The organism is bacterium (assembly GCA_035527515.1).
GTDB lineage: Bacteria > B130-G9 > B130-G9 > B130-G9 > B130-G9 > B130-G9.
The window spans coordinates 1-57671 of the sequence record DATLAJ010000057.1; the positions used below are offsets into that span (position 1 = coordinate 1).

Consider the following 57671-nt stretch of genomic DNA (forward strand, 5'->3'; position numbering starts at 1 on the left):
AGGGGATTTCTCGGTTGTCGCCCATTTCGATCCGCAGGTTGCACCTGCGGCTACTCAAATTATGCCCTTTCAGGGCATTCAGGCAATGCCGTCGAATTTCATCGACGCCGATTCTCAGGATTGGTGAGATTTTGTAGCCCATGACCCCTAATCCAAGCCCTGACTGCGAGCATCAAAGCGCCCAAATCGAGTGATTACGAAAACTCCTCGTGATATTTGTCTTGACAGCGGGGCGGTGAAACGCACAGAATATAAACCGTAGTATAGAATGTTGGCCAATATCTAGTGCGTGGCAAAGGATTTAGGAGGCGGATATATGTATTTCTTGGTCTGGCGTCAAGTCCCCATCATTTTGCTTATAGCCCTTATTCTGGTTCCTCTGGGAGCGTTTGGGGCTCTCACTTGGCAGAGCGAGCCGTTCTGCGCCGGGCTTCACTACGATTCGCGTCATTCTGGTTTCTCGAGGCTTGAGGGGCCTGAGTATCCCGATGCGAACATCAAGTGGTCTTATACCGCGGTCGGGATGGGCAAGATCAACTCCTCATGCGCGATTGGCCCAAGTGAGCCATACCTCGACACGGATGACAACGGTGTTTACGACGCGGGCGAGCCTTACGAAGACCTCAACGATAACGGCGTCTGGGACAATTGCATGATCGTGTTCACGAGCACCGGCGGGGTCTTCTACGTTCTGAACCCCGATGGCACGTTGTTCTGGAGGTATGACGCCAATACTCCGATGGTCTCCTCTCCAGCGATTGGGCCAGGTGAGCCTTACCTCGATGCTAATTGCAATGGCTGTTACGACATCGCGGAGCCGTTCACGGACGAGAACGGCAATGGGGTCTGGGACCCTGCCGAGCCGTTTTTGGACAAGAACCTCAATGGTGAATACGACGCGGGCGAGCCGTTCACGGACCAGAGCGACAATGGTCAGTGGGACGACGCGGAGCCGTTTGTTGACACCAATGGTGACGGCGTCCGCAATCCCGCGGAGCCGTTCATCGATGAGAATGGCAATAACGCCCGAGACCGCTGCGTATTCTATTTCGGCGGGGACGACGGTCGGCTATACGCCATGTACAGCGAGATATGCGAGGAGCCTTACGTTGACCGTGACGGCAATGGCGAATACACTGATGGCGAGACCTTCATTGACTGGAACGGAAACGGCAAGTGGGACAGGGTCAGGATGAAATGGTCGGTCGCAACCGGAGGCAAGATCACTTCCTCGCCCGTCGTTAATGTGCAGGAGCCTTTCTGTGACCTAAACGGCAACAACTGGCATGATGCCGGCGAGCCCTTCCTGGACGTTTTTCAGGACCTTCAGTGGAACCCTGGCAGCGAGGAACCATATCAGGACCTCAACCGCAATGGCCGCTTCGACGGCGACTTTCCCGAGCCTTACATGGACGGAAATCACAATGGAAGGCATGATGGTGTTATGGTCTATGTCGGCTCCCACGATGGCCGCATCTATGGCGTGAGCCAATCAGGCAAGGTGATGTGGACTTACCGCACGGGCAGCTGGATCTCCTCTTCACCCGCCGTCAGCGTGGACGGCAAGGTCGTCTATTGCGGCTCGGACGACCATTACCTCTACGCAATCGACGGGGCGAACGGGTATCTGATCTGGCGTCGGTATCTCGGAAGTCCTGTGCACGCCTCGCCCGCGGTTGGCATAAACGGCAACATCTACATTGGCTCAGACAGCCCCGATAACCGGCTCTTTGCCTTCGCCCCCGACGGCTCTCTGCTTTGGAGTCGCTCGGTTGGGACGTGGGTCCACTCCTCGCCGGCAATCAGCGTTTACGGCGACATCTATTGCGGGACGTATTACGACGGTCCCGGCCAAGAGCAGCCTTTAGGTAAGCTCTTCTCGGTTATGTCTAACGGGCGTGAATCGGGCTTTACGGAAGACCCGAACTTGCAGGGCATCACGTTGGGCAGCTGGGTTCAGTCGTCTCCGATGCTCGACGCGGACGGCAATATCTACATGATTGGGGGGGACAACACGGTCTTCTCGCTCTCGATGGATGGCGTCATCATAGGCAGGATGTTCATCCCGACCGGCAGCGATCAGTTCCCCCAGAAGGGCGAATACTGGATACGGCCCACGCCGGCCATAGGTCCGGACAGAACGCTTTACGTCGGCTGCTGGGACGGTGTGATGTATGCTCTCCAGAGAGATATCTATCCATCATCCGACGAGCCCAACATCCTCATTGCCGGCTATATGGACAGCGAGGTCTCCGCATCAGCTGATAGTGTGCTAAAAGTCCGAGCGCTTGTTACCGATCCTGAGAACAACGTTGTGAACGTCTGGGTTCTCTACGAGGGCATCGACCTGGGATGGACGCTGGAGCGAGAGGGCTATGACGACGTAGCAGATGCGATGATCTTCTCTAGTGAGTTCGTAATTCCCGCATCTTGCATCGACGCGACCAAGGCCTATGCTCTTCAGCTTGTAGCAGAGGATGCGGTCGGCAACAGGAGCCAGATGTGGCCCAACTTCTTCATAACTAAGGAAGGCCATCTGCCAGCCAGCCTCGCACCGGATTGGCGGAGAACTCGCGCCATGGCGATCGAGGGCGCCGAATACACGCGCGCGGCCGGCGACTCAGCACCAATTGTCCTCATGGCCGGCAATCCGTACAGCAGGGTAACGTACGAGACCGGTGGGCGACTGTGCGTTGCGGCGCTCGTGACCGACCCCGATGGTATCTACGACATCGCCTCGGTAAGATGGAAGTATCATCCACTTGGCGTGTCGCAAGGCGTCGATATCACGCCTTACGCGATTTATGGTCTCTACAAAGACGCGGTGCTCTACTACTACAGCCTCCAAATCAACCCTGGTGTTGAGCCGATCGCTCTGGAGAACTACATACTGGCGGTTGACAAGGAAGGACATGCGAGCACTCAGTTCCCCGCGATTACCGTTGTGCCGTAGCTCTTTGCACAGCGGCGGCCGTGACATCAACAGGTGTGGCGAGGGTTGACTTCGCGATGACCGGCGCCTGAGGTTGACGGTTCAACGATTAGCTTATCACAATGGAGGAATGAGCCGATGTGCAGAAATCGAGTTTTGATAGGTATGTTTTTTGTCCTCTTGCCGCTTGTGGTTTCTCTCGCCCAGCCCGCGCAAGTTGGCGAGTTTCGGGCGACTCAGGCAAGCGGGCCCCTGCTGGTGCAACAGAGTGCCCAAGACATTTTGGCAGACATTGATTGGAACGAGGTTATCTCAGAGCTAGACGCAGGCTTCGAGCAGGAGCCCCCCCTAACTCTCGACCCCGCCGATGTCCTCTGGTATTTCAAGGCTGGCAACTGGATCGCCTGCAAGCCGCTCGTTGATGCAGACGGCTCGGTCTATTTCGGCTCTGGCGACGGCAACTTCTACGCGCTCGACTCCTCTGGTAATGAAACTTGGAGATACAACGTAGGGGCGCCAATAGTCGCCGATCCAACCTTCGACAATCAGGACAGAATCATCTTCGGAGCGCTCGATGGCGCCCTTTACTGCCTCAATAAGGATGGCACGTTTGTCTTCAGCTACTGGACCGAGGGTCCCATCTTCTCTACGGCTTCCGTCGATCTTGAGGGGAACATCTACTTCGGGTCGGACGACTTCTATGTCTATAAACTGGATTCATCCGGCGAAATTCTTGGCAGATTTAAGACGGGCGGCTGGGTCGATAGCAGGCCGACGTTTCTCTCCGACGGCCGGCTTTCATTCTCCTCTTATGATGGTGTGGTCTATGTAGTTGATCAGGGTCTGAACGAGCTCGCAAGATACGAGACTGATACTTGGCTCACTCGCGCCTTCAGTGTGGGGAACGACGACACCATCTACGCCGGCGGGATGGACGGCGTCCTATACGCCGTCGATCCGTCGGGCGCTCTCAAGTGGGAATTCGATACCGGTCGGGCCATCTTCTCGTCTCCGGTCGTAGTGGATACGGGCGTGTTCTTTGGCAGTAATGGGGGTGTTTTCTACAGCGTTGACGTCGTCTCTGGAAACCAGAGGTGGAGGTATAGCATCTCATCGATCGAGATCATCTCGAGTCCGCCGGCTCTCGGACCAGACAGTGCCGTTTATTTCGGCGTAAGCAACCACAAGGTTTACGGCCTTTCGCTGGCTTCTGAGCCTCCATGGTCTTTCGATACAGGCGTTGAGATCGACGGGACTGCATTGACCGGCAAGCCTATCCTGGGTGGTATCACAATGACGGACGACGGCGTCGCCTACTTCGGGAACTGTGGAGGTGTTCTCTTCGCGGTCGATACGAACATGAGACGAACCTCTTTCCCAGACCGCCACTCTTTGGATGCCTGCGCGTTCGGCGCCTCCCCCGCACGACTCGAAAGGCTCACGGATTCTCCCGTTCACTTCGACGGAGTAGAAATGAAGCGTGGGCGCCGTCTGCCGTCTGCTGAGCCCAACGCGGTCGATATGGCTCTCAAGACGATGTGTATGAGCCGTAAGTCTCTCGACAGGCCGACGGAGGGTTACTACGGCCCGTATCCCTACATCGAGAAGTGCGTCCTGAGTATAACTGAAGAGGTCCTTGACGACGCTTTCGCTGGGCCGCCTTTCGCCAAGGAACTTACCGATCAGATTATGTTCGCGGACCAGGAGCTGCAGGAATACGTCCTGACGGCTGCGTCGCCGCTTGGCCCCACTGTCCTACCCGCCAACTACGACCACTTCCTTTCCGACACGCCGCTTCAGGACGCGATCGTTCAGATTTATAGCCGCAATCACGAGACGCTTTCGCCCTCGCAACGTGACGAGCTGGCCGCGCAGGCCGGTCACCTCTCTTTAGAGCTCCGCAAGGCGATGGCCATGGTTCTCTTCGCGATGAACGACGCCTCCGCTAGGCTGGACAGCGCTTTTGCCGGAGTTACGCCCAACATGAGGAGCCAGATATACACCAACGTCCTGAACGCCTACGCGCTCTGTTACTACAATGGCTCGTTCCTGAGCGGCGTGTTTGACGAATGGCTTGACCACGTTGACTTCGAGCAGCTCTTGAATGCTGGCGCTACGCTTCTGTCCGGCGTCAGGCGCGCCGAGGACTTCTTCGGCAGTGTCTATGACTCGTCAACCGAGCCGATTCTCTTCAGGTTCGACACTCCCATCGGCTTCGTCATGGTGGGTGGAGCTGGGGAGAACCTCTTCGACAGCACCACGAACGGCGTGCGCGAGAGGAATGCGCTTTTAGTCGATATCGGCGGAAACGATGTTTATTATGGCCGAACGGCCGGTGCGGCTGGGGATGATACTCCGATTTCCGTCAGCATCGACCTCTCAGGGGACGACACTTACGAATCGGCCAGCGACGGCTGCCAGGGGTGGGGGCTCTTCGGGATCGGCGTTCTGATAGATGCTTTCGGGGACGACACGTATATCGCGCAGAACCACTGCCAGGGCGCGTCCACATTCGGGATCGGTGTTCTTCAGGACATGTATGGTGATGACATCTTTCTGGGCAAGGAGATGTCCCAGGGCGCCGCCGCATGTGGAATCGGGCTTCTGAGCAACGAATCGGGCAACGACATCTACTTCTCGCCCGAGTACAGCCAGGGCTTCGGGTTCACGTTTGGCTCAGGTGTCCTTCGCGACAGGGAGGGCGATGATTACTACTTCATCGGTGGCACCGATGTCGATTTCAGAGAGGGCACGGCCGGCCAGGAACGCTACGTCTGCATGGGTCAGGGCTTCGGATTCGGTCCGCGACGCGATGAAGAGGGTTGGCAAGGCGCGGGCGGCATCGGCATTCTCACGGATGGCGCTGGCAATGACTACTACCTCGGCGACTACTTCGCTCAAGGTTCTAGCTACTGGTTCTCGACAGGTATCCTCGACGACAAGGCCGGCGACGACGTCTATGTGGCGAGGCGCTATTCTATCGGCGCAGGTATCCACAACAGCGTCGGCATTCTCGTTGACGAGGCGGGCAACGACGAATACTGGAGCTGGATAGTTGGGATCGGTCACGGGCTCGACGCCTCGGTCGGCATTGTGGTTGACGTGATGGGCGACGATTACTACTCCGCCAAGGGCTGGTATGCTATGGGCCACGGGGGCGACGGCGTTGGCGTCCTGCTCGACAATGCCGGCAATGACCTCTATAGCCAGATCGATGTTGCGTGCCTGGGGTATGCCGGACCTTACGATAGAGGGCTTCGCCGGCCGCTTGGGATATTCATCGACGCCGATGGCGAAGACGCCTACACAACGAAGGGAAACAACAGGTGCTGGGTGGCGGATGAGACCGGCGTGGGCATTGACATGTCCGGCGGAGATACCGGCTGCCTGATGCCGTGAATCGCCCTTCGGTGTTTAGGTGCTCAAGTCCCATCTCTGGTGCTTGCGAAGATAAGAAGGAGCTGACGCTATGAAACAAGAAAGCCCGTTCACACCGGGTAGCCCGGTGCCCTATGAGTTCTTCGTTGGTCGGCAAAAGGAGATTGAAGAGATCCTCACCTCTGTCAGGCGGGCTGCATCCGGGAGGCAGCAGAACGTTTTCTTGGTCGGCGAAAGAGGGATAGGTAAGAGCTCGCTTGCCCACTACGTGAGAGACCTGGCTGTCAAACAGTACAACTTCCTGACCGTTCACGTTCTCTTGGGCGGAGTAACTACTCTAGAAGAACTTGTCCGGAGGGTGTTCGAGCGAATCGCTAATGAAGCTCATGCTCGACGCTGGTTCGAGAAGATTAGCGATGTATTCGGGGGCCGCATACAACAAGTGGGGTTTTTTGCCGTTTCCCTAGGTTTCAATGCACCCGAGAGTGATCTATCTCACCTGGTTAGAGATTTTCCGGAGGCTATCAACAAAATCAACGAGAAGATAAAAGATAAAATAAAGGGCATTCTTGTCGTTCTGGACGACATAAACGGGATTTGCAAGAAGGACGATTTCGCAAATTGGTACAAAAGCTGTGTGGACCACATAGCGCTCCATTATAGGGGTTTCCCCGTGCTCATCATGCCGGTCGCGATACCGGAGATCAGACTCAGGCTAGGGGAACAACAGCCTTCGCTTATGAGAGTTTTCAAGGTGGTGGAGATAGAAGGACTCTCTGATGATGAGGTGAGAGCCTTTTTAACGAGAGCATTTGAGAGTGTCGGCGTCAAGGCATCCAGCGAAGTGATTGGGGTGATGGTCTCCTATTCAGGTGGGCTACCGATTGTCATGCAGGAGATCGGCGACGCCGTATTCACGGCGAACAAGGATGATCTCATAGACGAAGACGACTCAATAAAGGGACTGATGACCGCCGCCGAGACAATGGGGCAGAAGTATCTCGAGCCGAGGGTCTATCAAGCAATTCGTAGCAAGCGTTATCGCTCAATCTTGCGAAAACTGGGGAGCCTGCGTCCCTTGGCCCATTTCAAGAAAGCAGAGATTCAAAGTAAGCTGAATGTAGATGAGAAGAAGGTTCTCCATAACTTTCTGAGAAGGATGAGAGAATTAGGCGTCGTTCTTCAGGATAAGGAAAGGGAACGAGGCTGGTATAAGTTCACGAACCCTCTTTATCCGCTTTACATCTCGATGGAAGGAATCCGCTACCGCGAGCGCCCCCGGAATAGGAGATAATAGAGCAAAATGTCCATCACAGAGACACAGAGAGCACAGAGAAGAACCTAGCAGATCATGCAGCTGGCATCATGTTCTCTGAGCCTTTTGCGTTCATTAGTGGCGGCGCTCTCTTTCCTCTCTGCGCCCCTGTGGCGCAGGCTCAGAAATTGAAGGCATCTTGACTGAGGCGGCGAGAACGGGGTATAACCGAGGCGTGGAAGTCAGCGACGTCAGGGTTTATCCGTTCGAGTCTAAAGAGGGAGCGAGCCAGGTTCACGCCTACGCGGATGTAACCTTTGACGGGGAGCTCTTGGTCAAGGGCTTCAAGGTGGTGATCAAGCCCAATGGGGCGCTGTTCGTGGGCTATCCCTCCGCGAGGCAGCAGGGCGGCGAGTTTGTGCCGACCGTGGCCGCGCTTTCGCCCGAGCTGAGGAGCAAGATACGCGAGGCTGTCGTGGCCAAGTACAGGGAGTATTTTCCGAAGGAGTAGGCAATGCGCTGGCGCAGGCTAACGTCGAAAACAGATTGTGGGACGAGGTTTTAAGCACGGCTTGGAGGGTGAGGTGCCATGTTCGAGTTGACCGTCAGGAGCTCGTTTGCGGCGGCCCATCGATTGCGGGAATACGACGGCAAGTGCGAGAACCTGCACGGGCATAACTGGGTGGTCGAGGTGCGGGTGCGGGCAGAATCGCTGAACGACATTGGGCTTGCGATAGACTTCAAGGACCTCAAGGCTGCGACTGACGCGGTTTTGGACCGCTTGGACCACAAGCTCCTAAACGATGTTGAGCCGTTCAAAGAGATGAACCCCTCAAGCGAGAACATCGCTCGGTGGATTTTTGAGTCTCTGAAGGAGCGTTTAGGCGGCCTAGTCGTCGGCCTGCGAGAGGTCTCGGTCTGGGAGAACCCCAATTGCTGCGCTACGTATTGGGAATGAGATGATGCACGAGGGCGCCCGCGAGTTGGACGAAAGGGCGATCCAGAGCTTCTTTTTCCGCTACCCTCAGATAGTCGAGTCGTTCCTTGTGAAAAAGCACCTGCCAGTCTCGGGCCTTGAGGCCACAAGGTGCGAAGACGCGTGCGCCTCAGGTAGAGTTGACCTTGCCTTCAGACAGAGAGCGAGCAACTCGATGGTTCTATTGGAGCTGCAATTGGGCCGCGCCAACAGGGACCACTACGACCGGCTCGCCTCGTACGTCAACGACTACTCGGAGCGCTTCTCGTTCTCGCGGGTGATCGGCGTTCACTTTGCCGAGGCGTTTCCCAAAACGCTCCCTCGTTACAGCCCTCCGCTTTACAGGGTTCGTTTTGCCCCGAGCAAAGTGGCGAGACTGGCCGAGGAGCTCCAGGCCCAGGAGGAGAGGCTCTTGGGACTGAGTTGCCCAAAGCCGCCCGTCTCTGCCTTTGCCAGACTCTCATACCTCAACGGGTTCTTCGCATTTATGAGGAAGCGCACGTTCGCCACGTTCCGCGAGGTGGTCGAAAACGTTGCGAACCTCGCCAAGAACCCTCGTCAGATACGCAATCCCGAATACCGCGCGCGGCTCTGGGTGAAGTTTGGGGAGAGTTTTGGGCTTCTGATTCGGCAAGAGGGCAGGATAGTGCTGACGGAGCTGGGGAGGGCATACGCCGCCTCGCTGGACGCCTCGTTCCCGTGGGCGCTCACGGCTCGGCAGAGGCGGATACTGATCGCCGGGCTCTCTGCCGCTCGCTGCACAAACGGCCACAAGTTTGGCATTTTCTGCATCCTGAAAGCTGCGGAGCAATCGGAGGAGAGGGCGCTCGAGACGGCTGATTCGCAGATGCAGAGCTTCGTGTCGTTCTGCCGCTCCAGTCGCCGATGGGTGAGAGTCTCGCAGCGTGCGTCGTTTGTTTGGTATGGCAATTACGCTAGGGAGTTGGGGCTTTGCCCGGACAGCGGACTTTCGGGCGCAAGGCTTCAGCTGACCGCGTTCGGGCGAGAGGTCCTTGCGCTATTCTCGAGGCAGTTTGCGGCGTTTGAGATGGAGCGGCGATTGCTTTTGAGAGGGACAGGCGGTATCCTTTGAGTAGGATGAGGCACAACATGTGGCTCTTAATAACGACTAAGACGACGCATTACTGGTGGGCCAACTACAGCTGCGCTGACGGGAAGAATTTCATGTTGGCGCTGGGTTTGCAGCGAGTTCTGCGCGTGGACGGCACCATCGGCGAATGGGACCCCGGAACGAGTCCGGAGCATCCGGACGGGGACCGCGAGTGGAAGGAGCACAAGCTGCTTCACTGCAAGGCCACCTCGAACTTCAGGGAGTACGCGCAGGGGAACAGGGGGCATGAGCGATTTAGGATTTCAGTCTCACAAACCGCGCGGCAGATCGAGTTCAAGGTCAGACTTGAGTCTGTTTGGCCGCAGCCGATTCCCTTCCCGGTGCCGGTGCCTTTCCCGCAGCCAGTCCCTTTGCCGGAGCCGCCGGTCATACCGGTCACGCCGGTCACCCCAGTTACGCCGGTCACACCGGTCACACCAGTCACGCCGGTCGTGGAGCCGGGTGCGGAGCGGGTACCCACGGGGGTTCTGAGGCCGACTCCGTTAAAAGGGAAGTTCAAGGTCTATCTTCGGTCAAGAGCCCTGAATAGATACAAGCCTAGGCTCCCACGAGACGGGAACAGGGACATATATATACACGGACAGCCGCTCTGGGAACGGGAGGCCGAGGCGGCCTTTGAGCAACCGCCTGAGGCAACGATCAAGCTCCGTGATGTGCCGATCGGGTGGGCAGTGCTCGAGGTGTGGGCAGAAGATGACCACGGGCATGATCTCAGCAAGAAGAAGACGATGCAGGTGTTTGTGTATCCTGAGATCTGGTGCAGGCGTGCGCTGGTTCCGGTATTTGGTCCCCATCTTGGGTATCGGACGAGGTGGGTGCTGCTGCCGCCGAGGGCGGAGCTGCCGCCGGTCACGCCGTTGCCGGAAGGTCCGCAGCCGCTGGTGGAGCCGATTGTCGAGCCGATACTCCCCGACGAGAAGGGCGTCTATCACATCCGCGCCGCCCTCTGGAAGCAGTCCGACGGCTACTTCGTTGTCGGTAATCCTGAAGACCGCTACGACCCCAGCAAGATCAAGGACTACAAAGTCCAATCCGACTTCAAAGTCGATGAGCAGAGGTTGACCCCGGAAGACCAACCACTTATATCTTGCGGGCCCTGGCAGACGGGTACAGAGGACTCGCGTTGCGCTCTTCCGGAACACGAAAGCGAACGAATAGACGTCATTGTTCTGGAGCCTGCCGAGGTAAAAGCGCTCACTGACGAGGTGCTGCCCATTCAGAAGCTGAAATAAGGAGGTGGAAATGACTTGGCTGCGACTGGCGATGGTCGTTCTGTTGTCCGCGGTATTTGCGTTGACGTCTTGCGCCGTAGGGCAAGCGGCTGATTATCCCTGGGTCTATTACTTCGAGAGGCCGGACTTCCCGCAGATACACTGTGCCTTCGCGGATACGGACGGGAGCGTGGTTGTCTCTACGGGAGACTGGCTTGACACTGGGTATGATTGGGTGACCGGGGATATCGTGTACTACTACCGCTCAGCGGGACTGTATCGGATCATTTGCGGGACTGTTGAACCTATTGAGTGCCCTGCGAATACCTTTGTTCTCGACGCGGCCGTCGATTCAGAAGGCACGACTTGGCTGCTTATTGCGCATGGGCGTAATGGATATGTCGAGACCGGCAGTTTGGCCGGTCCGACTTGCGCAGACACGCTCGGGTCCGCTGTCGGTTATCGGAATTTCGGACTTTACCTCGAGAACTACAGGTTTGCGCGCCTCGAAGGGGCTACAGTGATTGAGGATAAGCAGATAACGGAGGCAGTGCCGACGACCCCTATCACAATGTGTTGCGACCCGTGGGGGAGGGTGTATGTTTTCAGTTGGCGGTGGTCGGACAATAGGGATATTGAGGAGAGAAGGAGCTTTGTTTCTTGGTGGTCGGGCGGCAATCCGGATGACTTACACGTCTCCGAAATCTCGAACATCCTCCATGGCGCAAACATGGATTACTATGGGGCTCGTTATCCCGCCTTCGGGCCGGACGGTCTGGCCTACTTCGTTGTGGGGAACGCGTGGGACTTCGCAGCCTCCACAGAATACGCGGTCCTATGCCTTGACCCTAAAACTCAGTCTTGGGAGGTCTACGACGAACAGGTCTGCAGCTTGCTAGGCTGCGCAATACGCTACTTCTGCGTGGATTCAATGAACGTCAAGTGGTTCGGGACAGAAGACGGGCTGGTTCGGTTTGATGGCCAGAGCTGGTCTCGGTACACAACGGGGAACACTGGGCTTCCTCACAATCTAGTGCGGCAAATTCAATACGATCAGGCCGAGGGAGTGTATTATGTTGTCACGCAGGCCGACCCACAGTATCGGACAGCCTTCAGCGTTCTCTCCCCCGGAGGCCGACTTGTTGGGGGTCCTTTGTCGTCCCCGCGGGAAGGGCTCCCTTGGTACCTACCCCAGATTTACAGGGATGTGAGGGGAACGTGGTGGCTGCTGTTGCCTCCCAACTACAGGGCGACAACAACACCATACGATGTGTATGCGTACGACGGCCGGGGCGTGTTTCGTTGGGACAGCAGGGTCTCGTTCGATAGGCCAGACGTCCACATCGGATTCATCGGGAGCGACGCAGAGGGACGCGACTTCTGTGTGGGGCCTACATGCGTGATGATCTGGTAGGAGGATTGCTGGCCTTGGCTGAGAAGATTGACGTGAGTCGCGTGGTGACCGCGATCGTGTCGCGGATTCCGGAGTATCTTAGGACGTGCGAGGTTTGCCTTCGCACGCAGGACGACGTCACGGCTCAGGAGTCCACGCTGCTCTATGGGTCGAAGTTCTGGGCCGTGATGAATGACACCGACCGCGCTGGCAACATAACTGGGAAGCAGCGGCTGTTCCTGGAGATCGGCACGCCTCTTCAGTATTTCCTTGCGCACGATAACGAGAGCGGCCAGCTTCAGAAGTTCAACATGTGGCTCTTAATAACGACTAAGACGACGCATTACTGGTGGGCCAACTACAGCTGCGCTGACGGGAAGAATTTCATGTTGGCGATGGGTTTTCAGCGAGTTCTGCGCGTGGACGGCACCATCGGCGAATGGGACCCCGGAACGAGTCCGGAGCATCCGGACGGGGACCGCGAGTGGAAGGAGCACAAGCTGCTTCACTGCAAGGCCACCTCGGACTTCAGGGAGTATGCACGGGGGAACAGGGGGCATGAGCGATTCAGGATTTCAGTCTCACAAACGGCGAGGGAGATCGAGTTCAAGGTCAGACTTGAGTCTATTTGGCCGCAGCCGATCCCCTTCCCGGTGCCAGTGCCTTTCCCGCAGCCGGTCCCTTTCCCGCAGCCGGTCCCTTTCCCGCAGCCGGTCCCTTTCCCGCAGCCGGTCCCTTTCCCACAGCCGGTCCCTTTGCCGCAGCCGGTCCCTTTCCCACAGCCGGTCCCTTTCCCACAGCCGGTCCCTTTGCCGCAGCCGACCCCTTTGCTGGAGCCGACCCCTTTGCTGGAGCCGCCGGTCACGCCGGTCGTGGAGCCGGGTGGGGAGCGGGTACCCACGGGGGTCCTGAGGCCGACTCCGTTAAAGGGGAAGTTCAAGGTCTATCTTCGGTCAAGAGCCCTGAATAGATACAAGCCTGGACTCTCCCCGGACGGGAATAGGGACATATATAGACATGGACAGCCGCTCTGGGAGCGGGAGGCGGAGGCCCCCTTTGAGCAACCGCCTGAGGCAACGATCAAGCTCCGTGATGTGCCGGTTGGTTGGGCAGTGCTCGAGGTGTGGGCGGAGGATGACCACGGGCATGATCTCAGCAAGAAGAAGACGATGCAGGTGTTTGTGTATCCTGAGATCTGGTGCAGGCGTGCGCTGGTTCCGGTACTTGGTCCCCATCTTGGGTATCGGACGAGGTGGTTTTTGCTGCCGCCGAGGGCGGAGCTGCCGCCCGTGACGCCGCTGCCGGAAGGTCCGCAGCCGCTTTTGGAGCCGATTGTGCAGCCGATACTCCCCGACGAGAAGGGCGGCTATCACATCCGCGCCGCCCTCTGGAAGCAGTCCGACGGCTACTTCGTTGTCGGTCCTGGGGGCTCCCGCTACGACCCCGCAACAATCACCGACTACAACGTCCAATCCGAATTCAGCGTCGATGCGCAAGAAGTGAGAGACTCGGAGGGCAATTTCTTGGGCTATTGCGGGCCGAACAATGAGGACCCAGTGACCGGCCAGCCGTCAGATAGGTGTGCAAACACTCTCCCGCAACACGAGAGCGAGCGAGTAGATGTGATCCAGCTCAAGCCCCTGGAAGTGAAAAGCCCCTTTCCAACGATCGTGTCCGATGAAAAGCTGATACAAGGAGGGAAGAAATGAAAAAACGGTCGCTGGTCATGCTGATTGCGCTGTGCGCGGTGATCGGTTCGCCGCCTTTTGGGCTGTCCCAGCAAGTAGATTACCCCTGGGTGCATTATTTCGACCGTCAGATAGGTTGCGTCTATGCCGACGCGGAATGGAACGTGCTCGTGTCCACCGGGGACTGGAACTACACCACCGGCGACGGTACTGGGGCCATCACGTATTGGTATTTGTCCGACGGAGTGTTCAAGATTTGGGAGGGCGAGATTGACAAGATCGAGTTCCCCGCCGGCACCTTGGTCTTGGGTTTTGCGACCGATTCGGGGGGAACTACATGGGCGCTCTTCGGAGAAGGTCAGAACCACACGCAACACGCGGAGGATCTGCCCTGGAAGTGTCAGGCGACGGTCTTGGACTCCGTTTCCCGATCTCCGCTCATTGCCAATCCCAGGTTAGCACGCATCCAGGGAACAGGCATTGTCGTGGATAGTGAGCTGACCGCTTCGATCCCGGGGAAGCCGGTTGCCATCGTTTCGGACGTTTGGGGCACAGTCTTTGTGATCAGTTACCAGGTCAGTTACCGGGACGTTGACTCGGGTGGTGCGAGGTACTTCGTTTCTTGGTGGCCTGGGGCTGAGCCGGGCTCGCTCCGTATTCAAGAGGTCCCCCATGTTTTTGACTACGTCATCACTTCGCGTCGACCGTCTTTTGGACCAGACGGCCTAATGTACCTGCTCGCGAGCAACACGGAGGGGATCTACTACGCTCGGTCTCCCTCTGGGGTGCTGGCGTTGGACCCCCAGGATGAGGAATGGTGTGTCTATTATGGAGGCGATAGGGCGATCTATTGCGTTTATGTGGATCAGTTTAACGTGAAGTGGTTCGGGACTCAGGACGGCCTCTTCCGGTTGGATGCCGGAAACTGGGCCTCCTGGACGACCGCGAACAGCGGACTGCCCTATAACGGCGTGCGACAGATAACCTATGACGAGATCGACAACGTGTATTACGTGGTCTCACAGTATTGCGACAGCGCAGTTGGAGACTGCTACGGAGCTTTCGCGGTGCTTTCCGGTGATGGGCAACGTGTCGGGCCACCGCTGAACCTCCCCGACTGCACCGATCTGTGGATACCGAAGGCGCACCGATCCGGAGCCACTTGGTACTTGATGCCTTATGTCATCTACGACGTGATCTACTCTTATGATCACAGAAACGTACGAGCTTGGCACCTCCGGGATTGGGTCAGCGTTGGCGCCGACACGTTCGACTTATCCATCGGCCCGGTCGGGGACCGGCGCACCTTTCTTGCCCTGCACCTGTGCAGCTGCGTTATGATCTGGTAACCGATGAGCATCACGCAGGTGTTTGTGTATCCGGAGATACGATGTGCAAAAAAGCTGGTATTCGAGCGTGATCCGCTTGGACTGGGATTTATCAGGATGAGGTGGAAGTTGCTGCCGCCGACAGAGCTGGTGCCGCCGGTGACGCCGCTGCCGGAGGGTCCGCAGCCGGAGGTGGGACCGATTGTGCAGCCGATACTCCCCGACGAGAAGGGCGGCTATCACATCCGCGCCGCGCTCTGGAAGCAGTCCGACGGCTACTTCGTTGTCGGTCCTGGCGGCTCCCGCTACGACCCGGAAACCATCACCGGCTACAACGTCCAATCCGACTTCAGCGTCGATGAGCAAAAACTCGGCCGAATTGAGGATTCGGACAAGATCTGGCGGATGCTGTACTGCGGGCCAAACAACATGGATCAGAGATTTCACCCTCCGGAGCTTTCCACCGACTGCGTCAACGCCATTCCTATATATGAAAGCGAGCGGATAGACGTTATTACATTGAAGCTTGAAGTAAAACCGCTCATTGACGAGGGCCTGCCCGTTAAGAAGCCGAAATAAGGAGGTCGAAGACGACTAGGCTGGAAATGGCCATTCTGGTTCTGCTGTCCGCGGTATTTGCGTTGACATCTTGCACTGTAGCGCAAGCAGGTGATTACCCCTGGGTGCATTACTTCGATACTCCCAGCTGCGCGGATCATCCTTCGATCCACTTCGCGTTCCCGGATGGCGAGGGCAATGTCATCGTGTCAACGGGTGACTGGGTCCCCGATTACTGGCCTAATGAGAAATACTATGACTACCGCCCGGGAGCTTTATACCGAGTGAATGAGGGGGTCAAGCAGACAATCGACGCACCCGAGAACACGTATGTGCTTGACGCTGCCGTGGACGGTCAAGGCAGGACCTGGATTATATCTGCCGAGGCGAGCAGTTACCACGTGTATTACCGGAACGGCCTGTGCGTTGAGGATAAGGGGTACCCTCTTCCCCAGAGTTTCGGCTATGGGCGATACCGATTCCCGGAGTCTCCCCTTGCCGAGGCCTACGGCGGTCTTGACAAGCCAGCCTTGGGAACGCTCCGGGCTGGGCGCTTTGTCCGACTTCCTGAAGTGACCGAGGCGATTCCCGGGACACCACGTGGGATTTGCGTTGACGCTCAGGGTCACGTCTTCTTGATGACCTCGGAATGGGATCCTTGGGAGTTCACCGCATACTTCGTCTCGTGGTGGGGAGCCGAAGGGCCTGAATCACTTCGAACTCTCGACCTGTGGCAGATCATTCCGAACTCCTGGCTTCGAGATTATCCGCAGTTTGCTCCGGATGGCGTCGCATATCTTCTCATCGTGTATAATGCGGGCGGTCCGGGGGCTGGTTACGACTACGCCCTTCTCCGCCTCGATCCTAAGACCGGCGAGTATTGTGTTTACCGGAATACCGATTATGCGTATCTTGACTCCGAAGTTCGATGCTTCTACATAGACCCAATGGGCATCATCTGGCTCGGCACCGAAGATGGCCTTGTTCGTTTCGATGGGCAGACGTTGAGTCGTTGGACGACTGAAAACAGCGGCCTTCCCTATAATGCCGTCAGGCAAATCGTGTACGATGAGATCGATGACGTCTATTATGTGATCTCAGAAAAGGATATCGGTTGGGACACCTCTATGCTATTCAGCATGCTGTCACCGGTGGGCGACGCGATAGGTGCCCCTTTTATCCTACCTACGGTCGCAAACCGACTCTTTCAATTCTCCAAGGTGTTTCGTGACGGCAGAGGCGTGTTCTGGCTCTGTCCCTATGAGGCGAGCAGGGCTTACTCCTATGACCATGAACGAGTCATGCAGTGGTACGCAGCCGACTGGATGGAGCTCGTGAGCAACGTCCACTACGTCGGCTCGACTGCTTCAGGCCGGACATTCTGCGTAGCGGGAGGATACGGCGCCTCGTGCGTGATGATCTGGTAGCGGAGAAGAAGAGGATGCAGGTGCTTGTGTACCCGCAGATTAGGTGCAGGCGTGCGCTAGTTCCGGTATTTGGTCCTCATCTTGGGTGGCGCACGAGGTGGGTTCTGCTGCCGCCGAGAGAGAAGGTGCCGCCCGTGACGCCGCTGCCGGAGGGTCCGCATCCGGTGGTGGGGCCGATTGTGCACCCGACACCCCCGGACGAGGAGGGCGTCACCACAATCGAGGCCGCGCTCTGGAAGCAGTCCGACGGCTACTTCAAGGGCGATAGATACGACCCCGCCGGCATCACTGGCTACTGGTACCAGAGGTTTCACTTCAGCGTCGATGAGGAATGGCTGAATGCGGATGCACACAGAGACCGTGGTGATCCCTTGATCGCGTGCGGGCCAAATGACGGCGAACCGGGGGGGGAAGGCCTGTGCGGCCTTCCGGAGCATGAGAGCGAGCGGATAGACGTTATTACCCTCAAGCGCGCCCCGATAATAGCCCTCACTGACGAGGCGCAGCCCGTTAAGAAGCTGAAAAAAGGCGGTCGAAGATGACTAGGCTGGAAATGGCCATTCTGGTTCTGCTGTCCGCGGTATTTGCGTTGACATCTTGCACTGTAGCGCAAGCAGGTGATTACCCCTGGGTGCATTACTTCAAGCCGCCTGATATGCGGCAAGTCCACTGCGCGTTTGCTGACGCCGAGGGGAACGTGATCGCTGCTACTGGTGACTGGAATTACAGCACATACAACTGGGGCACCGGGGATACCACCTATTGGTATCTGTCCGATGGGATATTCCAGATTCGCGAGGGAGACATAGAGGCCGTGCAGTGCCCGGCGTCCACATTCGTCCTGGACTGCGCGACAGATTCTGCCGGAAGGACGTGGGTGTTGTTCGCCGAAGGTCATGATTATAGGCAACACGTGTGGGATCCCTGGCGGTCTGCTGCGCTGAGAGGTCCTTGTGCGGCATCCGACGTGGGCTATAGGCACTTTCGCTGGCCGACCGGTATGTGGTCGTATCTAACCGACTATAGGCTGGCTACAATCGAGGAAGGCGGCTTGCGAGAGCAGCGTGAGCTATTGGACAGAGTGCCGGCCGAACCGGTCGTAATGGCAGCCGACCCTCAGGGCCGGATATACGTCATGAGTTGCGAGGACTGTGACGACCGCATTGCTGATTTCTTCATTTCTTGGTGGTCTGGACATGACTCCAGTTGCATACGTACAATATGTTTGTGGGATCTTATTCCAGATTCCTGGGCCGCTGACTATCCTAAGTTCGGTCCAGACGATCTTGTGTACTTCCTCATAAGGATCGCGGCCGGAGATGCGAACTCTAGGTTCGCCGTGCTCTGCCTTGATCCAGAGACTGAGGAGTATGAGATTTGGAGGGCCTCCGATTACGCATTTCTCGATTCGGAGGTCTATTGCTTCTACGTGGACCAGTTCAACGTTAAGTGGTTTGGGACCGACGATGGCTTGGTTCGGTTTGACGGCGAGACCTGGATGCGCTTCGCGTCGGAAAACAGCCCACTGCCTTACGATCGGATTAAACAGATCCAATATGATGAGATCGACTATGTCTATTACATCGTCTCGGCAGCAGAGGATTGGAGAGAACATCCAGACGACTACGTGGCGCTCAGTGTATTCTCCCCAACGGGGCGGGCGATATATGAGCCATCGTATATGCCCGGGGGACCGTTGCTGCGGCGCGGATCAGGCAACATATGGTATCTCATGCCGGGCTGGGATGATGATCTAGTTTACGTCTATGATCACGTGAGACTCAGCGAATTCAGCTTGCGAGATTGGGTGGACGTCCCGGAATACTCCGCTTGGGATTTCGCCATATCTCCTACGACCTTAGGGCAGACATTTTTTGCTAATGACTACTGCGTAATGATCTGGTAGCGAAGACGATGCAGGTGTTTGTGTATCCTGAGATCTGGTGCAGGCGTGCGCTGGTTCCGGTATTTGGTCCCCATCTTGGGTATCGGACGAGGTGGGTGCTGCTGCCGCCGAGAGAGAAGGTGCCGCCCGTGACGCCGCTGCCGGAGGGTCCGCATCCGGTGGTGGGGCCGATTGTGCACCCGACACCCCCGGACGAGGAGGGCGTCACCACAATCGAGGCCGCGCTTTGGAAGCAGTCCGACGGCTACTTCAAGGGCGATAGATACGACCCCGCCCTGGTTGCCCGGCATCCTACGGATCAGCACATTGTTCGGCTCAATTGACACGTTTACCACAGAACTATGCCATACGTTAATCAATGAGGCCAAAGAGAGCTCCTGCGGTAGTTGGCGATGCGTAATCCTTGACCTGGAGGCCGAGGTGATGTAAATACACCATGTGTTTTTCGGGCAGCGATTGAGGCAAACTTCTACGGATTGGTCACGAACAGGAACGAGCGTTCAAAGCGGGAATCTCTCACTTCTTTTCGCCCCGTTTCCGCTGGCGCAAACTCCTCCCAAGAAAAGACTTGAACGCTGTGAGAAATAAGGTATGTTAGAACAGGCTGTATCGACAGCAGATTGATAAGTTTACATATTCTGAGGCTATATAGATGGGCGAACCGCCCTGAGTCGCGGAGCTGCGACTGATGGGTGGAGTGTCTCGTTATTTTATGGAGGACCGCAAATGTCATTGAGATGGGTCACGATCGTATGTTCGGTGTTCGTCTTTGTCATCGTTGGTTTGACCGTGTGCCGTGCTGGCGAATGGTCGGACTATGAGATCACACAGGATACAACTTGGGACCCGAGCGAGAACCCAATTGTCCTGATGCGTGATCTTACTATCCACAAGGTGAATCCTGATGATCCTAGCGACAGAGTTAAGCTGACGATCAATCCTGGGGTTGTAGTAAAGCTTGCCTCACACGTTGACATATTTGTTGAGGGGCTTGTGGTCGCGGAGGAGGCGCTTTTTACCTCGATAAATGACGACAGCACGCCTGACGGAGCGTGGGAGGACAGTTCAGGAACGCCACAGATAGGTGATTGGAACTCTGTCCACATCTACAACTACAATGCCATCTTCTCGGGCTGCACGTTTCGCTACGGCAAGTCAATAGAGATCGATGATTGCTCGCCCACTTTTTACGGCAACCTGATCGAGCAATTCAGTCGATATGGTCTGTATATTGTTGCCCAGGACACGCTTGTCAGCCCGGTCATCGAGTGCAACAAGATATTTGACATCGGCGAGCCTTACACCGATGACAATCCTGAGAACGGGAAGTTCGACCCCGGCCAGGAGGAGTATCAAGACCTCGACATGAACGACCAGTATGACGCTGGCATCGGCATCTATTGCTACACACCACCTTTCTATTTTGGCCCGTGCGTTCCGCTGATTCGGTTCAACCAGATTGTTATGAGCACCGATCGCAGCGTCGCTCGGGGCAGCTTGCCAATAGTGTTTGAGAACACTCTGCCGATCATGCTCGACGTCGGGGGCTCACCGGAGAATCCGGTCCCTGATGGTAACCTGATTCGGCAAAGGGCGGATGATGACCGCTTCGTCTCGGCCATCGGCATAAAGGGCTATGTCAAGCCTGGCGAGCTGGACGATGATACCGGCGCTTACAAATACGTGGACTACTTCCTCCCGCTCGTTGACGACAGAGCGGTGGCCTCGGACCAGGTCTCGCCGACAAACCAACATCTCCCCTACATAGTTCTGGAAGACCTCGTCATCGCCGATGGCTGCGACCTATCCGTGCCGCCCAATTGCGTTGTCAAGTTCAGCGCGGACACGAGCGTCGAGATTCTGGGGACGATCGAGACCTCCAACCTGTCCGCATCCCGCAGCTATTTCACATCGCTTCATAACGACGTTTACGGGCTGAGGGTGCCTGGCAGCAACAGCCACCCCGCTCCTGGCGACTGGTATCAGTTCAGGATTTGCTGCGAGGATTGCCTGATCCAGAACAGCAACTTCAGCTACGGGACGTTCGTCAAGATCGATCAGTGCTGTCCGACAATCATCAACAACACGGTCTCCAACTTCTATCTTTATGGTCTTTATGTATATGCCGAGTCGCACGCAGCAAAGCCGGAAATATCGCGAAACGTGATACAGGACTGCGGCCACGTGGTCGATGCGGCAAGCGGCATTTACGAGGGCGGTGGCATCTGCCTCGAGACGGGGCGCGATTATTTGGGCCCGTGCGAGCCGACGCTTCAGGGCAACAGGCTGCTTAGTAATCATGGCTATCCATTGACGCTTCTTGGGACGTGCGACCCTGTTTACATCAACAACACCTTGATGGGCAACTCCTACCGAGCCGTCGCGATAGGCGGGACTATACGCGGCCGGGGAGCGACGTGGGATGATGTAACCGGCTATCACTATCCTTACGTGGTCATAGACCCCGTGGTGGTGGCGGGAGGCTACAGGGCCGCCAACGGGCTTTCTACTGCCATCATCTCGAGCGACACGCTTGATGGCATCCTGGACACCCTCGTTGACGAGACCGCCGACTGGAAGGCGAACGTCCTGACTGGCTCGATGCTGACTCCCAACACCGACCGGCCCGAACAGTTCGAGATAGTGTCCAACACCAGAACCTCGATTGTGGTTGGCTCCGACGTGTCCGGCATCGCCCAAGGCGGAGACCCCTACGAGTTCGTCGTGAAGGATACGGTCGTGGAAGTCCCTCTTGGAACGATAGTCAAGTTCGCCAAGGGGATGAGCATTTATGTGAAGGGTCAGCTCGAGCTCAACGGCACGACCCGCGACAGAGTCTATTTCACCTCTTTCAATGACGATTCCGCCGGCGGCTCCGTTCTTCTGTCGGGCTCAACGCCGATGCCTCAGCCGGGCGATTGGGAATACTTCAAGGTCGAGAACGACAACAACAAGATCGAGGAATGCATCTTCAAATACGGCACTTCGATCTACATAGATAGCTGCTCGCCGTTGCTCCAGCACAACGCCATCGCGATGTTCTCACGGGCGGGTATCCACTGCTACGCGCACAGCGCGAAGGCCTCGCCCTCCATCCTCAACAATGCGATCATGTGCAATCGCAATGGCGTTCGTTGTGAGACGGACACTGGGTTTACCGATCCCAATGGCGCGATGCCGATGATCCACTCCAATGACATCGTCAGCAACGAGGAGTATGGGGTCGTGAACCTCCAAGAGGGGGCAGAGATCGACGCCGTGCTCAACTGGTGGGGCGCCGTCGATGGCCCATCGGGAGATGCACCCGGAAGCGGAGACGGCATATATGACGTGTCCCTCTACAAACCATTCCAGGGCGAGCCCAACTTCGAGGCCGATTCGGCCCCTCCGGTGTTCTCGGATGTGTTCCCTGCGCCGTATTCGGTCGATGTGCAGACGACCACTATCATCATGTTGACGGTTACGGACGTCGGCAAGGGCATTGACACTAATTCTGTCTCGATAAAGGTCGATCATGGCGACGGTGAGGGCTTCGTGTCCGTGATGAAGGACGGCGAAGACCTCCACTACAACGGGGGCTATGTGAGCCGCGAGAACGTCGCGAACGGCTACCGTTACAGCTATGTTCCCGGACGGTCATTCGCCGCAAACAGGCAGGTGTGCGTCAAGATGCAGATCGGCGATCTCGAGCTCTGCCCCAACAAGGCTCAATACACCTTCTGCTTCTGGACTGGTAGAAACATTGGGCTCACCTTTGGCCGAGTGGAGCCTGAGATCGGAACGGTCAAGACGCAGTTCACATACAGCGTTGACTTCTTCGACAGGGACCTTGCGGCTCCCGCATCTGCGCTGCTCTATATAGACAACATGCCACGCAGCATGAGCCTCGTGGCGGGCGACCCGTGGGAGGGAACATACTCATACACCACGTCGTTGAAGGTCGGCTATCACACCTTCTACTTCGAGTTTGAGGGCGGCGGTGGCGCTGGCACGGTGCGGCTGCCCGAGCTCGGCGACGTGCCGCCATACTTCTACGGTCCGACTGTCCTATCGGAGGATACGACCAACACCTGGCCGATGTTCAGGCACGACCCCGTTCACAGCGGCAGGTCCCCGATCGCTGCGACCTCCGCACCGACGCTCAACTGGAGCTTCACCGCGGGCGATTACATTATCTCCTCACCCGTGGTCGATGCTGACAACACCGTCTATTTCGGATGCTATGACGGCAACGTTTATGCAATGAACACTGATGGGACGGTCAAGTGGGCTGCCAGCACTGGGGATTACATCGCCAGCACGCCCGTCATCGACGAAAACGGGAACCTATACGTCGGCTCGGGCGACCATTATTTCTACAGCTTCAATCCGGACGGCTCGCTCAACTGGACCTATAAGACCGGCGGCGAGATCGACTCTTCGCCTACAATAGGGATTGATGGAAATATCTACTTCGGGTGCGACGACGGTTACCTGTACTCGATGACGTCAGACGGCAACCTGCGCTGGCAGTTCCACACTGGCGGCTGGGTAACGTCCTCGCCGGCGATATGGTTCGACGGGACGGTCTTTTTCGGCTCGGACGACAACAAACTCTACGCAGTCCGGCACGACGGCAACCTGCGCTGGAGCTATAATACTGGCGCGGTAATTACCTCATCGCCGGTCGTTGGACCTGACGAGACGGCCTATGTCGGCGCTGGCTACCAGATACTCGCCATCAACTCCGACGGGACACTGAAGTGGCGCGTCAATGCCGACAACATTGTTCACTCCTCGCCCGCGCTTTCTGATGACGGCGTGCTCTATGTCGGCTCCTATGACCACAACCTCTACGCAATAGAGACGTCAACGGGCACGGTCAATTGGACCTACGTTGCCAACAACGTGATCCATACCTCCCCCGCGATCGACGCCAACGGGGACATCCTGTTCGGCTCCCACGACGGGAACCTCTACTGCCTGGGCAAGGACGGGTCGCTACTGTGGCGCTTCTACGACCCGTTGAGGCCGGGATATGGCTTCAACGTCCACAGCTCGCCCGCAATCGGCCCGGACGGCAGCGTTTATTTCGGCTCCGAGGAGAAGCTCTATGCGCTGGCGGAGCTGCCCGTTCTCAACACGGCGCCCACGCTCTCCGATGCGTCTTGCGCGCCTTCAGGCAAGAGCACAACTCGATATACGTTCAAGATCCACTACTTCGACCGCGAGCAGGAGCCGCCATCGGTGGCAAAGGTAATCGTGGACGACGCCGAGTATGCGCTCGCATTCGATTCCGGGGAGGCGGCAGACGGCTACTACTCCGCTCGCATAATGCTCACGCCCGGGGAACACACCCACTACTACCTGTTCGCCGATGCGACAAGCAAGACGACAAGGTATCCCGCGGTCGGCTCAATCGATGGCCCAAACATCGAGGAGGGTTCGCCAGGAACACCGCCGTTCACCCGCTCCGCGCCTCCAACAGTCTGGATGGCCGGTTATTTCGGCTCTCACGTCTCTCAGCGGCTTGGCGGCAAGCTGCACGTTGTGGCCTATTGCACCGACCCGGACGACGACATCGCACGGGTTGAACTGTGCTACGACGGCGAGCCACTTGTCCCACTCAACGACGATGGCCAGTCTCAGGACGGTCTCGCTGGAGATGGGGTTTACGGCTGTTTCGTCGATGTTGAGCCGGGCTATCCTGCCGGCTGCTACCTATTGGAGGTGGTGGCGACCGACGCCGAGGGCAACACGAGCAACGTCTGGCCCTATGTCACGATCGATGATTATCCGCGGTTCGACCTCCCGGGACTTGCAGGCGTATCGTCCGCGGCAGTCTCGAACAGCGAGGTCATGCCGGTCGGCGGCAAGCCCGCATCGAATCTGAGCCTCAACCTACAGAACTACATCCTAGATTCAATACGCGGGGTCACCAGCCGAGATGTCGGCCCTGAGCCAGAGATACTCATGGCCGGCTATGGCAACTGCAAGATCGACCAGAATACGGGTGGCACGCTCTTTTTGAACGTCATAGTTAATGATCCAGATGGCCTCTCGAACATCGCCTCGGTCGAGGCGCACAGATCGCTTCAGGACCATGGTGATTTCTCGTTTGGCGGCGTCGAACTCAGCCGGCTTACTGCTGATGGACAGAGAGGCTACTACGGGGCGAACTGCCATATTGCTGGCGGCGAGCGAGGCCATCATCTAATAGAGGTCCAGGTGGCCGACAAGGACGGTAATTACAGCACATTCTTCCCGTACCTTGTCGTGACCCAATAGAAGGCCCTAGGGCCGCTGGATAGGTTGTCATCTTTCAGCGGGGGCCCACGCCGAAACAACCGACCTAGTGCGGTCAGGTCGGCGCTCGGGCCTATGCTGTTCCTGCTGGCGTTCTTCACCTATCTGAAGACCCTCTGCCCCACTATCTATGTCGGCGACAGCGGGGAGCTCGTCACGGCCGCAAGCTGCCTGGGCATACCTCATCCGCCGGGCTACCCGATCTTCGTTATCTTGATCAGGCTCACAAGCATTGTCTTCCCGTTTGGCTCGCTCGCCGAACGGTGTGCCCTCGCCTCGGCGCTGTTCGGGGCGGCGAGTGTGTTCGTTCTCTTCAGAATCTGCCTTTGCGTATCCGAAAGCGATCGCCGTAATAACCCGCCGCCACGCTTCGCTGTCCTGGGCTCGACGATAGCTGCCGTTGCCTTCACATTCTCCCTCACTTTCTGGTCGCAGACAACGATCGCAGAGGTCTATGCGCTTACTCTTCTGATGATTCTCTTGATACTCTATCTCGTTGTGCTGTGGCAGCGTGAACCAGATGGAAAGAGGGACCACAGGTTGCTCCTTGCCGCTGCGTTCATAGGCGGCCTGGGGCTGTCGAGCCACCACACAGTCGCCCTAATCCTCGCAGCGCTAGTCGTCTATGTAATATACAGATCCCCCCGACTGCTCCGAAACAGCGGCGTAGTCTTCGGCGCAACGGTGCTCGGCGTTCTCGGGGCATCGGCCTACCTCTATCTCGCGTTCCGCGCCTCGACCAACCCACCGCTCAACTGGGGCATGCCAGAGACGCTCTCGCGATTTTGGGACCATATCCTACGCCGCGAATACGGCAGTTCGAGTCACACTGAGCGAACGTTCGCCCTTGTCATCAAACAGCTGGGCTTCTACGCTTCCATGCTCGTCAGACAGTTCACGCCGCTGGGCGTCATCCTCTCGGCAATCGGGCTCGCAGCTGCGGTCCGACGCCGAAACAAGGCGCTGCTCATGCTTCTTGCGTGCTTCTTGCTCAGCAGCCTGTTCTTCATCCTATATACCAATTACAGGCTCATCCCCCGCGACAAGTCCCTAGTCGAGGTCTTCTTCATCCCATCCTTCGCCGTCGCCGCCATCTTCCTCGCCCTCGGCGCCTCATCCGTGCTGCGGAAGGTTTGTGACCTGATAAAGTCGCGCAGCATGTCCGCTGTTGCGGCCATCGCCTTAGCGGTCTTGGTGTGTGCGCTGCCGTTGTTTGCCAACTACTTCTACAACGACAAGAGCCGCAACTTCCTCACATACGACTACGGCGTCAACGTCATTAAATGCTTGCCAAGCGACGACGCCATCGTTTTCGTTGACCGGGACATGGAGGTCTTCACGCTGCTCTTTCTGAAGGATGTCGAGCGCACCTGTCCAAACATCGAAGTAATCGACCGCTCAGGCATCTTGAGGCGTGATTTTTACGTCAAGGACATGAGGCTGATGCCCGAAAAGCAGCGCCAGGTCGCTCAGTTGCAGGCGGAGCATCGGCTGTTTGGGGAGGAGACGAGGCCTATATGCTACGTGCCGGGCGTCGATCTCGGCGGCATCAAGGAGTTCAAGCTCAAGCCGGTCGGCGTCGCAACGCTGCTCGTTCCGGCCAAAGATGCGGGCGAGTTCTCTGAACGTGAGCGAGATGTGCCCGATACTCTCGTCAGCAGGAGCCTCGAAGACCCCACCATCTTCAAGGACTACACGTCTCGGTGCGTGGCCATGGTTTGGCAGCTACAGCTCGGCGACTCTTACTACTGGCAGGGCGATCGCGACAAGGGGAAGAGGTTATGGAGCGATTCAAGCAGGACTGCGGGGGACATTATGATCCTGCACACAATGCTGGCGGAGAAGGCTGTTGGCTGCGGAGAGACACAAGTTGCAATAGAAGAGTACAAAAAGATCGCAGATATCAGGCCCCAAGACCAGCTCGTCCGCATGAACCTCGGCATGTTGCTCGAGCGCGAGGGGAGGCTTCGCGAGGCGCTCGACGCGTTTGACAGCGTGCGCCGGGCAGACCCCACGTTCCTGCCAGCCCTCAAAGCCTGCGTCAACATCGAGGTCAGGCTCAAAAACTTCAAGAAAGCGATAGGGACGGCGAACCAGATCGCAAAGCTAGCGCCTCGCGACCCGAACTCGCTTCGCAATCTTGGCATCGTGCACGAGCTTGCCGGCGAATACCAGGAGTCGCTCGCTGCGTATCGGCGTTCTGTGGCGGTGAGTCCCACGTTTGCTCTGGCCTACGCGGATATAGCGCTTCTTCAGGAGAAGATGGGGGATGAAGACGCGGCAAGAGATGCGATGCGGCGTGCGCTTGCGCTCGATCCTGACCTTCCGACGAGGGATGCGCGGTTGAGTCAGAGCAGCTTGGCCGTGGAGCTGCTGGCAGAGGGCGAGGCGTCAGGGACGGAGGACCTTGAGAGCCTTTCGGCTGATCAGCTCCAGAGGAGGATGAGAGCCCTCGTCGCTGCCAAGCGTTATTCGCTGGCGATTGAGGTGTGCAAGCGCCTTGCACAGCTCAGGCCTAACAGCCCGCAACCGATGGTTGAGATGGGAATGCTGCTCGACCAGACTGGCAGGTTGCCGCAGGCCGAGGCGGCGTTCAAGAAGGCGCTTTCGATCGATCCTGATTCTGTCGAGGCGCACAATGCGCTTGGCGTCGTCTATGCTAAGCGCAAGCAATACAAAGATGCGCGGCGCGAGTGGGAGGCGGCGCTTAAGCTGAAGCCGGATTCCGCGGGCACGCTGAGCAATCTCAAGCAGCTCGAGCAGCTCGGGTATTAAGGCCCAAATCGCGCAGCCCCGGCGGACGAATGTTGCAGGCAATTACGGCAGCTGGGGCCGAGCACAGAGAAATCTCCCCGCTCACTCAATAAATAGGTTGACGCGGGTCTTGCCCTTCTCGTCCTCGATCTCGATGATGTTCTCGTCCTCGAGGTCATCCAGATGCGCCACGAGCGCCTCAATGTCTATGTCGAGTCCCTCGATCTTGGTCTTGCCCGCCTTGGAAAGGAACTTCCCACCGAGTTTGGCCAGCGACAGCGGAAGCTTGATGTTCACCTTGGGCTTCTCCTGGTCGCCCTCAAAGACCTGTATCCGTAGCTTCTTGCCCTTGAGCGATTTTTTGTCTTTAACCTTGACGGCTCCAGCGGAACTTGTGCCCGTCGTGAAGTGAACCGCGCCGCCTCCAACGGATTTCAGCAGCCCAGCCGCATCGTCCGCAGATATCTTGCCGTCCTCGACCATCTTCAGGATGCGCATGCGCTCCTCGTGAACGGAATCCTGGTTCTCAATTGCCATCTTTCTCTCCCTCTATTTGTTATTCTCCACAATTACTTCTCTAACGAGGCGATTGATAGTCTCGGGATCAGCCTGCCCCTTGGTGCGCTTCATCACCTGCCCAACGAAGAACCCGAGCACGTTGAGCTTGCCCTTCTTTATCTTCGCAAGGAGGTCCGGCCTTGAATCGGCGACCTCGCGGATTATGTCGCAGATGAGGCCCTCGTCCGAAACCGTTGACAGATTCTGTTCGGTGACGATCGTCTTGGGAGCTTTGCCCGTCTCGAGGACCTGCTCGAAGACATCCTTCGCGATCTTGCCGCTGATCTTGCCGTCCTTAACCAGGGCGAGAAGCTCGGCCAGATGTTCGGGCGATACTGGGCACTCATTGATGCTGATGTTGCGCTCTTTGACGACCCGGAGAACTGATCCCATGACCCAATTGCTGACCGCTTTGCCGTCGCCGTGAAGCGAGGCGGCTTTCTCGAAGTAGTCCGCGACCTCCTGGCTGGCCGTGAGGACAGAGGCGTCGTAGTCGGAAATGCCATACTGCTCGATCAGTCGCCGGCGCTTTGCATCCGGGAGCTCCGGCAGCGTCCGCCCTATCTCCGCTGTCCACTCGTCGTTCGCGTCGAGAAAGACCAGGTCAGGCTCCGGGAAATACCTGTAGTCGTGTGACTCCTCCTTGCTCCTCATCAGGAAAGTCCTGCCTGAGGCGGCATTGAACCCATAGGTCGCCTGCTCGACTGCCCCACCGGCCTCGATGACGTCCTGGTGCCGCATCATCTCGTATTCAAGCGCGCGCTTGGCGAACCTGAACGAGTTGAGGTTCTTGATCTCGCATCTGGTCCCCAGGCTGCCGTCCTCGTTGCGAAGTGATATGTTCGCATCGCACCTGAGGCTGCCCTCCTCCATGTTGCAGTCGCTCACGCCGCAGTATCGCATGATCGTCCTGAGTTTCAGCAGGTATTGTCGGGCCTCCTCTGGGCTTTCGAGGTCTGGCTCGCTCACTACCTCAATGAGAGGCACGCCGCAGCGGTTGAAATCGATCAGGCTTGTCCCCTCGAGGTTGACCTGCTCGTTATGCAGCGACTTGCCAGAGTCCTCCTCGAGGTGGAGGCGGTTTATGCGGATGCGTTTCTGCCTGACGTTTCCCGCCTCGTCCTGAACATCGATGCTTATGTAGCCGTCTGTCGCGAGCGGCAGCTCGAACTGCGTGATCTGAAAGCCTTTCGGGAGATCAGGATAGAAATAGTTCTTGCGGGCAAACTGGCTCCGTGGACTTATCTTGCAGTTGAGGGCGAGGGCCGCCTTGATCGCCAGCTCAACTGCCCTTTTGTTGAGAACGGGAAGCACGCCCGGCAGACCCAGGCAAACCGGACAGGTGTTGGAGTTTGGCTTGGCGCCGAACTGGGTGCTGCACGAGCAGAATATCTTGCTCGCGGTTTTGAGCTGGACATGAACCTCGATACCGACGACGGGTTTGGGTTTCATGGCAATAGATTCTATGGTGCGGGGCTTAAAGTTCAAGGTCTCCCGCAGCCCCCGAAATGAGATTGACTGTTATCGGTCTAGAACGTTGATTACCAGGGACAACACAGATCAGCGCCGGCGCGTCGATAAAACTGGCTTTATATGCCAGATATCCTGCGCGTACTCCCGGATGGAGCGGTCGCTCGAGAACTTGCCCATCCGGGCCACGTTCAGTATCGCCTTCTTCGTCCAAGTGGCGACATCAGCGAACGTTTCCGAGGCACGGCGCTGCGCCTCGAGATAGGACGGGAAGTCGGCGAGGTGGTAGTATCTGTCGTTGTGGTCAAGAAGGTTGTGAAATACCCACCTAAACAGGCCGGGTTCGTTGGCCGAGAACATGTCACCGTTGATCGAATCCAACACTCTCTTGACATCCGGATTCGTCTGGTAGTGCTCCCGCGGGTTATATGACCTTTCCCGGTCTAGCCTCTGAACGTCAGCGATTTTCAGGCCAAAAATGAAGATGTTGTCCTCTCCAACCTCCTCCCGAATCTCTATGTTCGCTCCGTCCAGCGTGCCGATGGTCAGCGCCCCGTTCAGCGCGAACTTCATGTTCCCTGTGCCCGAGGCCTCCATGCCGGCGGTAGATATCTGCTCGCTCAGGTCGGTCGCTGGCACGATCACCTCAGCGAGCGAGACGCGGTAGTCAGGGACGAAGGCGACTTTTAGAAGGCCATCTACCCTCGGGTCATTGTTGATGACGCGCGCCACGTTGTTTATGAGCTTGATGATCATCTTGGCAACCCAGTATCCGGGCGCGGCCTTGCCGGCGAAAACGAACGTGCGAGGGACGGCGGGGACCTTTCGGTCTTCCACGAGGATCAAATACTCGCGAATAATATGCAGGACATTCAGTAGCTGGCGCTTGTATTCGTGAATCCGCTTTGCCTGCACGTCGAACAGGGAGTTCGCGTTCACCACGACAGAGGTAGTGTCCTTGATCACCTTCGCTAGCCTCTCCTTGTTGGCAAGCTTGACTCGTCGGAATCGCTCCTGAAACCCCGCGTCGTCTGCGCAGGGCTCGAGCCTGGCTAGCTGGTCGAGGTCCTTGATCCAATCATCGCCAATCCGCTCCGTGATCAGGTCTGCCAGCCCGGGGTTCGCAAGTTTCAGCCACCGACGAGGCGTTATTCCGTTGGTCTTGTTGTTGAACTTCTCTGGCCATATCTCGTAGAAGTCGGGGAAGAGAACTGTCCTGACGAGTCCCGAATGAAGGGCGGAGACGCCATTGACGGAATGGCTTCCGATTGTGGCGAGATGCGCCATTCGAACCTGCTTTTGCTCGCCCTCCTCGACAATCGATGTTCGGCGGAGTTTGTCCACATCGCCGGGGTAGAGTGTGGCGATGTCATCCAGGAAACAGCGGTTTATCTCATAGATGATCTGTAGGTGGCGTGGCAGAACTCGTTCGAACAACGCGACAGGCCACCTCTCGAGCGCCTCTGGCAGCAGAGTGTGGTTTGTGTAGGCCATTGTCCTGCAAGTGACGTCCCACGCGCTTTCCCATGGCACCGATTTCTCGTCAACAAGTATCCGCATAAGCTCCGCAACTGCCAACGCAGGGTGCGTGTCGTTAAGCTGGATGGCGACCTTTTCGGGGAACATCTCGAAGGATGCGTGTGCGATCTCGTATCTCCTGACGATGTCCCTGACCGCGCACGCTACAAGGAAATACTCCTGTATGAGTCGCAATTCGCGGCCCTCGGCCTTGGCATCTGAGGGATACAGAACTTTCGACACGGTCTCGGAGCCGATCTTCTGCTCGACCGCCTTGAAGTAGTCCCCATCGTTGAATATCTCCATGTCGAACTCCTGAGAGGCGCGGGCGGAGTAAAGCCTGAGGCAGTTGACAGTTTCACCTCCGTAACCGGCTATTGGCATGTCGTAGGGCACGCCGATGATGAGCTGCCAATCCAGCCACATCGGGTTGTCGGCGCCATCTTTGGCCCGATAGTTCTCGACCCGGCCGTAGATTGGCACGGGGCAGGCCTTGCCGTATCGCTCGAGCTCCCACGGCGTCTTGTAGGCAAGCCAGCTGTCTGGCTTCTCCTTCTGATACCCGTCGGCTATCTCCTGCCTGAACAGCCCATATTCATAGTTGATACCATAGCCGTAGCCCGGTAAGTCGAGCGTCGCCAGAGAATCAAGAAAACAAGCCGCCAGCCGGCCGAGCCCGCCATTGCCGAGCGCAGCGTCGAACTCACTGTTCTCAACCGCTAGAGGGTCTGCGCCGAGCTTGAGAATGACATCTTGGCAGATGTCGGAGAGACCCAGATTGCAGAGGTTATTGCCAAGTGAGCGGCCCATGAGGAACTCGGCGGAAAGGTAGTGCACCCTTTTGGCGTCGGCCTTACTGTGGCGTAGTCTGGTCTTGAGCATCCTATCGACGAGCAGGTCCCTGACGGCAAGAGAGACGGCCCAAAAAAAGTCTTTTGCTCGTGCCTCCTTGAGAGCCTTGCCCAGAGAAAACTTGATATGCTGTCGAACTGACCGCTCAAACGCCGCAGCTGATACTTCACTTCTCACGTCCGTTATCATCTCCGCTCATTGTATGACTAACAAGCCGCATTCACTACAGACCACCTGTATGCGCTGTCGGCGCCCATTGCCGCTCGTCAGTCAAGCAGCCCTATTCGAAGGCCTTGACCGCCTCGTCAACAGTTTCGAAAGACTCGCAGATTCTGTGCATTCTGACTACCTCAAACAGGGCGCGGACCGCCTTGGTCATCCCTGCTATCTTCAGGTCGCCTCCTCTCGCGTTCAATATCCTCAAACAGGAAAGAAAAGCGCCCAGCCCAGAACTATCGACAAAATCGAGGTTCCCGATGTCTAGAACAACTTGGCCGCTCTCGTTCAGGATTGGCAAGATATCCCGCTTGAACTCTTCAACATTACTCGCCTCCAGAGAGCGTCCTGGCAGCTTTACAACAGAAACATCTCCGACCTTCTCAACCTTCAGTTCCATTACTATTGCTCCTTGGCTGAATTTCCTGCGATTCTGTTTTTTCTGACCGTCGTTCCTATATTTAGCCAGAACAATGCAGTTCCGACCATCCTTTCCCCGCAAATACATCACCTTATCTACGCTGTGTTCGATGATGTAAAGCCCGTAACCGCCCTCACGACCCTTGTCCAACATCGGCAACTGCTGGGGCTCGGGGTGAAACTCGACGCCCCAGTGATATAACTTCATCACAACCCGATCAGCATAGGTGTCAGCTGATATCTCAATGCGCCCATCGGTGCGCCCATTATACGCATGCCTGATGATATTGCTCGTGGTCTCAGTCAAAGCTAGTTCAAGCAAGTTGGTAGCTTCCTCATCGAGCACAGAGGCATCACAGACGTGTCGGACGAAGTCGCGGACCGCGGCCAGCTCAGCAAGGTCGCTGGTTACTTTTTTCTCTGCATGAGATAAGAGCTCAGGTTCCTGTCGGTTCTGACTGCTGACAGCGTTTGACATCTTGCCCAAACGTTTCAACTCTTAATGCCTTCCCTTACCTTGTGAGACCAGTGCAAAAAACAGCAAGCCCTAAAAACCGCTACCCGCCAAGAGTTCAAGACTCATTATCAATCTTATCAAACGGCGTTTCCGAGTCAACGCTTATATCTCGATCGCTTCCAGCGTCTCTCATACGCCGGTTAATGAACTCATTGGCAGCATCAAGCCAGTGCGCCAGCATATTGCATAGATCAACAAAACCCGCGCAGCGCCGGGCGGCCTTAAGGGCGTTTGCGAGCGCGCGTGGGACATAGCGCACGAGTTCAGACTCGCCTCGCTGCCCAACCAAGGATACATAGGTGCCTGCCGCCTTGAGGCATCTTTGGACCGCGCACACACAAAGCGCCCTGCTCAAGCCAAGCCGGCGCAGAGTGTTACGAGGCCTTGCCGGCAGTAGCGAGAAATAATGGTCAAAGAGCTCCTGTTGATCGTCACGCTCAAGCGGCACGTAAGGGTCAAAGATGAGCGAGGCAATGTCGTAGAGAATCGGGCCTAGCCGCGCATCCTGAAAATCGATCACATGAGGCCTGGCGTTTCTAATCATGAGGTTGCGCGAGTGGTAGTCGCGGTGCGTAAAGACCAGTTCCTGGCTCATCATCTCCCTGCATATCGCCTGGAAGTCTCTCTCGATGATGCTTCTTTCCGACCGGCTTAACTTTCTCCGTAGCACGATGTGCGAGAATGAGTCTAAGAAGCTGTTCAACTCCCATAAGAATCGATCGGCTGAGAATGAGTAGCTGTAGGCCGTGCAGTCTCGGGGGACTTCCGGGGGCGGAAACTGCATGTAAACGAGATATTCGATAGCGGTTCGGTAGATGTCCTTGACGTTCTCCGTGCCGGCCTGGCCGATCAGATCGAAAAGCCTCGTATCCCCCAGGTCCTCTATGACAAGAAAGCCCAGGTGGTGGATGGCGAGATACATTTTCGGCACTGGCACACCACAGTTTTCGATGTAGCGCCCAACATCCACGATGATGCGGCTTGCTCTAGCCGAGCCATTGCCCGGCAGCAACATTGCGATTAGGGAGCATTCCTGAGGCCTGTCCAGGCCGCCGAAATCCTGGCCCAGTTCTGCGGCTTCGGAGCAGCTTTGGAGAAACCGTTGAGCCTTCTCCGTATCGGCAAACTCTAACCTGAAGAACTGTCTGGTCGAGACATCGCCTCTTAGTTTGGTGAGGACAAGGCCTGCGGTAGCGTCAGCAACCTGCTCGATGTGGGGTGGAAACGTTGAGTGCTTCGACATCACCGTTGGACAGGCACAAGAGAATACTTGTCTTGTCCACAGAGGAGCTGCCGTAGGCACAAGAACATGGCGGCGCTTGAGGTCACCCCGTGACCCTGGGCGCCGCCAGCATCCACATCCTCGGTTGCGCAAATCCGCACAAGATATGACCTGCTCTTAGGTAAGAGCCTCCTGCAGCTTTGAGCCTGCTTTGAACTTAGCCTTCTTCGAAGCTGGAATGGTCATTGGTTTCTTGGTGTTGGGATTGAAACCTTTGCGAGCCTTCTGCTTCTTGACCATGAAGGTGCCAAATCCAATGAAAGTCACCTTATCGTTGCCTTTGAGCGTGTCAATGATTCCGTCTAGCAAAGCGGTCAACGCGGCATCTGCCTGTCCCTTGGTAATGTTCGCCTTGGCTGCCATGTGGTTAACAGCGTCCTTACGATTCATGCTCTCACCTCCTTCCGTCAAATAACTCCAAATCCTTTAGTTCATCTTTACACAAAGATCGAACCAATTGACTTAAACATATACGGCATGTTGCCCATTTACAACCTATATGCAACCATTTTAGCAACGAAGATGTCTCTAAAGACGAATTATGTCAAGCTCTTGTTAGAGAATTTTTCGTAATAGCTTTCGCTTCGGCTGGTTGGGCAAGAGCTGGCCTAACACAAATCCCACCTTTCCCAAGCCATAAAGCGATAAAGCCGTCCTATCAAGGCCGAGGAGTACAGGAGTTTTCGTAATCACTCGATTTGGGCGCTTTGATGCTCGCAGTCAGGGCTTGGATTAGGGGTCATGCGCTACAAAACCTCAACAATCTGAGAATCGGCGTCGATGAAATTCGACGGCCATGCCTGAATGCCCCAAAGGGGCATAATTTGAGTAGCCGCAGGTGCAACCTGCGGATCGAAATGGGCGACAACCAAGAAATCCCCTCGCCATCCGCCAATCGCAAAGCGATTGGCGGATGGCGAGGGTAGCTAGGAGCAGTGTAGTCGGCTATATACCCCGCGTTTCACACGGGGCTACTCACGTGGTCCCCTTTCAGGGGACTCAAGCAATAGCCACCAGAACTGCATCCCACTTCCTTCATGCCCTGAAGCCCACCATATAGCCACACACCCCGTCAACCAGCACAGGGAAATACGAAAACTCCTGCGAGGAGTATCGAGACTTTTGTCTGCTGCCAACCGTTGACAACCAACCGGACTAGGCTTAGATTGGGGCGTCCAATTGCGTGTCCAGGTATTTGGCTCAATTCTCACATTGAAGGTTCTTTTTAACTTGTGACCAACGAAGATGTTTACGTCAGCATAATCGTTCCCGCCTACAACGAGGCCGGCGCCATTGAGACCGACCTCGAGGCGATAATCGCCGCGATGGACTCTTCACGTTACACATACGAGGTGATCGTGGTCGATGACGGCTCAACGGATGGGACGGGCGATTTGGCGGAGGCCATGGGCGTTACGGTTCTTCGCCATCCGGAGAATAAGGGCGTAGGAGTAGCACGAACCAACGGCGTCAGGGCCGCCTCGGGCGAGATCATAGTCATGACGGACGCAGACAACACGTATCCGAACGAAGACATTCCGAGACTGTTGGAGCTTATGGACCGCTACGACATGGTCATCGGCGCCAGAACAAACGAGGCGGGAACGGTCCCATGGCTCAGAAAACCTGTCAAGGAAATAATCCGCAGGCTTGCTGAATACATCACGTCTGAGCACATCGAGGACCTCAACTCGGGCTTCAGGGCGATGAGGAAGGACGTCGTCATGAGATACCTCAACATCACACCGGAAGGTCATTCCTGGGTGGGAACGATGACCCTGGCGTTTCTGAGCGAGAAGCGCGACGTCGCGTTCATCCCGATCGACTACTGGCCCAGAACGGGCAGATCGACTTTCCACCCCATTGCGGACACCTACGGCTACCTGATGTTCATTATGAAGACCATCATGTATTTCAAGCCGCTGAAGGTCTTTGTCCCACTCTCGGTCTTGTTCTTGACGCTTGGAGTCATCAAGGGCCTTTACGACTCGTTCATCCTGCACGACTTCAAAGAGTCGGAGATAGTCATCCTACTAACCGGCGTCATCATCGGCGTGCTCGGCCTCCTCGCGGACCTGGTCGTCAAGCTGCACAAGGGCGCCTGACCGGCATCCTGCGCCGCAGAAGGCCCCCCCCGACACGAGACGTAAAGGAGTGTATTGCCTCGGGGACAGCCACAGCGTGTCCCCGAACCCCTCCGCTGCTTCTGTGCCATGCGCTCGCTCTTTTCGCTTGAAGCAAGGTCATATAGTCGGCACTATCGTGGAGATGCGATTTTGATGGCACAAACACAACTCGGAGGCAAATATGATGAGGAGTCAAGACGCGATCGCCGATAAGCGCCGAGCATGAAGGGCTCGGAGAAATACTCGATCGAGACCAAGCGTTCCGCTGAGAAAGAAAGGAGTTGGCAAATGACAAGGCACCAATTCGCTGTAGTGATAGAAAAAGATAAGGATGGCTGGTTCGCAATGTGTCCTGACCTCCAGGGCTGCTACACCCAAGGGGATACTTACGAGGAAGCCCTCGAGAACATCAAGGACGCCATCCGGCTACACGTTGAGGACAGGATAGAGATAGAAGTCTCTATGTCGGACGAAGACCTGATCGAGCAGCGCCGTGATGAGCCTCCCGTCCGTTTAGGGAATTCCTGGCTGAGAGGAAGGAGGGGCGACGGGCCAGCCTCGAAGAACCGTGATTCGCGGTTCAGCTATACCGATTCAAAGCCCGAAGTGTTTTAGCAACGAGGCAAAAAGGGTGGATAGGAACGCGAGGAGCAGAAAGCCAAATCCCACATTTATGGCCACCTTCTGTTTGCGCATCCAGAGCCTATAGAGGGCAGTCGGGGTGATGTTATCTGTGCCCCCTCCTGAGCCACCGTAAATTATGGGATGATACCTGTCCTCCATTTTGATTCGTTCCTGCCAGCCCCACATAAGCATCAGGCCTGCAAACAAGCCGATTAAGGCTGAGTAAAGCTCCAGTACAAAGCTAAATTTGGGCGAGGGCCATGCATAGAAATGCCAGAAAGACAACACGGATGAGCATGCAAGAAAACTGAGAAGCGCAAGGCTGAACAACTGAGCATGGATGAAGCGTACTCGCAGTAACCATGAGATGGTCGCACCAATGAGTTTTGCTGCAGTCTGGGTGCAATCTCTGGGACCCACCTTGAACCTGAGCGCTTTCTGATCAGATTCAGACAGATTCACCCAAGGTAAGTTTGAATTCCCGCCTCCGCTATGAATGCGTTGGACCAGAATATACCTCCTCCGACCATTCCAGTGGAGCTTCAGTGCTCTGTCTTGACGCAGGCTTTGTTCACCAGGCGGCGTTCGTATGATGCACCACCTTGGGGGAAGCTCTTCCGATGACCTCTGTACTCTGGCGATTTCAACTGTGATTCTTGATTGCATATATATTCCTCGATAGGCAATTTAATCTTTGCTGCGAAGTCCGACAAGCTAAGAATGAACTTACTTTCGTGTCTTCTGCCTTTTCCCTGTAAGATGAGCTTATGAAGACAACTCGTTACTTTGAAGAGCAGGTTCTGCGAAAACGGCCCTATATCAGGCTAGAATGGTGCGTTCAAGCGATTCGCGAGCCGATTCACCGGTCAGTTCAGCCGGACGGGCGCATTCGGTGCTTTACATTTGTGCCTGAAGTAGGCAAGTACTTGAGGGTGGTCACGCTTGAAGACGGAGAGACGATCCTCAACGCCTTTTTTGACCGAAGGTTTCGGGAGGATGGAAGTTGAAGCTCCATTATTATGAAGAGACCGACTCGCTCTACATTGACCTGAGCGAGAGGCCGGGCGCCGAATCGAAAGAGGTGGCGCCGGGCGTGGTCCTGGATTTTGACGGGGAGGGGCGTCTGGTTGGTATCGACGTCGATCACGCGAGCGAGGTCATAGACCTGTCGCGGCTTGAGATAGAGTCGCTGCCCGTCGGCTCGGTGGCGATGAAGGGGGCAAGCAGCTAGGGATCGAGGGCGGTTCGTGAACCGCCCCTACGGCAGGGATCCGGCGTTCCTGTCACCCAACCTCCCGGTAACCACATCACGAGCCGAAGCAGACCGTTCTGCCTCGCCGTCAGATTGCGCAGCAATATGTCGGCCCATGCTTCGAAAATCGCGGAGGGGGGGCGGGGGACGAGCGATTGCGTCCCCCGATCTAATCAATCACACCATAGAATTGTAGAGTGATTGGCTATCCGCCGACTATCTCGTTTAGTCCCTCGATTAGCTGCTCCATCTGCTCAGGAGACAGCGAATCTACTAGATCGCCGATTCGCTCGACCGAAAACGTTCGGACCTGGCTTATCTTGGCCCAAGACGGCTTGGGCAGCTTCGATGGGTCCAGGGCGAGCGTTAAGGGGAAGCCTGCTCGTTGAGGCTGGCTGGTTATCGCCATCGCGATGACGGTGCCCGAACGTTCATTGAACACATCGTGGCTGATTATTATGACCGGGCGTTTTCCGCCTTGTTCACGTCCCCGGACGGGGTTGAGGTCGGCCCACCGTATCTCTCCCCTTAGTATTCGGGCCATCGAGCCAGCTCCTCGAACAGACCTTCCTCTGCTATCGCCTGTTCAGCGACCGGGTCCAGCTTCGCGCACTCCTGCGCGAGGCGCGTGCGCTCCAGACGGTTGAGCTTATCCTCAATTGCCTCTTGAATTGCCCTGCTCCGACTGGGGAAAACCCGGTTCTTGACGAGATGGTCGAGGCGCTTGAGCGTCTTTTTGTTGATACTGATTGCGACTTTTGCAGTTTGCATATCTCACCTCCAGTATTACCATAAGTCATACTGGAGATGCTGTCAACATTGGCATAATCTATGCCGGTCAGCTCGCACGTGGAATAAGAAGATAAGAACGCGAAGTGACTTATTGGACACCCTCTTGATGGCCGTTAGCTACGACGCGAGCCTATCAAGATATTATGGCGAGATGCCTCAAACCAGAGCGGTCTCGAGATGCGATGCTGACGCTAGCCCTGCGGCGAGCCCTAGGGGAAGGCAAAGTATCTGCCAGGGTGCTCGGTGGGGAACATGAGAGGGACTTTGCCCAGCGGCGTGTCACTTCTCAGCGCTGGCCCAAGCTGCGTTGACCAAGGCGGAAGCGTGAGCCGCGAACTCGAGATTAAGCCCTGCGATTGCACAAGCTGCGCCTCGCGGATTGGAACGCTGCGACCCCTGTCGAGAACTGTAACGCGAACCTCGTCGATGTGGCCAGCGAGCAGCCACTTCTCGTTTTGCTCGAGGCGCACGGTGGCCTCGGTCGCCTCGAAGCTAGCTGGAAGCGTGAGCAGGGTGTGGGAGTTGTTTGAAATGAGCTCGAGTTGCGCGGTGACGTTTTCCAGTGGTCTATCAGCGACGATATCGAGCCGGTCGATCAGGCCCACATCGGTATCAAGGGGCAACCGAACCTGGTCGCCCGGAGATGTGCTGTCAGCGAATCTTGCATGCACCACGTCGTGACGCAGGTTCAAGTAGGACCGCTGACGAGCGAGCACGCGGGCCGAGAGGTCTGGGAGCTCCAGAGCCTTTTGACCATCGAACGCAAAAGCCCGAACAGACATCCCAGCCGGGATGGATTTGTATTGAAAGCTGCTCACCCAGTCACTGAAGGGCAGAGAATCGACGCGTTTGCCATATTCCGCACGTATTGGCGCCCGTATGTTCCAGCAAGATGAGCTCCTGTCGATTAGGGACTTGTCGCGGAAGACGATGAGAACGAGAGTGTTGTCCGGGACCTCAGGCTGCGCCGCCACAATCGCCTTGGGAAGACGAGCACACTCGCTCGCCTCATCGACAAACATCGCGAAGAGCTTCAGGAAGCCGGCCATGTAGGCGCCCACTAATAGTAGGACAATCCCAACGATCAAGAACTTGAGCGGAGCGCGAGACATTCTCGGTGAAAGCCGTCGGCGCAAAGCGCATCTTGTCGCAACGGCGGCGGCCGCGACAAGGGCGATGGCATACCTTGTGGTCGCGGTGCTCGCGCTCGAGGCCCCCTGGGCGAAAAAATCGGTCCAACCTGCCCGAATCAGCGCGAACACCCAATAGATTACTGAGGCGGCTATCACCCAATCGAGAGCTGCGGAGAGCATGGAGCGTCTTTGGCGGTCGAGAATCGTCTCCGGCAGCAGCACAAGAAGATAAGCCATCAGGCCCGCGACGCCAAACGAGCAGAGCAAGACGCGATGGTGGCCAACCCCCGCAAGGGGGAACGCCAAAGCTGGCGTGATAGCTATCCATAACACCAGGAAGAGCGTCAACCTCCAATTGGCCCTGAAACCCACGTAAAGGATGATCACGGCTACTACGCAGAGCAGGGGTGAGAACTTCAGCGGGAATACGTTTGTGTAGAGGATTGTGGGCAGCCTCCTAATGGCCTGGAGGAACGTGAGTTCCCTTACGCACGCGAAGTAGTAGTTGTTGATGACGACGTTCGTGCTGAGCAACAGCGCTCTGAGGCCGAGAAGGGCGGCAGCCATGACCCACAGCGGCAGATTGACCTTCAAAAGGCGTCGGAAGAGACTTCTTCTGCCCTTTTCCTCTCTCCATATCAGTTCGTAGATCAATAGCAGAAGCGGCATGAAGATCGCGGACTCGTAGAAGAGAAAGCTGGCTGCGTATGTAATGCAGGCTAGGACAATCCTGGTGCGAGATGGGCTCTTGCGGTAGCCGGGTCCCACAAGCCAGAACGTAAGAAGCGCAAACAGCGCTGAGTTGAGGCCCTGTATCTGTGACATCCAGAACACAGGCTCGACGTGGCATGTCATCACGGCAAATATCAGCGAGCCGAGCGCCCCTACGAGAAAAGATCGGGACAGCGCCTCGAGGCTCAGAAATACCAGAAGGCATATCATGGCATAGACGGCAGAGTTGATCGCCCTGGGCAAGACTGTGTTTGTCCCGAACAGCTTATACTCGGTCGCCTGCATCATTGCGGCTAGCGGCCGGTAGTACTGCGATCCGTAATGCCTCTGGAGAACGACTGGATAGTGCGCTATCTGCCCCCAAGTCTGCGGTCTGAAGGACACCCAGCTCTCTGTCAAGTAGTATGCTTTCAGACCCGAGGCGGTCATCGCGATCGGAAGCAGCACGATCGCGACAATGAACCATCGCCTGGCTTTGGCGCCCGGCGATTGAAGTCTGTCAGGCCAGAACTGCACGCGCTCTCCGATCTCAACAGAGTTTTCTTGCCGCACAGTAAACTAACACTGTGCGTAGTATCAGTCTCCATAGGGAGTTATGACAGTCAAGAGTTTTCTTGCCGCACAGCAAACTAACACTGTGCGTGGCGCTCCGCAATCTCCCCGCGACCAGAGAATCTCACTCTTACCCAGGCGGGAAATCACGCTAAAGGTCAATGACAATCCAGGTGGGAGATGTTCTACTGAGTCGCGTGTCAGCGTGCCTCTTGCGTCTGGCAACCAAAAATGGTCGGGGCGGGAACGCCACCGGGAGGCTTTGTCCCCGCCCCTAAAACCACAAACCAAAAGGAGGGTAACACGCCGCATGAATCTCCGGGGCGGGAAACCCACGCGGTTTAATGAGGCTATCTAATCCTGAAACAAATGTGGGTGCCAGTTGGTTTCGTGGCGCATTAGTTTTCTTGCCACGGGCGCCGTATCTGCCGCTAGGACGTCCATGGATGGCGGGCTGGCATGTTTGGGTGTTGGGTGGTTTGGAGTGCGGTGGCTTGACACCGCTTTGGCTCGCCGCGGCCTGACGCGGCGTGCGCTCTGTTAAGGAGCTATGGTTTACTGTCATCTCGGCCGCGTTTCAACGCGGTTGAGTTAAAGGCGGACGTTCGAGACAAAGGCTATACGAGCCGGCCCTATGATGCCCACTACGGCTCTGGGGACAGCCTTTTCAATCCGGGGTCAACCCCAGGAGGTTGGGAACCTTGACACGATATTTCGCTCGGCGATAATAGCCCACGTTGATGCGTGGCTTGTTGACTGCCTTACTCTACAGGGGTTTTGAAGGAATTGCACACTGTTACTAAGGCTTATGTAAGCTTGGGTGCGCTTGAACACAATTTGTCCCAGGCCCGCTTCTTGGTCGGCGAGTCGGTAGAGATAATGCCGGTGGTCAAGGCTAACGCTTATGGGCACGGGATGCTTCCGATCTGCGACAGGCTCCATGCAGTCGGTATTGGCACGTTTGGCGTGGCAACAATAGACGAGGGGATATGCCTAAAAGAGCATATCCCGAGCGCAACGGTCGTTCTTCTTGGTGGCTCGCTGCCAGAGCAGGCTGAGGCGGTGATCCAGGCTGGGCTGGTGCCGGTAATTTACGACCTTGACCAGGCTTATGCGCTTGACTGTGAGGCGAGGCGCAAGGATAAGGATGTGCCTGTCCACCTCAAGATCGACACAGGCATGATGCGACTTGGGGTGCGTTATGACGAGGGGCTGGCGTTTCTCGAGAGACTCCAGACTCTTCACAGGTTAGCCGTAGTGGGGCTGATGACACACCTTGCGACTGCCGATGCCCAGGACAGCAGCTTCGCGATGCTCCAGCTCGACCGGTTCGATAGTTTTCTGGCGTCCTCTGGCCTTCGCAACCAGGCCATGGTGCATGCGGCCAACAGCGCGGCGACCATGAAGCACTCACGGTCGCATTATGACATGGTTCGGCCTGGCCTCATGCTCTACGGGCTTTCTCCAACTGGCGCGACGCCGCCGGGCGTTACGCTTAAGGCTGTGCTGAGGCTGACGTCGAGGGTTCTGAGGGTGGCACGCATGAGGCCGGGAGAGAGCGTTGGGTATGGGCGAAAGTTTTTAGCGAAGAGGAACATGCAGATTGCGATCGTGCCGCTCGGCTATGCGGACGGCTATTGCCATCGGCTTTCAGGGCGGGCGGAGGTGCTCATCCGGGGCGTCCGGTCGCCGGTGATCGGCGCTGTCTCAATGGACATGATCGCGGTTGAGATCAAGGAGCACTGCGAGGCCTCGCTGGGCGACGAGGTGGTCATCATTGGCCGGCAAGGCACGGAGTCGATCAGTGTGAACGAGCTGGCCTTTCTAGCAGAGACGATACCCTACGAGATTCTCTGTGGGCTTGGCGACAGGATCGACAGAGTCTTCGTCGAACAGACTTGGAATGAATAGGCCAGCTGCCCGGACAACGCAATCCGTCTCGCGACCATCCATGATGCAGGTCTCGATGCTGACGGCACTGGCCGTCGCATTCAGGGCCGCGGAGCTCTTCATCCCCACGCCTCTGCCGTGGCTTCGCCTCGGTCTTGCAAACGTTGTGATCTTGATAGTGCTAGTCTCGTTCGGGGTGAGGGCCGCGCTTCTGGTCAACGTCGCGAGGATATTGCTTGCTTCCTTCGTCATCGGGACGTTTCTGTCGCCTGGGTTCTGGCTAAGCCTGTGTGCCGGCGTTGTATCATGCCTCTCGATGGCAGTTGTGTGGTATTGTTTCGGAGGGTGGCTCTCTTATGTCGGAACAAGTGTGGTTGGGGCATATTTTCACACTATGTCGCAGTTCTTCGTTGCATATCTGATATTCGTGAGACACGTGGCAATACTGAAGCTGATGCCATACTTCCTCCTGTTCTCACTTGGCACTGGAGCTTTGACCGGGGTTGCTGCGACGGCAATCCTCGTGTGGGCGAGGCGCCACGGCGTCCTGACCCCGCGAGCTTTTGATCACAGATCGGCTAACAGATGCTGAGAATCCTTCAGGTCTATAAAGATTACTGTCCGCCGATATTCGGTGGGATCGAGAAGCATATCGCCCTCTTGTGCAACAGGCTTTCGAGGGTTGCCAATGTCGATGTGCTGGTCGCGAATCGGGGGTTACGGACTGAACTTGAGGTCATAGACGGCATCGAGGTTACAAAGGTTGGAGAGCTCGGGCGGTTCCTTTCCGCACCGGTCTCCCTCCCATTTGGCTATTATTTGGGCCGAAAGCGATATGACATCCTTCATTTCCATCTTCCAAATCCAACAGCGGTCATCTCATATCTGATCGTTCGGCCTACGGGCAAAGTAGTCGTTACGTGGCACAGCGACATAGTTCGGCAGGCCAAGTTCCTGCCCTTCTATCGGCCATTCTTGGTGAGGTTCTTGCAGGTCTGCGATGTGGTCTTGCCCACGTCTGAGCGTTATGCGCGGTCTTCAGCGTATCTTTCGAGCTTCATGACCAAATGCCATCCGATCCCGCTCGGCATCGATGTGTCTCACTTCTCCCTGACGGATAAGGTCGCCCAGAAGGTCAAGGAGCTGAGAGCGAGATTCGGCGACCGCATAGTCCTATTTGTGGGGCTTCTCCGCTACTACAAGGGGCTGAAGTTTCTGATCGATGCGATGCGCCTCGTTGATGCGAGGCTTTTGATTGTCGGCGACGGCCCGATGCGGGCAGAGCTTGAGAGCCACAGCAGGTCGCACGAGTTGGTCGAGAAGGTCTTTTTTGTGGGCGAGGTTGATGAGGCCAGCCTGCCAGCTTACTACCACAGCTGTGATGTCTTCTGCCTGCCGTCGATCTACAGGAGCGAGGCGTTTGGGGTGTCGCAGCTTGAGGCGATGGCCTGTGGCAAGCCGGTCGTAAGCACGGCGCTAGATACGGGCGTCGCGGAGGTCAATCTCGACGGCATCAGTGGTCTTGTTGTGCCGCCGATGGATTCGCAGTCGCTTGCGCGCGCTATTGGTCTGCTCCTATCGGATAAGGCGCTCGCGGCTCGGTTAGGCGGATTCGCCAAAGCGAGGGTATTGGAACAGTTCACGGCGGACCGAATGGCTCGGTCCGTGCTCTCGATCTACAATCGGCTGCTCATGCAGAAGCAGTCAGGAGCGGGGGACAGTGTCTAGCACCTCCGGGGCGAACCATCAGGTTATTGCCTATGCACTTTTGGTCGTGTCGGCTCTCACTGTCCAGACGGCGATACTGCATTTCTCGCCGTTTGAGATGGTGTTTGTTGATCTGGGTCTGATAGTTGTCATTTGGACTGGCATGGTCAGAGGGGCACGGGCAGGCATGAGCGTTGGCTTCATCGCGGGTCTGCTCGAGGATTGCCTTTCTGGCTGTGCGCTAGGCACGAACGCACTTGTGAAGACACTAATTGGTGTATTCTGTGGCCTTCTGGGCCAGAGACTGCTGCCGAACAGCCCTGTGGCACACCTGCTGGCGCTGTTTACCTGCTCGCTCCTCAACTATATTCTGTTATATGTGCTCCAGATGACCGTATCTCCGTCTAGCATCGACCCCGGAAGATTCGCAATGCTGATGATCGCTGGTGTGCTCTCCACAACTGTTCTGGGGATGATCGTTTTCCGGGCTCTTTCAAAAAATAGGTTCTTCAAGCCTCCCCGCGTCCCGGAGGACGTGATAGACCAGGGCTCGCTAAGTGCCGATTGACCTTGGCGAGGACGCAAGCCTCTTGAGGCGGCTGCGGCGGAAGTCCGGCCTTGTCTTCATAGCATTCGTCATTTTCTCAACTCTGATAGCTGCCAGGTTGTGGTTCCTTCAAGTAGTGAAGGCTGACTACTACGAAGAGTTGAGCGAGCAGAACAGGATACGGATCGTCGTGGACGAGGCGCTGAGGGGATTGATTCTCGATAGAGAAGGACGGCAATTGGTGGGCAACAGGCCGTCATTCGACGTTCTTGTCGATAGCGTTCGCCGCGCTGCCCTTGATAGTTTGAAGGCGTTCTCGCGAATGGCGGGAATACCTGAGCACAACATCGTCCAAGTCTCTCGAGGCAAGATGCGTGGACACACCGTTAGGGCCGTGCAAGATGTTAGTTTCAAGGCCCTCTCCGTTCTCGAGGAGCACAGGGTTGACCTCCCTGGCCTTGAGGTAGCGATTCGGCCCAAGCGGCGCTTCATAGACCCCACGCTTGCGTGTCATCTCGTCGGATACCTGGGTGAGGCAACCAAGGCCGAGATAGAGCGGTCCGGGGGCCGCATCAAGCTGGGAGACAAAATGGGACGCTCAGGTATCGAGCTTTTCATGGATGAATGCTTGAGGGGCTCCGATGGGCGGCGCCTGGTGGAGACGAACGCAATGGGTCGGATTCTGAGGACACTTAAACGGGCGGAGGTGCCCGTTGCCGGCAGCAACGTCGTTCTCACCTTGGACTTGGAGCTTCAATCCGCGATTGAAAAGCTCTTTGATGCTAAGAAGGGTGCTGTTGTTGTGATGAACCCGAGGACAGGAGGGATTCTGGCCATGGTCTCCAGGCCCGCGTTCGACCTTGCCGCCTTCGAGTGTCAGATATCCCCGGACGATTGGCAAAAACTGAGGGACGATCCGGATGCGCCCATGAACAACAGATGTGTTGCAGGTCAGTATCCCCCGGGCTCCACGTTCAAAGTCTTCGTGGGCCTCGCCGCGCTTCAGTCACAAGCCATAACGACGGATGACCAGTTTGAGTGCACAGGCGTGATGAAATTGGGCGACGGGGAGTTTCATTGCTGGAAGAAGGAGGGGCACGGGGAGCTCTCAATCAGCCCTGCCATCGTCCATTCGTGCAACATATTCTTCTATAAAACTGCGCTTGCATGCGGGATAGGCCCCATTGCCAACATGGCGAGAGAGTTTGGGTTTGGAAGCCCGACCGGCCTCGAGGTCTTGCACGAGCGAGGCGGATACATCCCGACTGCCCAAGATTTCCTAAACTATTGGCCGGGCGACGTCGTCGCGGCCTCGATTGGGCAGGGGAGGATTCTGGTAACGCCTCTGCAAATGGCGGTCGCGTTGTGCGCCCTTGTCAACGGAGGACATGTCCTCAGGCCGTTTGTCGTCTGGCGCACGGAGTCCCCGGACGGAGAGGTTCTCAAGCGGTTCGGGCCGCGCGTCGTGGGTCATGTCTCGGTTGATGCACGATACATCAAGCTAGTTCGGGACGCGCTGTTCGGCGTCGTCAACCGGCAGGGAGGGACAGGCTGGCGAGCGAGGCTGGATTTCCCGAAAATAGCGGGCAAAACTGGCACCGCCCAGGTTGTTCAGCGAGTTGACGACGAGGAGACGATTCTCGAGGACATACCCTACGACAGACGGCCTCATTCGTGGTTTATGGGATATGCCCCGGCGGATGAGCCCGAGATAGCCTTCGCTGTCTTGGTCGAACATGGTGGCGCAGGAGGCCAAGCGGCTGCGGTCTTAGCCAAGAAGATCGTTGCTGCGGCGTTTCGGGAGTATGATTTGGAGGGCGAGCACTGAGACGAGTGAGTTGGAACGTGGGACTTTGGTTTAGTGTTAGATAGACGCCTCGTCCAGAACATCAATTGGTGGCTGGTACTGGTTGCTGTGGCGCTCTCCCTAATTGGGGTCGCGACGATCTACGCGGCGACCAGCGACGTCGAATCGCAGGCAAACATGGCTTACAGGAGCCAGATAAGGTGGCTTGTGTTGGGTCTAGTAGCCATGACGGTTACGATGTTCGTGGATTACAATCGCCTGATAAAGGCCGCATATCAGATCCAACTTGCCGCCTCGCTAGTTCTCGTCGCTGTCCTCCTGTTTGCAGAACCGATCGCGGGCTCCAAACGATGGCTCGACCTCGGCTTTGTGAAGTTTCAGCCGTCCGAGCTCGCCAAGATCACCACTGTCCTCGCACTTGTGAAGCTGTTCTCATCGGAGCGACTACGCGGGCGCCCCTGGCTACAGATACTCGGAGGCCTCGTCATTGTGGCAGTGCCCGCCGCACTCATCGTCAAGCAGCCCGACTTCGGCACCGCAGTAACTTTCCTCATACCGTTCATCGTCTTGGCGTTCGTGGCGCAGCGCCGCCTCTGGCCTATCATTTTCACAGTTCTCGCTGGGGCGTTGTCGGCCTTACCGGGCTGGTTCTTTCTCAAGCACTACCAGCGCCGGCGCATCATCGCATTCATAGACCCCTCCTACGACGAACTCGGGTCAGGCTACCAGGCGATACAGTCCAAGATAGCAGTCGGGTCGGGCGGTGTGGTCGGGAAGGGGTTTGGCAAGAGCACTCAGGTCAGGCTCCACTTTCTACCCGCGCAGCACACTGACTTCGTCTTCTCGGTGCACGCTGAGGAGCAGGGCTTTCTTGGCTCCCTACTCGTGGTCGGGCTCTTCATGTTACTTGTGGGGATCGCCTTCTCCATCGCGAGGCACGCCAAGAACCGAGCCGGACTACTGCTGGCAGTCGGCTGCGCCTCGTTGATCGCAGGGCAGTTTCTCGTCAACGTCGCGATGGTCATAGGCGTTCTGCCGATAACCGGCCTTCCATTGCCCTTCATGAGCTACGGCGGCTCGTCGCTTACTGCTCTGTTTGTCATGCTTGGCCTCCTAGAGAGCGTTCAGATGCGCAGGTTCGCCTTCTAAGAGCTGCGCCATGTCCAGGCGCCATGCAAGAACCTGGATACAAAAACGCCCGATTGCGCGGTCAGGTTGTCTGCGCCTCGATATCTTGCCGCATAGCGTCGAGAATCTCCGCCAGTGCGTCTCCGGCCTCAGGAGCACCAATCCCATACGACTTCAGAATGGCGCGGGCCTCGTCGTGATAGCCGCTTGTGGCCGGTGCGAGGTCTTCGATCGTCTCGACCAGACGCGACACGAGCGCGATGCGCCTCGCCAGGAATGCGTCTGCGCCGAGCGCCTGATGTGTGAGAAACTGCCAGTGCCCCCTAAAGCTCCTCCACTCGTCAATCGCATCGTCGATCTTATTGAGAGCGTCCCGCGGATCATTGGGCATAATAGTCTCTTTTTACCGGTTTTAAGTTCAGAGCACAATAAGAAGCGCTCGGCCAGCAAATCCTGTTGACCATCACCGGCGCAGCACATAACCTAAGTTGCATGAGGGCTGTGATACTCCAGCCGGGATATCTGCCTTGGATAGGCTTTTTTGACCTGGCGGCGAAATCGGACATCTTCGTGATCTTGGACTGCGTCCAGTTCGACAAGCGCTCGTGGCGCAACCGTAATCGGATTCGGACGGAGACGGGCTGGCAGTGGTTAACTGTGCCGGTGCTAACGAAGGGCAGGTTCACGCAGCGTGTTGACGAGACGATGATCGACAACACGCGGAATTGGGCGCACAAGCACCTCGCTGCGATCAGGACCTGCTATGCGAGGGCGCCCTATCTGAAGGAGTTTTGGCCGCTGCTTGACGAGGCGCTCGGCCGGAAGTGGGCCAGATTGCTGGACCTCGACATGTATCTAATCAAGATGCTCGACCGTGCTTTTGAGCTGGGCACGAACTACGTGATGGCGTCAACCTTATCGCCGGCCGACAAGAAGGCGGACCTGATCCTTGAGATATGCAAGATGGTTGGCGCTGACCACTACCTGAACGGGGACATGGGACGCACATACCTGGCGCCTGAGCCGTTTGAGGCCAACGAGATCAAGCTGGAGTTTCACAATTACACGCATCCGATCTATCGTCAGTGTTATGATGGTTTCGAGTCGCACATGTCGGCCATTGACCTGCTCTTGAACTGCGGCGCAGATGCAACGCAATACCTCCTGAGGCCAGATGAGGCGCCAGAAGAACGTGTTATAGGTCCCGCGAGGTGACGAAGTTCAAGGTCTGTCTGGTTGCTCTTTACAACACCGAGCTCTCGGGCGTTCGATACATTCATTCGTTGTTGAAGTCGAAGGGGTTTGACGCCTCGATCATTTTCTTCAAGCGGCTGAACATAAACGACGGAACGCCTCCGACCGACAAGGAGCTTGCGCTGTTCACCGGCCTTCTCGCGCGCATCAAGCCGGACCTTTTGGGCATCAGCATCGGGTGCTCGACGTTCCGCAACACGGCGGTCGAGCTGACCAAGCGAGCCCGAAGCGAGGTAAATTGCCCTATCGTCTGGGGAGGCGTGCACGTAACAGTTACCGCGGACCGGACGCTTTCAGAGCACGACATGCTCGTGATCGGCGAGGGCGAGGGCGCTATGCTCGATCTCTCGCAGCGGCTCGAAAGCGGCGAGAGCATAGCTGACATCAAGAACTTATGGCTTAGGCAGAACGGCAGCGAGGTAAAGAATCCTGTCCGGCCACCGATTCAGGACCTCGACTCGCTTCCATTCCACGACTTCACGAATGACGGCAAGTTTTTTATTAACGCCGACCAGCTGTTTGAGTTCGACCCGCTCGTTAAGGAACACGATCTCTACCAGATAATGACTACCCGCGGCTGCCCGTTTGACTGCACATACTGCGCAAACAGCGTCTATCACCGCCTTTACAAGGGGATGGGCAAGACCGTCCGCACGCGGTCTGTCCCGAACGTGATAGAAGAGCTCAACTACGCCCTGGAGATGCTGCCCGAGATAAAACAGATCGCCTTCTACGATGATGTGTTTGGATTGGACCTTGATTGGACGCGGGAGTTTTGCGAGCAATACAAGGCCAAGGTCGGCATTCCATACTGGGTCTATGTCCACCCTAAGACCGTAACGGAGGAGCTCGTCCGGATGCTCAAGGACAGCGGCCTCGTTTACGCGGACATGGGCGTTCAGAGTGGCTCGCAGCGTGTTCGGAACCAATACTTCAAGCGGATGGACACGAACGAGGACGTTCAGAGAGCTATGTCCATCCTCAGCAAGCTGAAGGTTAAACCGCGGCTTGATTTCATCATGGACAACCCTTTCGAGAACTCCCAGGACAAGCAGGAGATGCTCGACCTTCTCTTGAGCTTCAAACGCCCGTTCGAGTTTCGCCTTTATTCGCTGGCCTATTTCCCCGGCGTTGAGCTGACGCAGATGGCGCTAGACCGCAGTTTCATAACGGAAAGCGACGTCGAAGATATCGCCTGCAAGACCATGACCCAGTGGTTCGTCTCGTCCAATTTCAAACGCTCCAAGGAGGACGTCTTCTTCAACAGCCTCGTCTCTTTGACGGGCAAGTCCTTCGTGCCCAGGTCTCTCATCCGCGCTCTTTCCAGGGTTAGCCTGCTGCGACAATTCCCCACGCCTCTGGTCATTCTATCGACGGTCGCAAACGTGATCCGCTTCTTCTGGACTGGGACGAAACTTGCTCTGAAGGGCGAGGTCTCCTTTGCGATGATCAGAAAGCACGTCAAGTTCGTTCTCACCGTCAACAGATGACGGCTGAAGTGGTCTTATGTCCCTTAGCAGTTCGGAGTTGCCGTTTGTGCCTGCAAAGCCTCTTGGCAGAGGTGTGGGTCTTTTTTCTATTCCGAAGTTCTGACTGAGTTAGGGGGATCTAGTATTGAATAAGCAGTTCGTTCACCTTCACGTCCACACAGATTACAGCGTCCTCGACGGGATGTGCGCAATCGACAAGCTCGTCAGCAAGGCGCTAGAGTGGAAGATGCCCGCAATCGCGATAACAGACCACGGCAACCTGTTCGGGGCGATCGAGTTTTATCAGGCATGCACCGCCGCTGGCATAAAGCCGATAATCGGCTGTGAGGTCTATGTTGCGCCTCGTGGGATGTCGGACCGGGACAGCCAGATGGACAGGCAGACCGAGACCTCGCACCTTGTGCTCTTGGCGAGGGACTTCGAGGGTTACCTGAACCTCGCCAAGCTCTCATCCGAGGCATACATCAACGGCTTTTTTTACAAACCCAGGATCGATAAGAGGCTATTGGAGCAGCACTCATCGGGGCTAATTGGGCTCGCCGCCTGCGCCAAGGGCGAGGTGAGTCGGTTTCTCAAGCGCAGCGAGCACAGCAAGGCGCGGGCGGCCGCGGCCTACTATCAAGACCTCTTCGGCCCGGGCAACTTCTTCATCGAGATAATGAATAACTGCGCCGTTCAGAGGGAGCTGATGGGCCGGCAGGTCGCGCTGGCAAGGGAGATGAACATCCCGCTGGTTGCGACGAACGACTGCCATTACGTTGAGAAGAACGACGCCAGGGCCCACGATGCTCTGCTTGCATTGCAGCAGAAGAAGAAGGTCGTGGACGAGGACCGGCTCAAGTTCCCGACCGAGGAGTTCTACTTCAAGTCGCCGGGGCAGATGTTTAGCGAGTTCGCGGAGTTTGCTGATGCTCTTGAGAACACGGTGCGGGTGGCCGAGATGTGTGAGGATAACATCCTGGCGCCGGCATTGGGCCGGTATCTCACGCCGGAGTTCAAGGTCCCCAACAGCTATGATCTCGACAGCTATCTAGTGCATCTGGTGAGCGACGGCCTGAACAGAAGATTGGCTGCGCAGAAGGAGCGGATGAGCGCGGAGGAGCTCGAGCGACTCGCAAGAGAATATCGCGAGCGCCTTGAGATGGAGATGGGCGTGATACGTGAGACCAAGTTTGCTGGCTATTTTCTGATCGTCTGGGATTTTATTCGTTTCGCTCGCGAGCAAGGCATCTCGGTTGGCCCTGGCCGAGGCTCTGCTGTTGGCAGCCTGGTCTGTTACTGTCTTGGCATCACCGACATCGACCCGATCAAGTATGGCCTGTTGTTCGAGCGCTTCCTGAACCCGGAGCGGATCGGGATGCCGGACATTGACATCGATCTCTGTCAGGAGCGTCGGGAGGAGGTTTTCAAGTACCTTCGAGACAAGTATGGCGAGCAAAACGTGGCACAGATAATCGTGTTCCACAAGTTCAAGACCGATTCGGTGATCTTGGACATGGCGCGGGTGCTATCGATCCCTTCTCAGAAGGCAAGCCTTGTCAAATCACTTATCCCGCCGGGCATGAAGTTGGAGGACGCCATTGAACAGGTGCCAGGCCTTGAGGCCTCGATGAGGGAGGACCCGCAGGTAGCCCAGCTAGTCGATATGGGGCGGAGGCTAGATGGCCTGACGAGGCACGTTGGCAAACACGCCTGCGGCGTCGTCATCTCGCCCAAGCCGCTCTCGGAGACCATCCCGCTCTATAAGCCATCGGATAAAGACGAGATAATGACGCAGTTCCACATGGAATCGATCGGGGAGCTTGGGCTTCTGAAGATGGACCTCTTGGGGCTGAAGACACTAACCATGATCACAAGGTGTGTCGCCCTGGTCGAGGAGAGCCGTGGTATCAAGATCGACATCACTCAGATTCCGCTCGACGACAAGGACACGCTCGGGCTCTTTGTGTCGGCCGACACTATGGGGGTGTTCCAGTTCGAGAGCTCCAGCATGAGAAACCTTCTGAAACAAATAAAGCCAGATTGCTTCGAGGACCTCGTCGCCTGCAATGCTCTTCATCGCCCCGGCCCCATGAAGTCCGGGATGGTTGAGGATTACGCAGAGCGCAAACATCGCCGGCAGAAGATCGACTACCTGGGGTTTGACCAGCTGAAGGATGTCCTGGCCGAGACGAACGGCGTTGTTGTCTATCAGGAGCAGGCAATGCTCATCTCCAACGTGATCGCTGGTTTCACCTATGGTCAGGCGGACGTACTCCGCAGGGCAATGGGCAAGAAGAAGATGAAGGAGATGGAGTCGATGCGCAAGAAGTTCGTCTCTGGCGCCGTGGAGCGCGGGACGGACGAGAGGCGCGCTGACAAGCTGTTCGACCTTTTGGCTGGCTTTGCCGAATACGGCTTCAACAAGTCTCACTCGACAGCCTACGCCTACCTCGCCTATCAGTGCGCCTACCTAAAGGCGCACTATCTCCCTGAGTTCGTGGCGGGCATCCTGAGCATCAACCGCGGCGACTATGCATCCTTGCGCTCAAAGCTGGCCGAGCGCCGCGGGCTGGGCATAACGCTTCTTCCGCCGGACATCAACAGAAGCAAGGCCGACTTCTCGGTCGTCGAGGGCTCGATCCTCTTTGGCCTATCCGCTATCAAGGGGATCGGCCAGGGAGTCGTCTCGGAGATTATCGCCGCCCGCGATGAGGCCGGCCCGTTCAAGTCAATGATCGATTTCTGCAAGAGAGCGCCTCAAGGGGTTGCTAAGCGGAACGTCCTTGAGAGGCTCATTCAGGCCGGCGCCCTTGACAGTTTCGGGCTATCGAGAGCGCAGCACACAAAGATGATTGACGCCGCGCTGAGCCTTACCGCGGCGTCCCGCGACGAGCAGGAGAGTGGGCAGCAGACGCTCTTTGGTGGGATGCAGGTCGGAGCTAAGGACGCGTCGGAGATCGCTCCGCCAGAGGTCCCGGATTGGGATATTGACGAGCTTCTCGCCAAGGAGCACCAGGTGCTGGAGGCGTATCTCTCTGGCCACCCCCTGGAGAGATATGCCTCGCTCCTCAAGAAGTTCACGGTGCGGCCGATAACGGAGGTTATCGAAAACGCCGGGTCGCTCAAGCCGGGCGAACGTGTTCGACTTGCGGGCGTGGTCATCGAGAAGACTATCAAGACGACGAGAAACAAGGAGAGAATGGCCATCGTGCTCGTTGAAGACCTCACTGGTCTGTTCCGGGTCGTGGTTTTCCCCAACCTTTACAGGCAGATAGCGGGGCGCTTAAGCGAATCGGTTCCGCTGTCCATAACCGGGACAGTGAAGGTCGGGAGCTCTGAGAACGATGAGGGCGACACTGTCGAGATATTCGCCGACGAGATATTCCCGCTGGATAGGCTTAGAGAGCGGTTCCTCCAGGAGATAAGAGTCAAGCTCACATCGCGGCTTGTCAATCAAGAGCAGCTGAGGCTTTTGCAGGATGTCGTCAGGAGCTACCCCGGCCAGTGCGCCTTGTCCATTCAGATGGAGCAGCTCGAGAGCAACGGGATCGATTCAGTCGTCATCCTGACCGGCGAGAGCTATCGCGTCTCACCGTCCGAGGCGTTCCTCGAGCGGCTCAAAGGTATTGGCTCGGTCATTGAGACCATCGAGATATAACGCCGAATTAGCATTCCCGGCCGCGCACCGCACCTTGCGGGTCGCTCATCTGCTACGGGCGCTGGCATGAGCCGAGCCAGACCGATAACTGCTCTCGCCCAGGACCTGGCTGTCCTGGGCTGTCTCCTCGTTATGCCGGTGTTAATGACACCTCAAGCCGCACAGCCCTTTGTTCGGCCCAAGTGGTTGGCTCTGGAACTGGCCTCTTTCGCTGTTCTCGTCCTGTCTGCATTTGACAGGCGGAGACGCTCTGCGCCGCTCATGGCCGCTCCGCTCGACCTGTGTGCCCTACTGCTTCTACTCGCGCTTGGCCTCGCCTCGGCAAGGTCTCTCGGAACATGGACAGGATTGCAGTCTCCCGCTCACATACTCGCACTTTGGGTCATATACCGGACCGTTGCGCAGGGGAACCTGTCTCACGAGCCTCGAAAGCTCTTTACCGTGGCGCTTGCCCCGGCGCTTTTCTTGTCGCTCGGTGCCATTGCAGCGGTTTTTCTGCGCGATCAATCAGCCTCGCTTCTTAGCGCTGCGCTGCTGGGTCACGGCAATTACGCTGGGCAGTGGGGCGTGCTCATCCTGCCGATCTCAGCTGCGCTATTCCTGTCGGTTTCTGGCAAAGCCAAGACCCTCCTTGCCGGCATCGCTTCCGGACTCATCTTGAGCTATCTTCTCATCTCAAACTGCCGAGGGGCGTGGGTCGCTCTGGCGGCAGCGACAGCTCTCGTGTTGCCTCTTCGGCGAGCCCGGCGAGCATTGAGAGCGACCTCCGGAAAGCGACTCCTGGCGCTGGGCGCGATCGCTGCCTTATCACTCTTATTCTCCGTCAAGGCTGGCTTCTTAGGCGATCGGCTGCGCTCTTCTTTCGGGCCCAGCGACACGGGTATGAAGTTCAGAAAGCTCACCTGGAAAAGCACACTAAACATGATAGCGTCCGAGCCACTCCTAGGCGTTGGCTCCGACAGCTTTGCCGCCTATTACCCGCTCTATCGCTCGGACAAGGAGCGATCGCTGTTTACGGAGAGAAGGTTCGTTAAAAGCCCTCACAACAGCTACCTACTTGCAGCGGCAGAGGCGGGCCCCCTGGGTCTTTTTGCGATCATCTTCTTGGCCGGTGCGGCCCTTCGAGTGTCGCTTGCATCGGTCAATCGTGCGGCTGATGAGGACCGGATGTTGAGAGCAGGGGCGGCGGTGGCGGTCTGCGGAACGCTCATTCACACTGCCTTCAGCTTCAATCTGGAGAGTCCGGCCCCGGCGTTTTACTTCTGGGTGTTGGCGGGCGTTCTGTCCTCGCGAGCGAGGTCGGACAGCGCGTGTAGGCCAGCTTCTCGCCGAAGGCAGGCTACAGGCTTGGGTCTCATACTGCTGGCTGCCGCGTTTTTGGGCACGGTATCTTTCGTTGACGCTGAAAGGATCGTGGCCTCAGCTGACGCACGGGCCGGCTCATCGGACAAGCAAGCCGGGGACCTTGCCCGGGCCGAAGAGAGCTTCCGCGCATCGCTGCGACTGTGGCCCGAATCGGCCAACACGTGCCAGCTGTTAGCAAGGGTGATGATGCAGAAGGGCGATCTGGATGCCTGCCGGAAACTCAACGAACAGGCGCTCGATGTCTGGCCCTACTTCCGGGACTCGCTGCTGGACCTCGGCCTCGTAAACTGGCGGCAAAATAGGCTTGAGGAGGCGGAGATGTTCATGAGGAAGGCGCTCGATGTCGATCCTGCCTTTATGAGGGGTCGCATCGCCCTGGGCAACCTATTCGCCTCGCATGGGGACTATGGCTCTGCGATCGAGCAATACAAGTGTGCTCTTGGCCGCAGATGGTCGCGAGAGCAGGCGCTCTACTACATCGCGGCCGCCAATGCGGCCCAGGGAAAGATGCAAGAGGCACTGCTGGCGGCGGAGAAAGTAGCCTCGAGCAAGCTACTGTTTCTCGACAAACAACTC

At 56.9% G+C, this 57671-nt stretch carries 42 protein-coding genes (1 of these 42 running past the window's edge); 31 read left to right on the plus strand and 11 right to left on the minus strand.

Translation table 11 applies throughout. The features are described from left to right. Positions 1-316 precede the first annotated feature (316 nt). The 17 genes from VM163_03865 to VM163_03945 all read left to right on the plus strand — a co-directional run bounded on the left by VM163_03865 (position 317) and on the right by VM163_03945 (position 28244). On the plus strand, positions 317-2953 hold the full coding sequence (locus tag VM163_03865; protein HUT03007.1) for a PQQ-binding-like beta-propeller repeat protein: 2637 nt from the start codon (positions 317-319) through the stop codon (positions 2951-2953). A 117-nt stretch (positions 2954-3070) separates the two neighbouring features. Next, the gene (locus tag VM163_03870) at positions 3071-6331 is read left to right on the plus strand and encodes a PQQ-binding-like beta-propeller repeat protein (protein HUT03008.1); all 3261 of its coding nucleotides are present in this window, start codon (positions 3071-3073) and stop codon (positions 6329-6331) included. A gap of 70 nt (positions 6332-6401) precedes the next feature. After that, a complete protein-coding gene (locus tag VM163_03875; protein ID HUT03009.1) occupies positions 6402-7604 on the plus strand; it encodes an ATP-binding protein in 1203 nt (400 codons plus the stop codon). A 160-nt stretch (positions 7605-7764) separates the two neighbouring features. Next, positions 7765-8076, plus strand: a complete 312-nt coding sequence (locus VM163_03880; protein ID HUT03010.1) for a SpoVG family protein — start codon at positions 7765-7767, stop codon at positions 8074-8076. Positions 8077-8154: 78 nt separating this feature from the next. Beyond that, complete coding sequence (queD, locus tag VM163_03885) at positions 8155-8523, plus strand: 6-carboxytetrahydropterin synthase QueD (protein ID HUT03011.1); 369 nt, start codon at positions 8155-8157, stop codon at positions 8521-8523. A gap of 1 nt (position 8524) precedes the next feature. Then, the gene (locus VM163_03890; GenBank protein HUT03012.1) at positions 8525-9634 is read left to right on the plus strand and encodes a hypothetical protein; all 1110 of its coding nucleotides are present in this window, start codon (positions 8525-8527) and stop codon (positions 9632-9634) included. Between the two features lie 17 nt (positions 9635-9651). Next, the gene (locus VM163_03895; protein HUT03013.1) at positions 9652-10905 is read left to right on the plus strand and encodes a hypothetical protein; all 1254 of its coding nucleotides are present in this window, start codon (positions 9652-9654) and stop codon (positions 10903-10905) included. Between the two features lie 10 nt (positions 10906-10915). Beyond that, a complete protein-coding gene (locus VM163_03900) occupies positions 10916-12298 on the plus strand; it encodes a hypothetical protein (protein HUT03014.1) in 1383 nt (460 codons plus the stop codon). Between the two features lie 14 nt (positions 12299-12312). Continuing rightward, a complete protein-coding gene (locus VM163_03905) occupies positions 12313-13986 on the plus strand; it encodes a hypothetical protein (GenBank protein HUT03015.1) in 1674 nt (557 codons plus the stop codon). Beyond that, positions 13983-15314: a hypothetical protein gene (locus tag VM163_03910; protein ID HUT03016.1), complete on the plus strand. Its 1332-nt coding sequence runs from the start codon at positions 13983-13985 to the stop codon at positions 15312-15314. The genes VM163_03905 and VM163_03910 overlap by 4 nt, the downstream gene beginning before the upstream one ends. Before the next feature lie 3 nt (positions 15315-15317). Next, positions 15318-15872: a hypothetical protein gene (locus tag VM163_03915; GenBank protein ID HUT03017.1), complete on the plus strand. Its 555-nt coding sequence runs from the start codon at positions 15318-15320 to the stop codon at positions 15870-15872. A 26-nt stretch (positions 15873-15898) separates the two neighbouring features. Continuing rightward, positions 15899-17278: a hypothetical protein gene (locus VM163_03920; protein HUT03018.1), complete on the plus strand. Its 1380-nt coding sequence runs from the start codon at positions 15899-15901 to the stop codon at positions 17276-17278. Further along, positions 17260-17820, plus strand: coding sequence for a hypothetical protein (locus VM163_03925; protein ID HUT03019.1), 561 nt, complete (start codon positions 17260-17262; stop codon positions 17818-17820). Before VM163_03920 ends, VM163_03925 begins: the two co-directional genes overlap by 19 nt. Next, a complete protein-coding gene (locus VM163_03930; protein HUT03020.1) occupies positions 17817-19184 on the plus strand; it encodes a hypothetical protein in 1368 nt (455 codons plus the stop codon). Before VM163_03925 ends, VM163_03930 begins: the two co-directional genes overlap by 4 nt. Positions 19185-19204: 20 nt before the next feature. Beyond that, positions 19205-19507, plus strand: a complete 303-nt coding sequence (locus tag VM163_03935) for a hypothetical protein (protein HUT03021.1) — start codon at positions 19205-19207, stop codon at positions 19505-19507. 403 nt (positions 19508-19910) lie between these two features. Next, a complete protein-coding gene (locus VM163_03940) occupies positions 19911-25451 on the plus strand; it encodes a PQQ-binding-like beta-propeller repeat protein (protein HUT03022.1) in 5541 nt (1846 codons plus the stop codon). A 93-nt stretch (positions 25452-25544) separates the two neighbouring features. Then, a complete protein-coding gene (locus VM163_03945; protein HUT03023.1) occupies positions 25545-28244 on the plus strand; it encodes a DUF2723 domain-containing protein in 2700 nt (899 codons plus the stop codon). Positions 28245-28325: 81 nt separating this feature from the next. Here the strand turns inward: VM163_03945 and VM163_03950 are convergent, their stop codons facing one another. The 6 genes from VM163_03950 to VM163_03975 form a co-directional block, all read right to left on the minus strand. Beyond that, on the minus strand, positions 28326-28760 hold the full coding sequence (locus tag VM163_03950) for a hypothetical protein (GenBank protein ID HUT03024.1): 435 nt from the start codon (positions 28758-28760) through the stop codon (positions 28326-28328). Positions 28761-28772: 12 nt separating this feature from the next. Continuing rightward, positions 28773-30269, minus strand: a complete 1497-nt coding sequence (gene gatB, locus VM163_03955) for an Asp-tRNA(Asn)/Glu-tRNA(Gln) amidotransferase subunit GatB (protein ID HUT03025.1) — start codon at positions 30267-30269, stop codon at positions 28773-28775. A 72-nt stretch (positions 30270-30341) separates the two neighbouring features. Beyond that, a complete protein-coding gene (locus VM163_03960) occupies positions 30342-32798 on the minus strand; it encodes a glycogen/starch/alpha-glucan phosphorylase (protein ID HUT03026.1) in 2457 nt (818 codons plus the stop codon). A gap of 103 nt (positions 32799-32901) precedes the next feature. Further along, positions 32902-33753 (minus strand): anti-sigma factor antagonist, encoded by an 852-nt coding sequence (locus VM163_03965; protein HUT03027.1) that lies wholly within the window; start codon positions 33751-33753, stop codon positions 32902-32904. 76 nt (positions 33754-33829) lie between these two features. Beyond that, positions 33830-35017 (minus strand): phosphotransferase, encoded by a 1188-nt coding sequence (locus VM163_03970; GenBank protein ID HUT03028.1) that lies wholly within the window; start codon positions 35015-35017, stop codon positions 33830-33832. A gap of 156 nt (positions 35018-35173) precedes the next feature. Beyond that, positions 35174-35446, minus strand: a complete 273-nt coding sequence (locus VM163_03975) for an HU family DNA-binding protein (protein ID HUT03029.1) — start codon at positions 35444-35446, stop codon at positions 35174-35176. Between the two features lie 842 nt (positions 35447-36288). On the opposite strand from VM163_03975, the gene VM163_03980 reads away from it, so the two are divergent. Both VM163_03980 and VM163_03985 read left to right on the plus strand, forming a co-directional pair. Continuing rightward, complete coding sequence (locus VM163_03980; protein ID HUT03030.1) at positions 36289-37161, plus strand: glycosyltransferase family 2 protein; 873 nt, start codon at positions 36289-36291, stop codon at positions 37159-37161. Positions 37162-37470: 309 nt separating this feature from the next. Continuing rightward, a complete protein-coding gene (locus VM163_03985; protein ID HUT03031.1) occupies positions 37471-37797 on the plus strand; it encodes a type II toxin-antitoxin system HicB family antitoxin in 327 nt (108 codons plus the stop codon). Here VM163_03985 and VM163_03990 read toward each other — a convergent pair. Further along, positions 37777-37965 (minus strand): hypothetical protein, encoded by a 189-nt coding sequence (locus VM163_03990; protein HUT03032.1) that lies wholly within the window; start codon positions 37963-37965, stop codon positions 37777-37779. The two genes, VM163_03985 and VM163_03990, sit on opposite strands and share 21 nt — an antisense overlap. 608 nt (positions 37966-38573) lie before the next feature. Here VM163_03990 and VM163_03995 point away from each other — a divergent pair. Together VM163_03995 and VM163_04000 are read left to right on the plus strand one after the other, a co-directional pair. After that, complete coding sequence (locus VM163_03995; GenBank protein HUT03033.1) at positions 38574-38813, plus strand: hypothetical protein; 240 nt, start codon at positions 38574-38576, stop codon at positions 38811-38813. Continuing rightward, positions 38810-39037, plus strand: a complete 228-nt coding sequence (locus VM163_04000) for a DUF2283 domain-containing protein (GenBank protein ID HUT03034.1) — start codon at positions 38810-38812, stop codon at positions 39035-39037. The genes VM163_03995 and VM163_04000 overlap by 4 nt, the downstream gene beginning before the upstream one ends. A 226-nt stretch (positions 39038-39263) precedes the next feature. On the opposite strand, the gene VM163_04005 is transcribed toward VM163_04000, so the two are convergent. The 3 genes from VM163_04005 to VM163_04015 all read right to left on the minus strand — a co-directional run bounded on the left by VM163_04005 (position 39264) and on the right by VM163_04015 (position 42231). After that, entirely contained in the window at positions 39264-39602 is a 339-nt protein-coding gene (locus VM163_04005; GenBank protein HUT03035.1) for a type II toxin-antitoxin system PemK/MazF family toxin, read from the minus strand. Then, entirely contained in the window at positions 39587-39829 is a 243-nt protein-coding gene (locus VM163_04010) for a ribbon-helix-helix domain-containing protein (GenBank protein ID HUT03036.1), read from the minus strand. The genes VM163_04005 and VM163_04010 overlap by 16 nt, the downstream gene beginning before the upstream one ends. Before the next feature lie 230 nt (positions 39830-40059). Beyond that, the gene (locus VM163_04015; protein HUT03037.1) at positions 40060-42231 is read right to left on the minus strand and encodes a hypothetical protein; all 2172 of its coding nucleotides are present in this window, start codon (positions 42229-42231) and stop codon (positions 40060-40062) included. Positions 42232-43044: 813 nt separating this feature from the next. Here VM163_04015 and alr point away from each other — a divergent pair. The 6 genes from alr to rodA are packed head-to-tail and all read left to right on the plus strand — an operon-like array spanning position 43045 to position 49367. Then, positions 43045-44178 (plus strand): alanine racemase, encoded by a 1134-nt coding sequence (alr, locus tag VM163_04020; GenBank protein HUT03038.1) that lies wholly within the window; start codon positions 43045-43047, stop codon positions 44176-44178. Continuing rightward, positions 44171-44749, plus strand: a complete 579-nt coding sequence (locus VM163_04025) for a Gx transporter family protein (protein ID HUT03039.1) — start codon at positions 44171-44173, stop codon at positions 44747-44749. Before alr ends, VM163_04025 begins: the two co-directional genes overlap by 8 nt. Then, positions 44743-45885 carry a glycosyltransferase gene (locus VM163_04030; protein ID HUT03040.1) on the plus strand — a complete coding sequence of 381 codons (1143 nt, stop codon included), beginning with the start codon at positions 44743-44745 and terminating at the stop codon, positions 45883-45885. Before VM163_04025 ends, VM163_04030 begins: the two co-directional genes overlap by 7 nt. Further along, a complete protein-coding gene (gene mreD, locus VM163_04035) occupies positions 45878-46432 on the plus strand; it encodes a rod shape-determining protein MreD (protein HUT03041.1) in 555 nt (184 codons plus the stop codon). The genes VM163_04030 and mreD overlap by 8 nt, the downstream gene beginning before the upstream one ends. Next, positions 46422-48239: a penicillin-binding protein 2 gene (gene mrdA, locus VM163_04040; GenBank protein ID HUT03042.1), complete on the plus strand. Its 1818-nt coding sequence runs from the start codon at positions 46422-46424 to the stop codon at positions 48237-48239. The genes mreD and mrdA overlap by 11 nt, the downstream gene beginning before the upstream one ends. 33 nt (positions 48240-48272) lie before the next feature. After that, complete coding sequence (gene rodA, locus VM163_04045) at positions 48273-49367, plus strand: rod shape-determining protein RodA (protein ID HUT03043.1); 1095 nt, start codon at positions 48273-48275, stop codon at positions 49365-49367. Positions 49368-49428: 61 nt separating this feature from the next. Here rodA and VM163_04050 read toward each other — a convergent pair whose 3' ends face one another. Further along, complete coding sequence (locus VM163_04050; protein ID HUT03044.1) at positions 49429-49737, minus strand: hypothetical protein; 309 nt, start codon at positions 49735-49737, stop codon at positions 49429-49431. 110 nt (positions 49738-49847) lie between these two features. Between VM163_04050 and VM163_04055 the strand changes: the two genes are divergently transcribed. The 4 genes from VM163_04055 to VM163_04070 all read left to right on the plus strand — a co-directional run. Next, a complete protein-coding gene (locus VM163_04055) occupies positions 49848-50561 on the plus strand; it encodes a WbqC family protein (GenBank protein ID HUT03045.1) in 714 nt (237 codons plus the stop codon). Continuing rightward, a complete protein-coding gene (locus VM163_04060; GenBank protein HUT03046.1) occupies positions 50558-52090 on the plus strand; it encodes a radical SAM protein in 1533 nt (510 codons plus the stop codon). Before VM163_04055 ends, VM163_04060 begins: the two co-directional genes overlap by 4 nt. A gap of 124 nt (positions 52091-52214) precedes the next feature. Beyond that, entirely contained in the window at positions 52215-55730 is a 3516-nt protein-coding gene (dnaE, locus tag VM163_04065; GenBank protein HUT03047.1) for a DNA polymerase III subunit alpha, read from the plus strand. Positions 55731-55796: 66 nt separating this feature from the next. Next, positions 55797-57671, plus strand: partial view of an O-antigen ligase family protein gene (locus tag VM163_04070; protein ID HUT03048.1) — the 5' portion only. The gene runs 480 nt beyond the window's last position; the window shows 1875 of its 2355 coding nt (coding positions 1-1875); its start codon is at positions 55797-55799; its stop codon lies off the right edge, out of view.

What these genes read in the sequence shown, in the direction of transcription:
- VM163_03865 (HUT03007.1), top strand. Translation starts at nt 317, where the DNA reads ATGTATTTCTTGGTCTGGCGTCAAGTCCCCATCATTTTGCTTATAGCC.
- VM163_03870 (HUT03008.1), top strand. Translation starts at nt 3,071, where the DNA reads ATGTGCAGAAATCGAGTTTTGATAGGTATGTTTTTTGTCCTCTTGCCG.
- VM163_03875 (HUT03009.1), top strand. Translation starts at nt 6,402, where the DNA reads ATGAAACAAGAAAGCCCGTTCACACCGGGTAGCCCGGTGCCCTATGAG.
- queD (HUT03011.1), top strand. Translation starts at nt 8,155, where the DNA reads ATGTTCGAGTTGACCGTCAGGAGCTCGTTTGCGGCGGCCCATCGATTG.
- VM163_03890 (HUT03012.1), top strand. Translation starts at nt 8,525, where the DNA reads ATGATGCACGAGGGCGCCCGCGAGTTGGACGAAAGGGCGATCCAGAGC.
- VM163_03895 (HUT03013.1), top strand. Translation starts at nt 9,652, where the DNA reads ATGTGGCTCTTAATAACGACTAAGACGACGCATTACTGGTGGGCCAAC.
- VM163_03900 (HUT03014.1), top strand. Translation starts at nt 10,916, where the DNA reads ATGACTTGGCTGCGACTGGCGATGGTCGTTCTGTTGTCCGCGGTATTT.
- VM163_03910 (HUT03016.1), top strand. Translation starts at nt 13,983, where the DNA reads ATGAAAAAACGGTCGCTGGTCATGCTGATTGCGCTGTGCGCGGTGATC.
- VM163_03915 (HUT03017.1), top strand. Translation starts at nt 15,318, where the DNA reads ATGAGCATCACGCAGGTGTTTGTGTATCCGGAGATACGATGTGCAAAA.
- VM163_03920 (HUT03018.1), top strand. Translation starts at nt 15,899, where the DNA reads ATGGCCATTCTGGTTCTGCTGTCCGCGGTATTTGCGTTGACATCTTGC.
- VM163_03930 (HUT03020.1), top strand. Translation starts at nt 17,817, where the DNA reads ATGACTAGGCTGGAAATGGCCATTCTGGTTCTGCTGTCCGCGGTATTT.
- VM163_03940 (HUT03022.1), top strand. Translation starts at nt 19,911, where the DNA reads ATGTCATTGAGATGGGTCACGATCGTATGTTCGGTGTTCGTCTTTGTC.
- VM163_03945 (HUT03023.1), top strand. Translation starts at nt 25,545, where the DNA reads ATGCTGTTCCTGCTGGCGTTCTTCACCTATCTGAAGACCCTCTGCCCC.
- VM163_03950 (HUT03024.1), bottom strand. Translation starts at nt 28,760, where the DNA reads ATGGCAATTGAGAACCAGGATTCCGTTCACGAGGAGCGCATGCGCATC.
- VM163_03970 (HUT03028.1), bottom strand. Translation starts at nt 35,017, where the DNA reads ATGTCGAAGCACTCAACGTTTCCACCCCACATCGAGCAGGTTGCTGAC.
- VM163_03975 (HUT03029.1), bottom strand. Translation starts at nt 35,446, where the DNA reads ATGAATCGTAAGGACGCTGTTAACCACATGGCAGCCAAGGCGAACATT.
- VM163_03985 (HUT03031.1), top strand. Translation starts at nt 37,471, where the DNA reads ATGACAAGGCACCAATTCGCTGTAGTGATAGAAAAAGATAAGGATGGC.
- VM163_03990 (HUT03032.1), bottom strand. Translation starts at nt 37,965, where the DNA reads ATGGAGGACAGGTATCATCCCATAATTTACGGTGGCTCAGGAGGGGGC.
- VM163_03995 (HUT03033.1), top strand. Translation starts at nt 38,574, where the DNA reads ATGAAGACAACTCGTTACTTTGAAGAGCAGGTTCTGCGAAAACGGCCC.
- VM163_04005 (HUT03035.1), bottom strand. Translation starts at nt 39,602, where the DNA reads ATGGCCCGAATACTAAGGGGAGAGATACGGTGGGCCGACCTCAACCCC.
- VM163_04010 (HUT03036.1), bottom strand. Translation starts at nt 39,829, where the DNA reads ATGCAAACTGCAAAAGTCGCAATCAGTATCAACAAAAAGACGCTCAAG.
- VM163_04025 (HUT03039.1), top strand. Translation starts at nt 44,171, where the DNA reads ATGAATAGGCCAGCTGCCCGGACAACGCAATCCGTCTCGCGACCATCC.
- VM163_04030 (HUT03040.1), top strand. Translation starts at nt 44,743, where the DNA reads ATGCTGAGAATCCTTCAGGTCTATAAAGATTACTGTCCGCCGATATTC.
- VM163_04050 (HUT03044.1), bottom strand. Translation starts at nt 49,737, where the DNA reads ATGCCCAATGATCCGCGGGACGCTCTCAATAAGATCGACGATGCGATT.